Annotated in this window: 57 protein-coding genes, 2 pseudogenes and 1 CRISPR repeat array (2 of these 60 running past the window's edge); of the genes and pseudogenes, 9 read left to right on the plus strand and 50 right to left on the minus strand. The window is 52.9% G+C overall.

The window, feature by feature from the left end; genetic code table 11:
• Positions 1 to 839, minus strand: partial view of a YitT family protein gene (locus tag NSQ51_RS11260; RefSeq protein WP_080985661.1) — the 5' portion only. The gene continues 43 nt to the left of window position 1, outside the view; 839 of the gene's 882 nt are visible here — the first part of the coding sequence; it begins with the start codon at positions 837 to 839; its stop codon lies beyond the left edge, outside the window.
• Between the two features lie 98 nt (positions 840 to 937).
• On the opposite strand from NSQ51_RS11260, the gene NSQ51_RS11265 reads away from it, so the two are divergent.
• Positions 938 to 1,198 (plus strand): DUF2624 domain-containing protein, encoded by a 261-nt coding sequence (locus NSQ51_RS11265; protein ID WP_033010236.1) that lies wholly within the window; start codon positions 938 to 940, stop codon positions 1,196 to 1,198.
• 21 nt (positions 1,199 to 1,219) lie between these two features.
• On the opposite strand, the gene NSQ51_RS11270 is transcribed toward NSQ51_RS11265, so the two are convergent.
• Positions 1,220 to 2,119: a deoxyribonuclease IV gene (locus NSQ51_RS11270; RefSeq protein ID WP_049624492.1), complete on the minus strand. Its 900-nt coding sequence runs from the start codon at positions 2,117 to 2,119 to the stop codon at positions 1,220 to 1,222.
• Positions 2,120 to 2,162: 43 nt separating this feature from the next.
• Positions 2,163 to 3,467 carry a DEAD/DEAH box helicase gene (locus NSQ51_RS11275; protein ID WP_049624493.1) on the minus strand — a complete coding sequence of 435 codons (1,305 nt, stop codon included), beginning with the start codon at positions 3,465 to 3,467 and terminating at the stop codon, positions 2,163 to 2,165.
• A 175-nt stretch (positions 3,468 to 3,642) separates the two neighbouring features.
• Between NSQ51_RS11275 and NSQ51_RS11280 the strand changes: the two genes are divergently transcribed.
• Positions 3,643 to 4,191 carry a YqfQ family protein gene (locus NSQ51_RS11280; protein WP_233434077.1) on the plus strand — a complete coding sequence of 183 codons (549 nt, stop codon included), beginning with the start codon at positions 3,643 to 3,645 and terminating at the stop codon, positions 4,189 to 4,191.
• A gap of 123 nt (positions 4,192 to 4,314) precedes the next feature.
• Entirely contained in the window at positions 4,315 to 5,265 is a 951-nt protein-coding gene (locus tag NSQ51_RS11285) for a 4-hydroxy-3-methylbut-2-enyl diphosphate reductase (protein ID WP_044743145.1), read from the plus strand.
• A gap of 79 nt (positions 5,266 to 5,344) precedes the next feature.
• Here NSQ51_RS11285 and NSQ51_RS11290 read toward each other — a convergent pair whose 3' ends face one another.
• The 21 genes from NSQ51_RS11290 to rpsU form a co-directional block, all read right to left on the minus strand.
• The gene (locus NSQ51_RS11290; RefSeq protein ID WP_033007938.1) at positions 5,345 to 6,466 is read right to left on the minus strand and encodes a Nif3-like dinuclear metal center hexameric protein; all 1,122 of its coding nucleotides are present in this window, start codon (positions 6,464 to 6,466) and stop codon (positions 5,345 to 5,347) included.
• On the minus strand, positions 6,463 to 7,167 hold the full coding sequence (locus NSQ51_RS11295; RefSeq protein ID WP_121650079.1) for a tRNA (adenine(22)-N(1))-methyltransferase TrmK: 705 nt from the start codon (positions 7,165 to 7,167) through the stop codon (positions 6,463 to 6,465). Before NSQ51_RS11295 ends, NSQ51_RS11290 begins: the two co-directional genes overlap by 4 nt.
• A 144-nt stretch (positions 7,168 to 7,311) precedes the next feature.
• Entirely contained in the window at positions 7,312 to 7,674 is a 363-nt protein-coding gene (cccA, locus tag NSQ51_RS11300; RefSeq protein ID WP_121650078.1) for a cytochrome c550, read from the minus strand.
• A 108-nt stretch (positions 7,675 to 7,782) separates the two neighbouring features.
• Positions 7,783 to 8,301, minus strand: a complete 519-nt coding sequence (locus NSQ51_RS11305; protein WP_049624495.1) for a hypothetical protein — start codon at positions 8,299 to 8,301, stop codon at positions 7,783 to 7,785.
• A gap of 75 nt (positions 8,302 to 8,376) precedes the next feature.
• Complete coding sequence (gene rpoD / locus NSQ51_RS11310; protein WP_033014671.1) at positions 8,377 to 9,507, minus strand: RNA polymerase sigma factor RpoD; 1,131 nt, start codon at positions 9,505 to 9,507, stop codon at positions 8,377 to 8,379.
• A gap of 34 nt (positions 9,508 to 9,541) precedes the next feature.
• Positions 9,542 to 11,338 carry a DNA primase gene (gene dnaG / locus NSQ51_RS11315; protein WP_049624496.1) on the minus strand — a complete coding sequence of 599 codons (1,797 nt, stop codon included), beginning with the start codon at positions 11,336 to 11,338 and terminating at the stop codon, positions 9,542 to 9,544.
• Positions 11,339 to 11,870: 532 nt separating this feature from the next.
• On the minus strand, positions 11,871 to 12,671 hold the full coding sequence (locus NSQ51_RS11320) for a pyruvate, water dikinase regulatory protein (RefSeq protein WP_033009661.1): 801 nt from the start codon (positions 12,669 to 12,671) through the stop codon (positions 11,871 to 11,873).
• An 18-nt stretch (positions 12,672 to 12,689) separates the two neighbouring features.
• Positions 12,690 to 13,316, minus strand: a complete 627-nt coding sequence (locus NSQ51_RS11325) for a helix-turn-helix transcriptional regulator (protein ID WP_255350126.1) — start codon at positions 13,314 to 13,316, stop codon at positions 12,690 to 12,692.
• Between the two features lie 117 nt (positions 13,317 to 13,433).
• Positions 13,434 to 14,621 (minus strand): IS701 family transposase, encoded by a 1,188-nt coding sequence (locus tag NSQ51_RS11330; RefSeq protein WP_033010947.1) that lies wholly within the window; start codon positions 14,619 to 14,621, stop codon positions 13,434 to 13,436.
• Positions 14,622 to 14,776: 155 nt separating this feature from the next.
• On the minus strand, positions 14,777 to 15,553 hold the full coding sequence (gene recO / locus NSQ51_RS11335) for a DNA repair protein RecO (RefSeq protein WP_121649973.1): 777 nt from the start codon (positions 15,551 to 15,553) through the stop codon (positions 14,777 to 14,779).
• Positions 15,554 to 15,584: 31 nt separating this feature from the next.
• The gene (locus tag NSQ51_RS11340) at positions 15,585 to 15,728 is read right to left on the minus strand and encodes a YqzL family protein (RefSeq protein WP_080985660.1); all 144 of its coding nucleotides are present in this window, start codon (positions 15,726 to 15,728) and stop codon (positions 15,585 to 15,587) included.
• A gap of 102 nt (positions 15,729 to 15,830) precedes the next feature.
• Positions 15,831 to 16,739: a GTPase Era gene (era, locus tag NSQ51_RS11345; RefSeq protein WP_033009655.1), complete on the minus strand. Its 909-nt coding sequence runs from the start codon at positions 16,737 to 16,739 to the stop codon at positions 15,831 to 15,833.
• Positions 16,732 to 17,130: a cytidine deaminase gene (locus NSQ51_RS11350; RefSeq protein ID WP_033014679.1), complete on the minus strand. Its 399-nt coding sequence runs from the start codon at positions 17,128 to 17,130 to the stop codon at positions 16,732 to 16,734. Before NSQ51_RS11350 ends, era begins: the two co-directional genes overlap by 8 nt.
• A gap of 125 nt (positions 17,131 to 17,255) precedes the next feature.
• Positions 17,256 to 17,609 (minus strand): diacylglycerol kinase family protein, encoded by a 354-nt coding sequence (locus NSQ51_RS11355; protein WP_033014681.1) that lies wholly within the window; start codon positions 17,607 to 17,609, stop codon positions 17,256 to 17,258.
• A 2-nt stretch (positions 17,610 to 17,611) separates the two neighbouring features.
• Positions 17,612 to 18,082 carry an rRNA maturation RNase YbeY gene (gene ybeY, locus NSQ51_RS11360; protein ID WP_033014683.1) on the minus strand — a complete coding sequence of 157 codons (471 nt, stop codon included), beginning with the start codon at positions 18,080 to 18,082 and terminating at the stop codon, positions 17,612 to 17,614.
• On the minus strand, positions 18,079 to 20,181 hold the full coding sequence (locus tag NSQ51_RS11365; RefSeq protein WP_121649972.1) for an HD family phosphohydrolase: 2,103 nt from the start codon (positions 20,179 to 20,181) through the stop codon (positions 18,079 to 18,081). Before NSQ51_RS11365 ends, ybeY begins: the two co-directional genes overlap by 4 nt.
• A 54-nt stretch (positions 20,182 to 20,235) precedes the next feature.
• On the minus strand, positions 20,236 to 21,198 hold the full coding sequence (locus tag NSQ51_RS11370; protein ID WP_033014687.1) for a PhoH family protein: 963 nt from the start codon (positions 21,196 to 21,198) through the stop codon (positions 20,236 to 20,238).
• Between the two features lie 2 nt (positions 21,199 to 21,200).
• A complete protein-coding gene (gene yqfD, locus NSQ51_RS11375) occupies positions 21,201 to 22,388 on the minus strand; it encodes a sporulation protein YqfD (protein WP_049626365.1) in 1,188 nt (395 codons plus the stop codon).
• Entirely contained in the window at positions 22,385 to 22,678 is a 294-nt protein-coding gene (gene yqfC, locus NSQ51_RS11380; protein ID WP_033009643.1) for a sporulation protein YqfC, read from the minus strand. The genes yqfD and yqfC overlap by 4 nt, the downstream gene beginning before the upstream one ends.
• Positions 22,679 to 22,783: 105 nt before the next feature.
• Positions 22,784 to 23,230 carry a GatB/YqeY domain-containing protein gene (locus NSQ51_RS11385; RefSeq protein WP_033009641.1) on the minus strand — a complete coding sequence of 149 codons (447 nt, stop codon included), beginning with the start codon at positions 23,228 to 23,230 and terminating at the stop codon, positions 22,784 to 22,786.
• A gap of 29 nt (positions 23,231 to 23,259) precedes the next feature.
• Positions 23,260 to 23,433 (minus strand): 30S ribosomal protein S21, encoded by a 174-nt coding sequence (gene rpsU / locus NSQ51_RS11390; RefSeq protein ID WP_008879912.1) that lies wholly within the window; start codon positions 23,431 to 23,433, stop codon positions 23,260 to 23,262.
• Positions 23,434 to 23,597: 164 nt separating this feature from the next.
• Between rpsU and NSQ51_RS11395 the strand changes: the two genes are divergently transcribed.
• Entirely contained in the window at positions 23,598 to 24,533 is a 936-nt protein-coding gene (locus tag NSQ51_RS11395) for a Na/Pi symporter (protein ID WP_049624502.1), read from the plus strand.
• Here the strand turns inward: NSQ51_RS11395 and deoC are convergent.
• The 13 genes from deoC to gpr all read right to left on the minus strand — a co-directional run bounded on the left by deoC (position 24,530) and on the right by gpr (position 39,502).
• Positions 24,530 to 25,201, minus strand: a complete 672-nt coding sequence (gene deoC, locus NSQ51_RS11400) for a deoxyribose-phosphate aldolase (RefSeq protein ID WP_033014695.1) — start codon at positions 25,199 to 25,201, stop codon at positions 24,530 to 24,532. The genes NSQ51_RS11395 and deoC overlap by 4 nt on opposite strands.
• A gap of 166 nt (positions 25,202 to 25,367) precedes the next feature.
• Positions 25,368 to 26,717 carry a tRNA (N(6)-L-threonylcarbamoyladenosine(37)-C(2))-methylthiotransferase MtaB gene (gene mtaB, locus NSQ51_RS11405; protein WP_033014697.1) on the minus strand — a complete coding sequence of 450 codons (1,350 nt, stop codon included), beginning with the start codon at positions 26,715 to 26,717 and terminating at the stop codon, positions 25,368 to 25,370.
• A 67-nt stretch (positions 26,718 to 26,784) separates the two neighbouring features.
• Positions 26,785 to 27,561, minus strand: coding sequence for a 16S rRNA (uracil(1498)-N(3))-methyltransferase (locus NSQ51_RS11410; RefSeq protein ID WP_049624503.1), 777 nt, complete (start codon positions 27,559 to 27,561; stop codon positions 26,785 to 26,787).
• 18 nt (positions 27,562 to 27,579) lie between these two features.
• Entirely contained in the window at positions 27,580 to 28,518 is a 939-nt protein-coding gene (prmA, locus tag NSQ51_RS11415) for a 50S ribosomal protein L11 methyltransferase (protein WP_033009663.1), read from the minus strand.
• 5 nt (positions 28,519 to 28,523) lie between these two features.
• Complete coding sequence (gene dnaJ / locus NSQ51_RS11420) at positions 28,524 to 29,672, minus strand: molecular chaperone DnaJ (RefSeq protein WP_033014701.1); 1,149 nt, start codon at positions 29,670 to 29,672, stop codon at positions 28,524 to 28,526.
• 129 nt (positions 29,673 to 29,801) lie between these two features.
• The gene (gene dnaK / locus NSQ51_RS11425; RefSeq protein ID WP_033009632.1) at positions 29,802 to 31,622 is read right to left on the minus strand and encodes a molecular chaperone DnaK; all 1,821 of its coding nucleotides are present in this window, start codon (positions 31,620 to 31,622) and stop codon (positions 29,802 to 29,804) included.
• Between the two features lie 22 nt (positions 31,623 to 31,644).
• Positions 31,645 to 32,316, minus strand: coding sequence for a nucleotide exchange factor GrpE (gene grpE / locus NSQ51_RS11430; protein WP_033014705.1), 672 nt, complete (start codon positions 32,314 to 32,316; stop codon positions 31,645 to 31,647).
• 97 nt (positions 32,317 to 32,413) lie between these two features.
• The gene (gene hrcA, locus NSQ51_RS11435; RefSeq protein WP_033014707.1) at positions 32,414 to 33,448 is read right to left on the minus strand and encodes a heat-inducible transcriptional repressor HrcA; all 1,035 of its coding nucleotides are present in this window, start codon (positions 33,446 to 33,448) and stop codon (positions 32,414 to 32,416) included.
• Between the two features lie 83 nt (positions 33,449 to 33,531).
• Positions 33,532 to 34,671, minus strand: coding sequence for a radical SAM family heme chaperone HemW (gene hemW, locus NSQ51_RS11440; RefSeq protein ID WP_049624504.1), 1,140 nt, complete (start codon positions 34,669 to 34,671; stop codon positions 33,532 to 33,534).
• A 107-nt stretch (positions 34,672 to 34,778) separates the two neighbouring features.
• Entirely contained in the window at positions 34,779 to 36,608 is a 1,830-nt protein-coding gene (gene lepA / locus NSQ51_RS11445) for a translation elongation factor 4 (RefSeq protein WP_033009627.1), read from the minus strand.
• A gap of 144 nt (positions 36,609 to 36,752) precedes the next feature.
• A complete protein-coding gene (locus NSQ51_RS11450) occupies positions 36,753 to 37,091 on the minus strand; it encodes a DUF3679 domain-containing protein (protein WP_033009625.1) in 339 nt (112 codons plus the stop codon).
• Between the two features lie 15 nt (positions 37,092 to 37,106).
• Positions 37,107 to 38,306 carry a stage II sporulation protein P gene (locus NSQ51_RS11455; protein WP_049624505.1) on the minus strand — a complete coding sequence of 400 codons (1,200 nt, stop codon included), beginning with the start codon at positions 38,304 to 38,306 and terminating at the stop codon, positions 37,107 to 37,109.
• Between the two features lie 74 nt (positions 38,307 to 38,380).
• Complete coding sequence (gene gpr, locus NSQ51_RS11460; protein ID WP_033014710.1) at positions 38,381 to 39,502, minus strand: GPR endopeptidase; 1,122 nt, start codon at positions 39,500 to 39,502, stop codon at positions 38,381 to 38,383.
• Between the two features lie 172 nt (positions 39,503 to 39,674).
• Here gpr and rpsT point away from each other — a divergent pair, with 172 nt between their 5' ends.
• A complete protein-coding gene (gene rpsT, locus NSQ51_RS11465) occupies positions 39,675 to 39,944 on the plus strand; it encodes a 30S ribosomal protein S20 (RefSeq protein WP_033014711.1) in 270 nt (89 codons plus the stop codon).
• Positions 39,945 to 40,059: 115 nt separating this feature from the next.
• Here the strand turns inward: rpsT and holA are convergent, their stop codons facing one another.
• Positions 40,060 to 41,097, minus strand: coding sequence for a DNA polymerase III subunit delta (gene holA / locus NSQ51_RS11470; RefSeq protein WP_121649971.1), 1,038 nt, complete (start codon positions 41,095 to 41,097; stop codon positions 40,060 to 40,062).
• Between the two features lie 284 nt (positions 41,098 to 41,381).
• On the opposite strand from holA, the gene NSQ51_RS11475 reads away from it, so the two are divergent.
• Positions 41,382 to 41,516: a YqzM family protein gene (locus NSQ51_RS11475; RefSeq protein ID WP_011231993.1), complete on the plus strand. Its 135-nt coding sequence runs from the start codon at positions 41,382 to 41,384 to the stop codon at positions 41,514 to 41,516.
• A gap of 70 nt (positions 41,517 to 41,586) precedes the next feature.
• Here NSQ51_RS11475 and NSQ51_RS11480 read toward each other — a convergent pair whose 3' ends face one another.
• From NSQ51_RS11480 to NSQ51_RS11490, 3 genes are all read right to left on the minus strand, one after another.
• Positions 41,587 to 43,836 carry a DNA internalization-related competence protein ComEC/Rec2 gene (locus NSQ51_RS11480; RefSeq protein WP_121649970.1) on the minus strand — a complete coding sequence of 750 codons (2,250 nt, stop codon included), beginning with the start codon at positions 43,834 to 43,836 and terminating at the stop codon, positions 41,587 to 41,589.
• Complete coding sequence (locus tag NSQ51_RS11485) at positions 43,833 to 44,300, minus strand: ComE operon protein 2 (protein WP_033009609.1); 468 nt, start codon at positions 44,298 to 44,300, stop codon at positions 43,833 to 43,835. Before NSQ51_RS11485 ends, NSQ51_RS11480 begins: the two co-directional genes overlap by 4 nt.
• Positions 44,301 to 44,429: 129 nt before the next feature.
• Complete coding sequence (locus tag NSQ51_RS11490) at positions 44,430 to 45,053, minus strand: helix-hairpin-helix domain-containing protein (protein ID WP_033014716.1); 624 nt, start codon at positions 45,051 to 45,053, stop codon at positions 44,430 to 44,432.
• Positions 45,054 to 45,155: 102 nt separating this feature from the next.
• On the opposite strand from NSQ51_RS11490, the gene comER reads away from it, so the two are divergent.
• The gene (gene comER / locus NSQ51_RS11495; protein ID WP_049625188.1) at positions 45,156 to 45,974 is read left to right on the plus strand and encodes a late competence protein ComER; all 819 of its coding nucleotides are present in this window, start codon (positions 45,156 to 45,158) and stop codon (positions 45,972 to 45,974) included.
• A gap of 50 nt (positions 45,975 to 46,024) precedes the next feature.
• Positions 46,025 to 47,356: direct repeats of the CRISPR family, unit length 37 nt; unit sequence GTTTCAATCCTCACCCGGCTTAATAGCCGGGTGCAAC.
• Between the two features lie 9 nt (positions 47,357 to 47,365).
• Here comER and NSQ51_RS11500 read toward each other — a convergent pair.
• From NSQ51_RS11500 to NSQ51_RS11535, 8 genes are all read right to left on the minus strand, one after another.
• Entirely contained in the window at positions 47,366 to 47,494 is a 129-nt protein-coding gene (locus NSQ51_RS11500; protein ID WP_255408620.1) for a hypothetical protein, read from the minus strand.
• 91 nt (positions 47,495 to 47,585) lie between these two features.
• The gene (gene cas2, locus NSQ51_RS11505) at positions 47,586 to 47,876 is read right to left on the minus strand and encodes a CRISPR-associated endonuclease Cas2 (RefSeq protein WP_025949257.1); all 291 of its coding nucleotides are present in this window, start codon (positions 47,874 to 47,876) and stop codon (positions 47,586 to 47,588) included.
• A 6-nt stretch (positions 47,877 to 47,882) separates the two neighbouring features.
• A complete protein-coding gene (gene cas1c, locus NSQ51_RS11510; protein ID WP_049625189.1) occupies positions 47,883 to 48,914 on the minus strand; it encodes a type I-C CRISPR-associated endonuclease Cas1c in 1,032 nt (343 codons plus the stop codon).
• Positions 48,907 to 49,521 (minus strand): CRISPR-associated protein Cas4, encoded by a 615-nt coding sequence (cas4, locus tag NSQ51_RS11515; RefSeq protein ID WP_047818725.1) that lies wholly within the window; start codon positions 49,519 to 49,521, stop codon positions 48,907 to 48,909. The genes cas1c and cas4 overlap by 8 nt, the downstream gene beginning before the upstream one ends.
• Positions 49,522 to 49,545: 24 nt before the next feature.
• On the minus strand, positions 49,546 to 50,658 hold the full coding sequence (gene cas7c / locus NSQ51_RS11520; RefSeq protein ID WP_049625190.1) for a type I-C CRISPR-associated protein Cas7/Csd2: 1,113 nt from the start codon (positions 50,656 to 50,658) through the stop codon (positions 49,546 to 49,548).
• Positions 50,658 to 52,433, minus strand: coding sequence for a type I-C CRISPR-associated protein Cas8c/Csd1 (gene cas8c, locus NSQ51_RS11525; protein ID WP_063330857.1), 1,776 nt, complete (start codon positions 52,431 to 52,433; stop codon positions 50,658 to 50,660). The genes cas7c and cas8c overlap by 1 nt, the downstream gene beginning before the upstream one ends.
• Positions 52,414 to 53,124: a type I-C CRISPR-associated protein Cas5c gene (cas5c, locus tag NSQ51_RS11530; protein WP_049625192.1), complete on the minus strand. Its 711-nt coding sequence runs from the start codon at positions 53,122 to 53,124 to the stop codon at positions 52,414 to 52,416. Before cas5c ends, cas8c begins: the two co-directional genes overlap by 20 nt.
• 26 nt (positions 53,125 to 53,150) lie before the next feature.
• Positions 53,151 to 55,343, minus strand: coding sequence for a CRISPR-associated helicase/endonuclease Cas3 (locus tag NSQ51_RS11535; RefSeq protein WP_047818728.1), 2,193 nt, complete (start codon positions 55,341 to 55,343; stop codon positions 53,151 to 53,153).
• A 162-nt stretch (positions 55,344 to 55,505) separates the two neighbouring features.
• On the opposite strand from NSQ51_RS11535, the pseudogene NSQ51_RS11540 reads away from it, so the two are divergent.
• Positions 55,506 to 55,679: pseudogene (locus tag NSQ51_RS11540) on the plus strand (helix-turn-helix domain-containing protein); the annotation flags it as partial.
• Between the two features lie 115 nt (positions 55,680 to 55,794).
• A pseudogene (locus NSQ51_RS11545) lies at positions 55,795 to 56,287 on the plus strand (winged helix-turn-helix domain-containing protein); the annotation flags it as partial.
• A 226-nt stretch (positions 56,288 to 56,513) separates the two neighbouring features.
• Here the strand turns inward: NSQ51_RS11545 and NSQ51_RS11550 are convergent.
• Positions 56,514 to 56,783: the end of a class I SAM-dependent methyltransferase gene (locus NSQ51_RS11550; RefSeq protein WP_033014721.1), read on the minus strand. It continues 474 nt past the right edge of the window; 270 of the gene's 744 nt are visible here — the last part of the coding sequence; the start codon falls outside the window, past its right edge; it ends in the stop codon at positions 56,514 to 56,516.

Below are 56,783 nucleotides of genomic sequence, written 5' to 3' on the forward strand. Positions count from 1 at the left end.
GTCGGCATAATGGTGATGAACGCATCCGGGTCGATTTCATTGACGATCGATTTTAGTTTTGTCACTTCCAAGCGCGTGACGACCGCATAAATAATTTCTTTTTCTTCATCGGTGTAGCCGCCTTTGCCGATCAATTTCGTCGTTCCGCGGCCGAGGCGGTGCAAAATGGCGTCCGAAATCTCCGCATAATAATCAGTGACAATAAAAGCGGCCCGCGTCTCATCAAGCCCTTCGATGACTGCGTCGATCGTCTTGGAAGCAATATAGTACGTCATGACCGAATACATCGCCGCCTCGACCCCGAGCACAAACGCCGCCCAGCCGAAAATAAAGACGTTGACAAACATGACGAACTCCCCGACGGAAAACGGGATTTTTTTCGTCAACAAAATTCCTAAAATTTCCGTCCCATCGAGCGACCCACCATGGCGAATGACCAACCCGACGCCAAGCCCAAGCGCCAAACCGCCAAACACCGTTGCCAAAATGGGCTCGGCCGTCAGCGGGGAAAAATGATGAAATGCCCGTTCAGCGGCTCCGAGAATGACAACGCCTAAAATCGTCGACAACATAAACGTTTTGCCGATGTGCTTGTAGCCGAAATACATAAACGGGGCGTTTAAGAGGATGACAAGCGTGGCAAAATTGAGCAGCCGCCATTCATCTGGGATCAAGTAATCGAGGATGAGCGAAACACCGATAATGCCGCCATCGATCATTTTATTCGGAACAAGCAGCCGCTCGATCGCGAAGGCAGCCAATGCCGCGCCGATGGCGATCATGACCGCCCGGTACAACACATGGTTCAACGGTTCCTTTTTATGCTGTTTTGCCGCCAAATTACCACCCTTTCTCCCTTTGCTTTCATTTCCATTATATCATACACCCCTTTTCTGTTCACGCCATATGATGGAAAAGAACGAAGGAGGCGGTGGCAATGAATTTTTATCAACAGCTTGTCAAGCAAAAGTTGAAAACGATCACCCCGGAGGAATTGGCGGCCTACAGCCGGGACTACGGCCTGCCGATTACCGTCAGCCAGGCGAAAAAAATTCTCCATCTGGCCCGGACGAATGATCTCAACGTTTTCGATCCGCAAGAACGGAAAAAATGGGTGCGCGAGCTGGCGAAAATCACCTCGCCGGAGATCGCCAAAAAAGCGAACGAACTGTTTTTGCAATTTGTGCAAAAAAAGTAAAAAAGGGCGGAACGCCCTTTTTTATTGCTCGTCAGCTGCAATTTTCTCAAGCAATCGATCATCAAAGGTCTTTGCCCGCAGCATCGCAATTTCATGCTTGTACGGTGGTTTTTTGTTGTTTTTCTCCTCACCGACATACGGCGTTTCTAAAATTTTTGGAATATCCTCCAGTTGTGGATGATGGACGATATAATTGAGCGCAGCAAATCCGATATGGCCGAACCCGATGTTTTCATGGCGGTCTTTTCGGCTGCCGCGCGGGTTTTTGCTGTCGTTAATGTGCAGTACTTTCAACCGCTCAAGACCGATGATGCGGTCAAATTCATCAAGCACGCCGTCAAAATCATTGACAATGTCATAGCCGGCGTCATGCGTATGGCACGTGTCAAAACAGACGGACAACTTGTCGTTATAGGCGACGCCATCAATGATGTACGCCAGCTCTTCGAACGTGCGCCCGCATTCCGATCCTTTGCCGGCCATCGTCTCAAGCGCGATTTGCACGGTCTGCTCGCGCGTCAACACTTCATTCAGCCCGCGGATGATTTGCCGGAGCCCCGCCTCCGCCCCGGCGCCGACATGAGCACCCGGGTGCAGCACAAGCTGGCTCGCCCCTATCGCTTCTGTCCGCTCGATTTCAGCGCGCAAAAAATCAACGCCAAGCGCAAACGTATCAAGGTTGACCGTGTTCCCGATGTTGATGATGTACGGGGCGTGAACGACGATCTCCTCAATGCCGTGCGCCGCCATATGTTTTCGCCCGGCTTCGATATTGAGTTCCTCGATCGCCTTGCGCCTTGTGTTTTGCGGCGCCCCCGTGTAAATCATAAACGTATTCGCGCCGTAGGAAACGGCTTCCTCACTGGCGGCGAGCAGCATGTTTTTGCCGCTCATCGACACGTGTGAACCGATTTTTAGCATCCTCTTCTCTCCCTTTTCGTTTCATTCCGGGCCAAGACTACAATTATTTGAAACGGCCAAGCCGCTTTTTCTTCTTTTCGAGCTCGGCTCGCAGCTTTTTCTTATAGCCCGGCTTCACTTTCTTCGCCTTTTTCAGCTTGGCGATCACCGGTGCGAGTTCGTCTTTCTTTTCGCCGGCCCGCTTGCTCCGCCGGTTCCATGGCGGGAGCTCTTTCCATTCGCCGCGCACAAGATCGCGGTGGACGAACGAAATGCCCATTTTCTCCAAGCGGGCGATCGCATCCTGGTCGGACGGCTCGTAAATCGTCGCCGCAATGCCGTTGTAGCCGGCGCGCGCCGTCCTTCCAGCGCGGTGGATGTAAAACTGCAAATCATCCGGCAGTTCGTAGTTGACAACATGGCTGACTCCTTCGATGTCGATGCCGCGCGCCGCCAAATCGGTGGCGACCACGTATTGAAACTCGAGATCGCGGATTTGGTTCATCACTTTTTTTCGTTCGCGCGGCGTCAAATCGCCGTGCAGCACACCGACTTTCAGCCCTTGTTCCGCAAGAAGGTCGGCGACTTCATCCGCCATCTTTCTCGTGTTGACGAACACGATGGCCAAATACGGGTTGTAGCTGACAAGCACATCATGAAGCAGCCTAGCCTTCTCGCGCCCACGCAGCGGAATGAGCACATGCTCGATGTTTTCGTTTGCCGCCTGTCTCGGCTTGACCTGGACGAATGTTGGATTTTCCATATATTTTTTCAAAAACGGCTTCAGCTTTTCCGGAATGGTCGCCGAAAACACAAGCATTTGCAACTCTTTCGGCATGCGGGCGGCGATTTGGTCCACATCGACGAGAAAGCCCATATCCAGCATCAAATCGGCCTCATCAACAACAAGAGTGCGCGCCGTATGCACATCAAGCGCCTGCTCGCGGATGAAATCGTTGATGCGCCCCGGCGTGCCGATGACAATGTGCGGCTGCACCGTCAATTTTTCGAGCGCTTTTTGCTTATCCGTCCCGCCGATGAAACAGCGGGCGATGATCATGCGGTCTTTCGGGCAAAATTTTGTAATCTTCAATGTCTCATGATAAATTTGCGTCGCCAGCTCGCGCGTCGGCGCCGTGATGACAGCCTGCACTTCCGCACGCTCCGGATCGATCTTTTCGATGATCGGCAACAAATAGGCATGCGTTTTCCCTGTCCCGGTTTGCGACTGGCCGACCATGCTTTCGCCGCGCAACGCCCCCGGAATGATGCGTTCTTGAATTTCCGTCGGTTTATAAAAACGAAGCGCCTTAATGGCTTCGATGACAAACGGTTGAAACGAAAAACGGGCAAACTGCGTCTCCGTCATTCCACCACAACTCCCTTCTGCCTGAGCCGCTCCATTTGCTTCACCATTATAGCGAATGTCGGAGGTCGGCCGCAACTAAAGACCACGGCAGCGGGAAAAACCTTTCCCGCCCCGCCCGCATATTGTATGAACGAGGACGATTGTTCATCCGCACAGTGGGAAGGAGGCAACTGTCATGAGTGCCATGAGATACAGCCGGCCCCCGATGATGCCTTCTCCATTCATCGGTGCCCCGTCCGCCCCGTTCGCCCGCATGCCGGCCCCGTTCCCTCGCCCCGGCGGCGCAGGCGGCCTGCTAGCCCGTTTATTTTCCCGCGGGCAGCCGCCAACGGTGGTCCCATCTCCATCGGGGATGCCGCTATTGCAAAACACAGCCGCCAACGCCGCCACAACAGCCAACACAGGCAGCGGGTTTATCGGCATGTTAAACAACGTGCAAAAAATGCTCGGCATCGCACAAAACGTTGTGCCAATGGTGCAGCAGTACGGGCCGCTCGTCCGCAATCTTCCGGGGATGATCCGCATTTTTCGTGAGCTGAAACCAGCTGATAAAAAAGAGGAGAACCCCACCCAACCGGAGCGCGCACCGGCTGAAGAGGAGAAACGAAAATCAGGAGGGCTGGCGGCCAAGAAACGCCCCGTTCCGCGGCCAAAGCGCGAAGAGCTAGCAGAAAAGCGCACGCCAGCCGCATCCAAACCATCAGCCCCCAAGCTGTATATATAGCCATTTTCCGCCCCAGCGCTGCTTGTTGCCGTTTGGGGCGATTATTCTTTGTCTTCCCTTCCGCTCTCCGATATAATGAAAGGTGAACAACCGCCGCACGGTCGGCGGCAGGGAGGGAAAACGATGGAAGTCATTAAAATCACCCCGCGCGGATATTGCTACGGGGTTGTCGATGCGATGGTGATCGCCCGCAATGCGGCTTTGGATCCGTCATTGCCACGGCCCATTTATATTCTTGGAATGATCGTCCATAACAAACACGTCACCGATGCGTTTGCCGAAGAAGGCATTATTACACTCGATGGAGAAAACCGGCTTGAGATTTTGGAAAAAATCGACCGCGGCACGGTCATTTTCACCGCCCACGGCGTATCGCCGGAAGTGAAAAAGCGGGCGCTCGAAAAAGGGCTGGTCACGATCGATGCAACGTGCCCGGATGTGACGAAAACACACCGCTTGATCGAACAAAAGCTCGCGGATGGCTATGACATCATTTACATCGGCAAAAAAGGGCACCCGGAGCCGGAAGGAGCGGTCGGCATCAATCCGGAGCGCATTCACCTTGTGGAAACGGTCGACGATGTCGAACGGCTCGCGTTGGAAAACAAGCGCCTTATGGTGACGAACCAAACGACAATGAGCCAGTGGGACGTCGCCGATATTATGGCGAAAGTGAAGGAAAAGTACCCGCACGTGGAAATGCATAAAGAAATTTGCCTCGCGACCCAGCTCCGGCAAGAAGCGGTCGCCGAACAGGCAAAGGACGCCGACGTGACGATCGTTGTCGGCGACCCGCGCAGCAACAACTCCAATCGCCTCGCCCAAGTGTCGGAAGAAATTGCCGGCACGAAAGCGTACCGCGTCGCGGATGTCACGGAAATCGACATCAATTGGATAAAAAATGCCAAAAAAGTCGCCGTCACCGCCGGCGCTTCGACCCCAACGCCGATCACCAAGGAAGTGATCGACTTCCTCGAGCAATTTGACCCGAACGACCCGGCGACATGGCAGCGGGAGCGGAAAGTGCCGCTGCACAAAATTTTGCCAAAAGTAAAAGCAAAGAAAGACGAGTAACAGCTCGCCCCGTTTATAAACAAAGGCTGTCCCGCAGTCGGCAAAACCGCCTGGTGGAACAGCCTTTTTCGCTTGCCGCTTAGATGAACTGAAACGGATCCGTATGAACGCTGGAGGCGATCACGTCCGTTTCCCACTGCCGCTTCCGGAGCTCTGCCATTAAATAGCGGGCTAATCCTTGCTTCATCACTTTTTCAACATTATGGCCCGGGTCGACAAGGCGCAAGCCGAGCGCCTGGGCGTCATGGGCCGTATGGTAGTACACATCGCCGGTCACGTACACGTCCGCTCCAGCCGAGGCGGCAGCAGCGACAAACTTGTTCCCGTCCCCGCCCAGTACGGCGACGGTTTGCACAAGGTCATCGAGCCGGCCGACGACGCGCACGGCCGGGACGGAAAATGCGGTTTTCACTTGTTCGGCGAAGGCGCGCAGCGTCACCGGCTGCGGCAGCCTCCCGATGCGGCCAAGCCCAAAGCGGCGCCCCTCGTTGTCAAGCGGATAAAGATCATAGGCTACTTCTTCATACGGATGGGCAGCCAGCATCGCTTGAATGACATTCCGTTCCAAGGAAGCAGGAACGATCGTCTCAATGCGCACTTCCTCCACTTCTTCGAGCTTCCCTTGTTCCCCGATAAACGGCTGTGCTCCTTCTTCCGGCAAAAACGTTCCGATGCCGTGGCTGTTGAACGTGCAATGGCTGTAGCGTCCGATATGGCCGGCGCCGGCATCGCCTAACGCCGCCCGCACCGCCTCGGCATGACTCGCCGGCACGTAGACAACGAGCTTTTTCAACGGTTCTGTATATGTTGGCACGAGCACCGCCGTCTCGCTTAAACCAAGCGCCTCGGCGAGCCAATCATTGACCCCGCCAAATGCGACGTCTAAATTCGTGTGGGCGGCATACACAGCGATGTCGTGCTTGATGCACGCCGCGATCGTCCGCCCGTGCCCGTCGTCCGTCAACAGCTGCTTAAGCGGGCGGTAGAGCGGCGGATGATGGGCGATAATCAAATCGACTCGTTGATTGATGGCTTCGGCGACGACGTCTTCCAGCACGTCGAGGGCGATCATCACTTTCCGGACCGGCTTGTTCAACGTCCCGATTTGCAGGCCGATCCGGTCCCCTTCCATGGCGAGCTGTTTCGGGGCAAGCCGTTCCACAAGCTGAATAACTTCATGACCGTACGGAACCCGGCTCATCGCAACGCCTCCTCTACCAATTGGACTTTTTTCTCCAGTTCGCGCATTTTCACCCTAGCCGCCTCGCTTTCCCCTTTCTCCGCCAAATCGGCGATAATCCGTTTCCAATGCAGAAGCTCGCGCTGCCATTTTTCGCGGAACACCTCGCTGTTTTCCCGGCGCAAAAACGGCCCAAGGAGCAATTCCGCCTCCAGATGGCGGTACGGCCGCCGGGCGTCGCCGCGCTCGGCGGCAAGCACTTCGTAAATTTGCCCATCTTCCTTCAGTATGCGTTCGGCAATCAACTCCCACCCATGATCGAAGAGCCAGCGGCGGATCAGTTCAGCGCCAATGTTCGGCTGCAAAATGAGCCGTTGGACACCGACGAGCTTTTCTTTCCCCTCATCCAAAATGCGGGTGATAAGGGAGCCGCCCATGCCGGCGATCGTGATGCAATCCACTTCCCCCGGAGCGATGACAGCCAATCCGTCTCCTTTGCGCACCGAAATGCGGTCGGAAAGCCCCGTCTTTTCCACTTGTTGCTGCGCGGAGCGAAGCGGGCCGTCAGCGACCTCGCCGGCAATGGCTTTTGACACATACCCGTGCAGGCAGGCATAGCAAGGCAAATACGCATGATCCGACCCAATGTCAGCGAGCACGGCTCCTTTCGGAATGAAGGAAGCGACCGTTGCCAACCGCTTTGATAGGCGAAACTCGTTCATGGCTCCTTTGGTGCAGCCCGCCTTCCTTCCACCGCTGGGCGAAGGCGGCCGCTCCTTCCTCCTTTCCTGTTCTCAAGGTCGCGCGCCTCTATTGTACTAAACAAAACATCCCCTTGCCAAAAGCAAAGGGATGTTCACCATCCATTATTTTAAACCGGCGAGCCATTTCGTCATCGCGTCGATGTTGTCAGCCGGCACAAGCCCTGGCGGCATGTTGCCGCGTCCGTTTTGCAGGACATCTTTAATTTGGTCCGCCGATAACCGTTCGCCGACTCCTTTTAATGCCGGGCCGACGCCGCCTTCATAGTTTTGGCCGTGACAGCCAGAACACGTTTGTTGGTAAAACTGTTCCGGATTGAATTCGGCCGTTTGTTCCGTTTTTTTCCCGCCTTTTTTCTCTTTGGCCATTTCCTTCGCATCGCCTAGCCCTTTAAACGACAAGACGAACGTCAGCACAATCCCGAATGCCATGATGATGAAAAACGGGATGAGCGGATTGCGGTTCATCTCTTTTACCTCCCTTATGTATAATGAAGAACGTTGCAAACAATTTTATTTTACTGTAAATAATGGACAAGGAAAAGCTCTAAGTTGCCGAAAAGGCAACAACACACCTCAACACCACCAGATGGCGGCGGCTACAAGCAGCGGTCCGCTGACAGCGGCGAGCGAAAAGTAGCGAAGGCGAAGCAGACGGCCGACTGCAAACCAGAGAACACAGTTTCCGATCACGGCAGCGGCTAGCGCACCCGCTTGCCCCTGGAAAAAGCGGTCAACCTCCAACATGGATGCCACGAGCAAAATCCAAGCGCTTCCGATGAGCGGAAAGTGAAGAAGTTCTCGTTCGTTCCGCCACCGCCAGCAAAAAAACAGGCAAACAGCGAAAAAAAGGGCACAAAGGAGTGTTTGCAAAACAAATGACAATTCAGTAAAATAAATGGCAAGGGCGGCAGCTGGCAACAATAAACAAAGGCTGGCCTCCAGCCGGCTGCGCAACGGGCGGCGCGGGCTCAGGGAAGCATCGCCCTCGGTATAAAGCGCGAGCAAATAATTGCAATAATGCTCTGGCAGGAGGCGCGAACGTTTCCAATACTCGATTTCTCGGATAATCGTTTCCCGCCGTCTCCGGTTCATTTGCATTCCACCTTTCGCCAAAAGAAGAAGAAAAAAATAGTTTACTTCCGAAGAAGTAAACTATGGAACGAACAGTCATTCCAAAAAGTCTTTCAGCCGTTTGCTGCGGCTCGGATGGCGTAGCTTGCGCAACGCTTTGGCTTCGATTTGGCGAATGCGTTCGCGCGTCACACCAAACACCTTGCCTACTTCTTCCAGCGTCCGCGTCCGGCCGTCGTCAAGCCCGAAACGGAGGCGGAGCACGTTCTCTTCGCGGTCGGTCAGCGTATCAAGCACATCTTCAAGCTGCTCTTTCAACAGCTCATAAGCGGCGTGTTCCGATGGCGACGTCGCATCTTGGTCTTCGATGAAGTCGCCAAGATGCGAGTCGTCTTCTTCGCCGATCGGCGTCTCGAGCGACACCGGCTCTTGGGCGATCTTCAAAATTTCCCGCACTTTTTCCGGCGTCAAATCCATTTCCTCGGCGATTTCTTCCGGCGTTGGTTCGCGCCCGAGGTCTTGGAGCAACTGCCGTTGAACGCGGATCAGTTTGTTGATCGTCTCGACCATATGCACCGGGATGCGGATCGTCCGCGCTTGATCGGCGATCGCCCTCGTAATGGCTTGTCGGATCCACCACGTCGCGTACGTGCTGAACTTGTAGCCCTTGCGGTAATCAAACTTTTCAACCGCCTTGATCAGCCCCATGTTCCCTTCCTGGATCAAATCGAGGAAAAGCATGCCGCGGCCGACATACCGTTTGGCAATGCTGACGACGAGGCGGAGGTTGGCTTCCGTCAGCCGGCGCTTCGCCTCTTCATCGCCTTGTTCGATCCGCTTCGCCAGCTCAATTTCTTCTTCCGCTGATAAAAGGGGGACACGGCCGATTTCTTTTAAGTACATGCGCACCGGGTCATTGATTTTCACGCCGGGAGGAACGGATAAGTCATTTAAGTCGAATTCCGCCTCCTTGGCCAGCTCATCGATGTCCGGATCGGCTTCCAAATCGGATTCGCTGATGACTTCAATGCCTTGGTCAGCCAAGTATTCATAATATTCGTCCATTTGGTCGGAGTCCAAATCAAAGCCGGAAAGCCGCTCGGCAATTTCTTCGTATGTGAGGATGCCGCGCTTCTTGCCGAGCTCAGCGAGCTGCTCTTTCACCTGCTCCAGCGTTTCGCCGGCAGCCGCCTCGGCCTGCTTTGATTGGGCTGGTTTTTCGGCCATTTCATTACCTCCTTTAAAAACTCATACCACCATATTATGAGGAAGATAACATTTTTTTCATTTCAATCATTTCTTTGGCGATGCGGGCGGCTGTCAAAAAGTCCTTTCTTCGCTCCGCTTCCGTTTTTTCTTGTTCTTTTACCTTTAGCATTAACCATTTTGGGCGATTCAACACATGCCTGATATAATCCTCGAGCTCCTGTTCGGAAACGTCATCTGCGATCAATAAAAGCGACAGCTCGCTCGCGAGCGGCTGCAACTCGCCGGGGATTCTTGAGATGAGCGCACCCGGGTCGGCTTCATGCCCTTCTTCGTAAAAGGCGTAAATATAAGCGGCTAACGCCCGATGCTCCTCGATGTTAAACCGGCCGCCAATCCGCTCTTGAACGACCAGCGCCACATCGCGGCTTCTCATCATATGAGCAAGCAGCAACCGTTCCGCATTTTGAAAAGCCGGCAGCAACTTTTTCGCCAGCATCGGCCGCGCCGTTTCCCCATCGGGCGCCTCCCGCGGCTTTGTCCTCTCGCGCTGGCTGCGGGACAGCTGCTCATGAAGAGCGGAAAGCGACAACGAAAACTCTTCAGCGAGCTGGCGCAAATAATAATCTTGTTCCACCGGGCTCGACAGCTTGCCGATCTCCCGGAGCGCTTCATCAATATAGCGGAGCCGCTCCCCTTCGTGCTGCAAATTTTTTCCGCGCCGCAAATACGCCATTTTAAACGCCACGAGCGGTCGGGCGGCAGCCACTTCTCCGGCAAACCGTTCACCGCCATAAACACGTATATATTCATCCGGGTCAAGACCGTTCGGAAGGGATGCCACCTTGACGCGGCATCCCAATGCGCTCAGCTGCTCAGCAGCGCGCCAAGCGGCTTCGATCCCGGCGCTGTCGCCGTCATAACAAATCGTTATAGTGTCCGCATGGCGGCGCAAAATGCGCGCCTGCTCCTCGGTCAGCGACGTCCCCATCGTCGCAATGGCATAATCGATGCCGGCCTGCGCTGCGGAAATGACATCGGCAAACCCTTCGACAAGCAGCGCCTCCTGCCGCTTGCGGATCGGCACCCGCGCCGCATGAAAGTGGTATAGAATCGCCCCTTTGCGGAAAACGGGCGTTTCTGGGCTGTTGACATATTTCGGATGCCCTTCGCCGAGCAGGCGGCCGGAAAACCCCACCGTTTCGCCGCGGTGGTCGTGGATCGGAAACATAATGCGGTTCCGGAACCGGTCGACGTATCGCCCGTCCTCTTTTTTCGTCAACAACCCCGCCTTTTCCATCACCGGAAGAGAAAAGGAATGGCTCTCCAGCAACTTGGCCGCCGCATCAGGTGCATCCGGGGCATAGCCGATTTCAAACCGGTCGATCGTTTCTTTTGTCCATCCGCGCGCCTGCAAGTAATCAAGCGCGGCTTGTCCTTCTTTTGTATGGACAAGCAAATGATGGTAAAATCGTTTCAGCAAGGCATGCGCTTCCGTCATCGCCTTCGCCTCGTCCGTCTGACCATCATCGCGCCCGCGAACATCCAGCTCATAGACGGACAAATCGACGCCTGCCTTGGCTGCAAGCCGTTTGGCCGCTTCCACAAACGGAATGCCCTCGATGTCCATTAAAAACGTGAAGGCATTCCCTCCTGCTCCGCAACCGAAGCAGTGGAAAATTTGCTTTTCCGGAGAAACGGAAAACGACGGCGTCTTTTCCCCATGAAAGGGGCATAAGCCAAAATAGTTGCGGCCCTGCCGTTTCAGCTGGACGTATTCGCCGATGACATCCACAATATCGACGCCGCGGCGAATGGCTTCAATCGTTTCTTCGGGAATGCGATGTCCCATACGAACAACCCCGTATCATAATTTAATTTATTCTCGGCTGTCAGCCGATTTCCCTTTTACTTTCGACAAATTTTTTCAATTCCTCCGTTTTGCCTTCCCCCTTGCCCGCAACAGCCGGCCCTCCCAATCCGCCCGCCGCCTCCGTAAAGCAAACGGCGTCAAGCTGGCGAAAGGGCGCTTCGATATATTATATTTCAAGGCCAAAGGGAACATTTCATTTTTTTGACTTTGTTGCAGCGGACAACCTGGCCCCTAAAGCAAGGGAAGGCTTCACACTCCCTATTATTCTACATCATCCCCAAAAATCCTTCTTTTTTTTCGGGCGCCCGGCGGTTTTTGTCGAAAACTTTTCCCTTGTTTTCCTTGACAAACAGCTATAAATAGTTTACTCGACTTATGCCCACTCTAAACCTATGCAGGGTCATTTTTCCCGCAATTTTTTATTATAATATAACTCAGGGACGTATGCCATAAAAAAGCGCACGATTACCGGCAGGAAATCGTGCGGACAAAACAGGCGGATCCAACGTTCTTAACACTTCAACTTTTTCATAATGATGCTTGCCGTTTCTTCCACAGCTTTGTTCGTTACATCGATGACATCGCAGCCGATTTTTTTTACGACTTCGTCAAAATAAGCCAGCTCTTCTTTAATGCGATCCATGTTCGCATAGATGGCTTGGTCGTTCAAGCCGAGCGATTTCAAACGCTCGCGGCGGATCGACAGCAGCTTGTCCGGGCTGATTTTCAAACCGAAGCATTTGCCTGGCCCGACTTGAAACAGCTGCTCGGGCGGCTCGACTTCCGGAACGATCGGTACGTTTGCCACCTTCAGCCGCTTATGCGCCAAGTATTGCGACAGCGGCGTTTTCGATGTGCGCGATACGCCGATCAACACAATATCAGCGCGCAAAATGCCGCGTGGGTCGCGGCCGTCGTCGTATTTGACGGCGAATTCGATCGCTTCGATTTTTTTGAAGTAATCTTCGTCGAGCACGCGCACCTGGCCCGGCTCATACCTTGGCGTCAGCTGGAACAAGCCGCTCATTTTTTCGATGAGTGGGCCGATGATATCGTAAGCGACCACCCCTTCGCGCGCCGCCTCGGCAAGCAAAAATTCGCGCATTTCCGGAACAACGAGCGTAAAGGCAATAATGGCTTGGTTCATTTTGGCCAACGCGACCACTTCGGCTAACGTCGTTTTATCCTCTACGTATGGAACGCGCTTGATTTGAACCGGCGAGGCGTAAAACTGGCTGGCCGCCGCCTTGACGACAAGCTCAGCCGTCTCCCCGCCCGAGTCGGATACGACATAAACGAGGCGTTGATTCATTTTGTTCCTCCTTTTCGCTCACACATCGTCTTTGGCTAATGAGACGAACGCTTTCGTCATATTCGTTTTCGTAATGCGGCCGATCACTTCATACCCCTTCTCCGTTTTGCGCACGACCGGCATAGCGTCGATTTGCTTCTCGATCAGCCGTTCGGCCACCTCAATCAGCGGATCATCTTTATAACAAACAGCGATGTTCGGCATCCTTGTCATGATAATATTAACGGGAATCGCTGTCAGTTCCTGTTTGCCGATGCTCGCGCGCAGCAAGTCTTTGCGCGACAAAACGCCCGCAAGAAGCGACTCCTCATCGACGACAAACAGCGTGCCGACGTCTTCCAAAAACATCGTGACAATCGCATCATAGACGCTCACGTTTTCGTTGACGACGACCGGGATGGACTGGTAGTCTTCAACTTTTAATTTTTTAATCTTATCGGCGAACAGCTGCGTGCCCGTTTTTCCGGTATAAAAATAACCGACGCGCGGCCGCGCTTCCAAATAGCCGGCCATCGTCAAAATCGCGAGATCGGGCCGCAGCGTCGCCCGCGTCAAGTTCAGCTTTTCGGCGATGCTCTCGCCGGTGATCGGCCCGTAGTCTTTGACAATTTGCAAAATTTGTTCCTGGCGTTTATTCAGTTCGATCGTCGCTCACCACCTTGCCAAAAGGTCCCACACGCTATCATCCTTGTTTATATTACTGTAGATGAGCATTTTTCATTACAATAATTTCCATGGTTAGAGAGACAAACAGGGTACCCCTTACGCGATACGGAGCTGTTTTTTGATCACATCAATGGGAATATCTTGCTTCGCAGCGTCATAAATGAACTCGACGACGCTGTGGTCTTTCCGCGACCGAAGAAGCTCCAGCCCGGTGGAGAGGTTTTGTCGGGATTCGGCGATGCTGTACACGCAGGCCAACAGCACCACCGCCCAATACCGTTTCACCGCCCGAATGTGGCGAACGCGGTATCCATCCAGCTTCAGTTGATCTTTCGCCTGCCGGAAAAAGCACTCGATCGTCCAGCGCTGGGCGTAGTAACGCAAGATGTCTTCGTCCCCGAGTTCCCGGTCGGTGCTCAAGATGCAATGAAGATGTTCCGGCGCCATCGGCTGATCCGCCTTCCAAGCCAGCAGCACCACCGCGTCATCGAGGCCATGGATGGCCCCCTCATAGCGATACACGCGATAACGCTCCTGCCCCACCGTGACGAGGCGGGTGTCTTTGGACTCGATATAGCGGGCGAACTGCTTGGCTTGGATGGCGATGCCTTTCGGGTAGAGAATCCGGTTCGTCTTGAGCATCGCGATGACATGGAATCCCTGTTTCAAGCAGGCTTCAATGAGCTTTTTGGACGGATACCACGAATCCATGAGCACATACACCGGCTGAGCCCGCTTCACCTTGAGCGAGGAAAGCATCTCGATCGCCAGGTCGATCTTGCTTTTTCCCGCTTTCTTGTCATACAGGCGGAACGCAAATGGGAACGCCTGCGTGAAGGTGTGCACCATCAGCCAAACGAGCGAATGCCCCCAGACCGATTGATGATCTTTATGCGAGTAGTGCCAGTCGCACCCTTGAATGGCGTGCACAGCCCGTGACGAAGGCTTTGTTTTTTGGCAAATCGTATCATCAATCGAAACAAAAAGGGGTTGATTCTTCCGTTTGGCCAGTCGTTCGACCTGGGAAAGGATCCACTCTTGAAGCTTCCCAAGCAGCCTTTCCTCGTTCCAAGGGCTTTTCGTGAAAAAGTGACGGAGCGTCGTTCGATGATTCGGATGAAAGCTCCAGTAATGAATATCAGTCAATGTTCCCGAGAATCCCTTGGTGGTCAAGGCATCGACAATATGAATGAGATGCTTGATGACCGGTTTGGAAAGCTGCAGCGTCAACCCCAGCGTGAAGAAAAACTTGTGGATTCCTTGGTGATGTGCTAATCTATTCATGAGACATGAACCTCCTTGTGTGAATGGGTTTTGAGCACATCTATTTTACCCAAGGAGTCCGGTTCATGTCTCCTTTTTTGTTTAGTTGTCAATTTATGTCAGTGAATTTGCTCATCTACAGTATATTATACTACATCACGCGTTTACAAGGAAAATTAAGCATCCTGGCCGCTATCGGGGGCGAGTGTGTCTTTGAGCACGCTCATTTGCTGCAAAAAGCGTTTCGCCTTGAGCGACAGGCCGGCATATTCATCGTAGTACGCCGACAGCACCGCCTTCAATTCCGCCTTTGTCGTTTCTTTGACCGAAATCGCGCCCAGCCGGGCAAGATCAATATGGAAAAACAGGCGCAACAGCCGGGCCGACGCCGGCGACAACGGCATCCGGTGCGGGTCGGCCTCCTCGCAGCGATGACAAAGGAAGCCCGCCTCCTTGACCGAAAACGAGACGCTCCCTTCTGTCGCCCCGCAACGCGCGCAACGGTCAAGCACCGGCGGAATGCCGAGCACTGGGAGCATTTTCATCTCATAAATCAACGCCATGATCTCTAAATCGCGCCCTTCGCTCATATACTGTAACGTCTGCCGCAACAGCTCAAACAAGTACGGATTGCACTTTTGCTCTTCTGTGCTTTTGTCGGTGAGCTCCACAATATACGCGGCATAGGCAGCGGCAAACAAATCTTCACGCAGCGCCCGCATCGAATCAATGAGCTCCCCTTGATGGAGAACGCCGACGCCGCGGCTGCGGCGGATCAAATAATGGCCATAGGCGAGCGGCTGCGTAACAGCAGAAAGGCGGCTGCTTGGCTTTTTCGCACCTCGCGCCATCACAGCCACCTTTCCCCATTCCCTTGTAAACAATGTGACAATTTTATTCGTCTCGCCATAATCGATGGTCCGCATCACGATCGCTTCACACTTTTCAAACATTGAACCACCACCAATTGGGCCAGTGACGATGCTAAGAGATCGGCTGGTCGATTTCTTTCTGGTCGGTGTTCTGCTCCTCACCGCCGATCCGCCGCTCCCGTTCCAACTCTTTAAACAACAAGTACGTATCGATATTGCCTGTTTGGCTAAACAACTTCCAAGTAAACTCAAGCATGGAATGACACCTCTTTCTGCCTGCAGGCATTGCATATTGGTGGTTTTACCTATAGGTTGGCTCGGGCAAAACCCGTTTATGTCGCGTAAAATTTTCTAGCCGTCAATACTCGTCCTCGCGAAACCCGAAGTCGCGCAACTGCGAAAGGCGGTTGCGCCAGTCCTTTTGCACCTTCACCCACAGCTCCAAAAACACTTTGGATCCAAGCAGCGCCTCAATGTCAGCGCGCGCCCGCTGTCCGATTTCCTTTAACATCCGGCCTTGCTTGCCGATGATGATTCCTTTTTGCGAATCGCGCTCAACAACGATGACAGCCCCGACGTAAACCGTGCCCGTCTCTTCGCGCCGCTCAATGCGTTCGACGACGACGGCGATCGAATGTGGAACTTCCTCACGCGTCAAGTGAAGCGCTTTCTCGCGAATGAGCTCGGCGATGATAAACTGCTCCGGATGGTCGGTGACTTGATCCGGTGGATAATATTGCGGTCCTTCCGGCAACCGCTCTTTAATTTGCTCCAGCAGACGCTCGACATTGTTTCCTTCAAGCGCTGAAATCGGCACAATTTCCGCAAAAGGGTGCAAATCCTTGTACTGGTCAATGAGCGGCAGCAGCTCATCCGGGTGAACGCGATCGATTTTGTTGATCACCAAAAACACCGGTGTATCGACTTCTTTCAAGCGCTCCATAATGAACGCCTCGCCGCGCCCAAACCCTTCCTCGGCATTGACCATAAACAAAATCAAATCGACTTCGCGCAGCGCATTGAGCGCCACTTTCATCATAAAATCGCCGAGTTTATGCTTCGGTTTATGCACCCCGGGAGTGTCGATAAAAATGATTTGCGCGTCCTCATCCGTGTACACGCCTTGGATTTTATTGCGCGTCGTCTGCGGTTTGTCGCTCATAATGGCGATTTTTTGCCCGACGACACGGTTTAAAAACGTCGATTTTCCTACGTTCGGTCTTCCGATAATGGCAACAAACCCTGATTTGTATCCTTCCTTATTCATGCATATCCTCCGCTGAAAAAGCATCTGGCAGCAGTTCTTGAACGGTGACGATTTTGACATCGCCGTTGATATTGGCCAAAATGACTTTCATATCGCTAGGGCAAAGCTCAGCGATCACTTGACGGCATGCGCCGCACGGCGGAACCGGGCGGGGAGTGTCGGCAATGACCGCGAGGGCGGCAAACTCCGTTTCCCCTTCGGAATACGCCTTAAACAGCGCGATCCGCTCCGCGCAATTGCACACGCTGTAAGCGGCGTTTTCAATGTTGCAGCCGCGGTACACACTGCCGTCTTTCGTCAGCAACGCGGCGCCGACTTTGAATTTCGAATAAGGCACGTATGCGAATTCGCGCGCTTTTTTCGCTTCGGCAATGAGCTGTTCGATCTCCATGAATGGCTCTTCCTTTCCTGAAAGCAAACGCTGCTTTCTTTTATTATTTTACAAAAAATCGCCGCCAATTTCATCATTTGAAACAAAAATGTAACAGAAAAATTAGAATTTTATCTCTCGTTCGTTCAGCGAAGATGCGGCCAAAACAGCAGCGCCCCGATGATGACAGCAACCCCGGCAGCCACGAGCACAGCCGCAGCAGCGATATCTTTCGCCGCTTTCGCCAGCGGGTGAAACTCTCCTGTCACCAAGTCGACCGTGCGCTCGATGGCTGTATTCACCAGCTCGAGTGTAACGACCGCACCAACTGTCAGCACTAACACAATCCACTCCCAGCGCGACAGCCCGACAGCGAAACCGAGCGCAAAGGCAACAACGGCGGCCGCCAAGTGAAAACGCAAATGCGCCTCCTCCTTCACCGCCGCCTTCATTCCCGCCCAAGCCCAGGCGAAACGATCCCGTTCCCTCGCACCTCGCATGGCTATCGCGTCAATCCGAACCGCGTCAATATTTCCTCTTGCTTGGCAAACATGACGCGCTCTTCCTCTTCCGTTTCGTGGTCATAGCCAAGCAAATGCAAAAAACCGTGCACGGCCAAAAACCCGAGCTCGCGCATGAACGAATGCCCGTATTCCGCCGCTTGCTCTTTCGCCTTCGGAATGGAGATGACGATGTCGCCAAGCACCAGCGGCATATCGGCGCCGATGATGTCGACTTCGCCCTCTCCTTCCTCTTCCAACGCGAACGAAAGCACATCAGTCGGAGCGTCTTTGCCGCGATAGTCGCGGTTCATCAGGCGAATGCGCTCGTTGTCCACGAATGAGACGCCCACTTCCGTCCCGTCCGGCACGTTCTCGCTCGCTGCCGCTTCGCGAAGGAGTTGCTCGAGCATCTCAAGCTGCTCTGCGGTCACTTCGCCCGTTTCGTCGATAAAGTCGATGTGAATGGTCATGCATGCTTCACCTTTTCCTTTCGTACTTCCGGGTATTCAATGCGCGAATGGAAGACGCCGTTGAGCGTCTCACAAAGCGAACGGGCGACGATCTCCAACTCTTTCATCGTGATGTCGCACTCGTTCAACTGGTTGTCCTGCAGGCGGTCGGCGATGATCCCCCGGACGATCTTTTCGATTTTTTCCTGCGAGGGGTTGGCCAACGAACGGACAGCCGCCTCGACGCTGTCGGCAATGTTGATGACCGCCGCCTCTTTCGTCTGCGGCTTCGGCCCGGGATAGCGGAACTCGGCTTCGGAGACCACTCCCGTTTGCTCGAGCGCTTTATGATAAAAATACTTGAGCAGCGTCGTGCCATGATGCTGTTCGGCGATGTCGACAATCTCCTTTGGCAGCCGGTGCTTGCGAAGCAAGGCGACGCCGTCGGTGACATGGGCGATAATAATATTTTTGCTCAATTGCGGCGACAAATGATCGTGCGGATTGCCGCCCATTTGGTTTTCAATGAAATAGCGGGGCCGCTTTGTCTTGCCGATGTCGTGGTAATAGCAGGCGACGCGCGCTAGCAAGCCGTCGGCGCCGATCGCCTCGCACGCCGCTTCCGCCAAATTGGCGACCATGATGCTGTGATGATACGTCCCCGGCGCCTCCGTCAACAATTTACGCAACAGCGGGTGATTTGGATTCGACAGCTCAATGAGGCGAAGCGGCGACAAAATGCCGAATGCCGTCTCAAACACCGGCAGCAGCCCGATCGTCAAAATGGCGGAGAAAATGCCGGAGGCCGCCGCCATGAGAAGAAAAAGGCCGATCTCAGCCAGCGAGTAGCGGCCATTTTTCATTAGCAACAACGATAGGAGCAAACCCGCATTGACGACGGCAACAAGCACACCGGCACGCCAAATTTTCGCCTTCGCCAGCTCCTTCGGCAGGCAAAACGTCCCAGCCAGGCCGCCAGCGAGCAAATAAACAGCCAAGGACACCGATACGGCGCCAGTCGCCCCGATTTCTTCATTAAACAAGATGCTGCCGCACACCGCCCCAATGATGGCGGTCATCACCGCCAGCCGCTCGCCAAGCAGCACGCGGACAAGCATTGGACCGAACGCTGCCGGAACGAGATAGCCAGCCGAAACGGCCCCGCCGGACGGCAGCAGGCGAATGAGCACCATCACCGCCATCATCAACGTGAACACCGCTCCATAAAGCAGCAAGTTTTCATTCGTCTTCTCGGCGCGGAAATAGTAAGCGAGCGGCGCAAGCAAGAGCAGCACGAACAAACAAAGCCCCGCGGCCGGCCAATGCGGGCGTCCGCCGCCAAGCAGGCCGACGAGCTCAAGCCGGTGGTAAATGTCACTCGTAATAAATTGCCCTTCCTCCACGATCACTTGCCCTTGCAAAATTTTCACTGGCTTCACTTCATCCATCGCCTGCCGCCGCTTTTCTTCCGTCGCCGTCCGGTCGTAGACGACGTTCGGAATGACAGCCTGCCGGCACAACTTGGCGACGGTTTCGCGCAACGCCGGCGGCAGCGCCGCATACTTGAGCTCTGTCGCTGCTTTCGCGCGCGCCTCGTCAAGCTCCGCCTGGGAAATGCGCTCGCTCATGGCCGCATGCACGGCCGTCAACGCTGCTTCTTTGGCTGTCTCGAGTTCACCGGGAGAAGCGCTGAGCAGCCGCCGCCATTCTTCAGAGGACAGGTAGGCAAACCACTCCGGCGGCAGCCGTTCCTCGAGCTTCGCTGTCAAATCACCGGGCGAACGGCCCGAACCCGCCTCGTTTTGCACGCTCTCAATGGCGGCAAACAGCGAGGAAAGAAGATCGACACGGTTTTCGGCATATTCTTTTTTCAACGTATAAACGTCTGCCACTTTGGCGGCTGCTTCTTCTTTCAGCCTGGCTGTCGCTTCTTTGTCCTCAACCGTCACCGGCGAGCGGATCGTTTCTTTAGCGACGTCAAACAGGCGCAGCTCATATTGGCGCGGTTTCACTTGCCAGTACAACACAGCAAACAACAGCGCAGCCAAAAACAAAAACAGCCAAAAGCGGACGAAGCGGACGTCTTTTGTCCGCTCGAGAAAAAAACGAAGCCTTCCCACCGGTTTTCCCCTCGCTTTGTAAGAAAAGCTGTGCCATCCATCCCGGTCTGTGCTCTATAAGCCGGCCTCATCGTAGGCATTAATAATTTTCGCCACAAGCGGATGGCGGACAACATCAGACTGCTCCAAAAACACAAAAGCAATGCCGCTGATGGAAGCCAAAATGCGCTTCGCGACCGACAGCCCCGACTCGACTCCTTTTGGCAGGTCGACTTGGGAAATATCGCCGGTGATCACCATTTTTGACCCAAAACCAAGCCGGGTTAAAAACATTTTCATTTGCGCCGGCGTCGTATTTTGCGCTTCGTCCAGAATGACGAACGCATCCTCAAGCGTCCGGCCACGCATATAGGCGAGCGGAGCGATCTCAATCGTGCCGCGTTCAATGAGGCGCTGCACATACTCCGCTCCGAGCACGTCGTTTAGCGCATCGTACAGTGGGCGCAAATACGGGTCGACTTTCTCCTTCAAGTCGCCGGGCAAAAAGCCGAGGCTTTCCCCCGCCTCGACAGCCGGTCGGGTCAAAATGATGCGTTTGACGCTGCCGTTTTTCAGCGCCTTCACCGCCATGACAACCGCCAAGTACGTTTTCCCGGTTCCGGCCGGCCCGATGCCAAACGTCAAGTCGTGTTGTTCAATCGCCGCCACGTAATAACGCTGGCCGAGCGTTTTGACGCGGATCGACTTCCCTTTGGCATTTTTCGTAATCTCTTCTTCGTACAGCTGGATGAGGCCGTCAAGCGCCCCTTTTTTCGCCAGCTGTACGGCATAGATGATGTCGCGCTCGCTGACGGCCACCCCTTTGCGGATGACAATCAATAAATGGCGAAGCAGCTCATCGACGAGCTGGACTTGCTGCGGCGTTCCGGAGACGTTGACCGTCTCCCCGCGCGTCACAATCGACACGCCAAGCTCTTCCTCAATCCGCTTTAAATGGGCGTCATGAACGCCAAAGAGCGCCGCCGCTTCCTGTTGATTGCGCACGTGTTGGCTGATCGTGATAAACTGCTCTGACATTCTCAATCTCCTTGAACGATGGGTTGTGGTACAGCAATATTTTCGATGACTTCGTAATGCAATTCTACCCTTACTTTACCATTCTCTTTCGTCTGATGCAAAACTTTTTCGCCGCGAATGACCGCCTCTTCCGGCAGCTTGGCCCGCAGCTCGCGGCGGGCGATCTTTTTCGCTTCTGCAAACGCCTCTTCCCACGTATAGCTCCGTTTCACTTCCTCGGCTTCACGAATCGTAACACGCTCGTAATACACCGGCAAGTCCCATTTCCAAAACCGAAACGGCCGCTTTTTCGTTTCGATGACCGTATGGGCGAACGCCGGCTTCTCCCACCCCCAGATTGGAAGGGAAAAGCGGCCCATTGCGATATAATGCCGTTCGGCGAACGCGCCGGTCAACACATGAAACGTCGTCTCAAGCGGCAGGACAACGGTGGACTTGTACCATGTCTCGCCAAGCACCTTTCCGGTCGCCGGTACAAATTTCGTTCTCCCCTCGGCGCCGATCACGCCGGAAACGAGAAGCTGACCTTTTTGTACATAATCATTGACGGAAACGAGCGGTTGTCCTTCTTCAACGAACAAATCGGCGATCACCGCCTCTTTTTTGGCGACTAAATGGCGCGGGGGGATCGGTTCTTTCGGTTCCGGAATTTCTTTTTCCACGACGCGGAAATGCAGCAACGTCCCTTCCCACTCGACGCCGACCCATGTAATGTCATGGATGCGTTCGGTCAGTTTCCTTTGCAACGTTTCCGGGTCATCGAGCAGAAATTGAAACACGCCGCGCTCGACGCCCATCCGTTTTAGTTCGCGGACGATTTGATGTTCTGTCTCGGGGGAGGCGCCTTCAATGTCAATGCTCCACACAACGTTGGACAGCAGAAATACAATGGCCGCAAAAAGGAGCAGCCCGAGCCCAAACCCGCTGTTTCGCCGCGCCCGTCGCCAAAAAAACGGCAACCCTCTTCTCCCGACAAACGAAAGCTTGCACTCGCTTTGCCGGGCGATATGGCGAAACCGCTTGACATCGCTGAGCTTAATGAAAAATGTCGCCGTCTCCCGACTATGATTTTTCACATTCCATACGGCGATGCCCTGGCGCACGCAGGCGTTGATCAGCCGTTCGATCCCTTTTCCTTCCGCCTTGACACGCACGCTGCCGGCTAACGTGTCAACCCATCCATTTTTCATCGTTTGTCCTCCTCTATATAAACGACTTGGCTGATTTTCCCCTCCAATAAAATTTCTTCCGGCAAAATCGTTTTGATGACAAACTGTTCGCCGCGGACAAGCAGCTGCCCGTTCCGCAGCAAAAGGCGGAGCTCTTTATCGCTGAACGCGAGCAGCCCTCGGTGGTTTTCAATGTAAATATGTATGTGCCCCACCATCGTGATGCGGGGCAGATCCATGACGATATCGGCGGGAAGCTCGAGCTTTTCCGCCATCCACCGCTTCATCTGCTGGCGCCATTTCTTCACCATACAAAAAGACCCCCCTTTCATCTCATATGTATGAGACAAAAGGGGGTTCTAGCACCGCTTTTCAAAAACAACGGGCCCGCCTGCCGGCAAGGCCCATTGCTTGTTTTATGAAAGCTGTTGTTGCACCAATTTATTGACGAGCGAACCGTCCGCTTTGCCTTTCACTTTCGGCATGATGGCGCTCATCACTTTTCCCATATCCGCCTTCGACGAAGCCCCGACTTCCTTGATCGTCTGCTCGATCAGTTCGCGAAGTTCGTCCTCTGTCAGCGGTTTCGGCATATACGACTGAACGATGTCAATTTCGGTTTTTACTTTTTCGACAAGATCTGAACGGCCAGCGTTTTCAAATTCGCGGAGGGAGTCTTTACGCTGCTTCAGTTCACGAGAAAGAACGGTCAGCTCTTCGTCTTCCGAAAGCGGGCTTTTGCCGAGCTTGATCGCCTCGTTTTGCAGCGCCGCCTTCAGCATACGGAGAACAGACAGCTTTTCTTTCTCCTTGTTTTTCATCGCCTGCTTCATATCGTCATTCAAACGATCGAGAAGACTCACCGATTATACACCCTCTTTAATGCATGCTCTTAGTGCTTGCGCTTTCTAGCCGCTTCAGATTTTTTCTTCCGTCTGACGCTTGGTTTTTCATAAAATTCGCGCTTTCTCACTTCTTGCAAAGTACCCGTTTTCGAAACGGCGCGTTTAAAGCGACGAAGAGCGTCGTCGATCGACTCGTTTTTGCGAACGATCGTTTTGGACATCCTGCTTCCCTCCCTCCGAACAACAACCATTGCATATTGTACTTGTCAATTATAATACATGCCGGCAGAAAAGGTCAATAAAAAAGAGCGATCCCGGCGCCGAAAAAAGCAGTCATCGTCCGCGGACGAGGCCCATACATATAGGATGAAAGGGGAGATCGCCCGTGGGGCCGCTTTTGATGCTGTTTGCCATTTACACCGCCATTTTTCTGATCGGTATGTTCATGATGAAGGCCGGGTTTTACGCATTATCCGGCCATCGGTTGAAACGATGGCTCATGCGCTTTACCGCTGCGCCATGGCAAGGATTTCTCACCGGGATGGCGGCAACCGCCCTCGTGCAAAGCAGCTCGGCGGTCATGGTGATGACGATCGGCCTCGTCGCCACCGGCTATTTATCGTTTCGCCAGTCCATCGGCATCATTTTAGGCAGTAACATCGGCTCAACCGTCACAACCGAGCTGATGACACTCGATATCGGCGACGGCGCCATTCCGCTTCTCATCGGCGGCGCACTTCTCGTCTTCATAGGACGCCGCCGCTTCGTTTACAGCATCGGGATGATCGCCGTCGGCCTTGCCGCCTTGCTGTTTGCCATGAACGGCTTCTCCAGCCTCGCCAAGCCGCTCGCCGATTACCCGCTTGTTGACGCCTGGCTCAAGCAAACGAACAGCTCGACCGCCATCGGACTCTTCGTCGGCATTGTCTTGACCGCCCTCGTCCATTCGAGCGCGGCGACGATCGGCATCGCCATGGGGTTTTTAAACGAACAGTTGTTGACGCTTCCAGCCGCCATCGCGATATTGCTTGGCGCCAACATCGGCACGTGCATTACCGGGCTGCTGGCCTCCATCGGTTCAAGCAAAGAAGCCCAGCTGACCGCTTATACCCATTTATGGCTGAACGTCGCCGGCGTTGCCGTCTTTGCCTTCTGGACGGAGCCGTTCGCCCGTTTTGCCGCCATGCTCAGCCCGGCGCCGGATGTGCAGCTCGCCCATGTGAGCGTCTTGTTTAACACCATTTGTTCAGCCGCCGCGTTGCCGTTTGTCGGCATCATCGAAACGGCCATCTTGCGTTTGCATGGCCAAAAGCGGGCTTAATAATCGGCGCGCCCAGTTTGGCCGCTGACGATGGCAACCCCGGAGCTCGTCCCGATGCGCGTCGCCCCAGCCTCGATCATCGCCTCAGCTGTTTTCCGGTCGCGAACGCCTCCTGAAGCTTTGACGCCCACATTGTCGCCGACCGTTTTTCGCATCAGCGCGACGTCTTCAACCGTCGCGCCGCCGCCTGAGAACCCAGTCGATGTTTTCACATAGTCAGCGCCCGCTTTCACCGCCAATTGGCAAGCGCGCACTTTTTCATCATCCGTCAAAAGCGCCGTTTCAATAATTACTTTCACGAGTGCTTTTCCGGCTGCCGCTTCGACGACGGCGCGAATATCGCGCTCCACCCAGTCGTCGGCTCCGCTTTTTAAGGCGCCGAGGTTGATGACCATATCGACTTCGCGTGCGCCGTTTTCGATGGCGTTTTTCGTTTCAAACGCTTTCGTTTCCGGCGTTGTCGCCCCAAGCGGAAAGCCGATGACCGTGCAGACGCGGACATCCGTGCCGGAAAGTTCCCGCGCCGCCGTTTTCACCCACGACGGGTTGACGCATACTGAGGCAAACCCGTACTGTTTCGCCTCCGCGCATAATTGAACGATTTGCTCTTCCGTTGCCTCCGGCTTGAGCAGCGTATGGTCGATCATGTTCGCAATGTTCACTGTCATGGACACTTGCCCCTTTCTGCCGCTGCAAAAAGATAAAAGGTCTGACGTCTACCATCATACCATGTCTGCGAGGCAAAAACTAGCCGTCATCTGTATAGTTCCCGAGAAAAAGAAGAAAAAACCCCAGCCGAGGCTGGGGTGTCTGTGCTTGTCTCTCCATATCAGGTTATGAGCTTAACTTTACGGGATGAGCTGCCCCATCCGGCACAATGCGGACAAACTCACCTTCGTTGTACGGGTAGCCGGCTTTCGTGATTTTTACTTTCACGAGTTCGCCGACCATCTCTTCTGTCCCCGGGAAACGGACTTTCAAATAGTTGTCCGTATAGCCGATATACATGCCCGGATGATCTTTGTCTTGCTCTTCTGGAATGACTTCGAGCACGTGCCCTTCAAATCGCGACGCGTATTCTTTCGCCAGCTGATCAGATAGGGCAATGAGTCGGCGGACGCGGTCATGTTTCGTCTCTTCGTCCACTTGGTCCGGCATGCGCGCCGCCGGTGTGCCAGTCCGCTTCGAATACGGAAAGACGTGCAGCTCGGAAAACTGCTGCTCGCGGATAAAGTGGTACGTTTCCATAAATTCCTCTTCCGTTTCACCCGGAAAACCGACGATGACATCGGACGTTACGGCGAGTTCCGGGAACACTTCCCGCAGGCGGGCAAGCCGCTCGGCGAAAAATTCCACCGTATATTTGCGGCGCATCCGCTTGAGCACCGTGTTCGACCCGGATTGAAGCGGAATGTGCAAATGGCGAACGATTTTGTCCGAACGCTGCAACACATCGATCACTTCATCGGTAATTTGGCTCGCCTCAATCGACGAAATGCGAATCCGTTTCAGCCCCGGCACTTGCTCATCCAAATCGCGCAGCAGCGCCGCGAAGTTATAGTCTTTTAGATCGGTGCCGTAGCCGCCCGTATGAATGCCGGTCAACACGATTTCCTTATAGCCGGCGGCGACAAGCTGGCGCGCCTGGCGGATGATTTCTTTTGGATTGCGCGAACGCATCAAGCCGCGCGCCCACGGGATGATGCAAAACGTGCAAAAGTTGTTGCACCCTTCTTGAATTTTCAACGATGCCCGCGTCCGGTCGGTGAACGACGGCACATCCATTTCCTCAAACACGCGCGTTTTCATAATGTTATGGACCGCGTTGATCGGCTGGCGCTCGCGCTGAAACTGCTCAACGTAGTCCAAAATTTTATGCCGGTCTTGCGTGCCGATGACAATATCGACGCCCGGAATCGCCATCACTTCCGCCGGCGATGTTTGCGCATAGCAGCCGGTCACGCAGACGACGGCATCCGGATTGCGGCGCACCGCACGACGGATGACTTGGCGGCTTTTTTTGTCGCCGGTGTTCGTCACTGTGCACGTGTTGATCACATACACATCGGCGCGGCTCTCAAACTCCGTCCGTTCGTAGCCGGCCTTTTTAAACAGCTGCCAAATCGCCTCTGTTTCGTAATGATTGACTTTGCAGCCTAATGTATGGAAAGCCACTGTTGGCATGTTGTTCACCTCACTGCAGGCCATGCCGCTGAGCTAGCAGCATGACTGAATTTGTTCAAACCGTTGATTACTGTTGCGCCGCCTCCCAATCTGGCGCGCGCAGCTCCCATTCATAGGAAGCCGCGGTAAGCAGATAAAGCGGCGCCGTTTCCGTGCGCAAAATGCGCGGGCCAAGGCTGCACGGCAAAAAGCCGCCTTGTCGGAGCCGCTTTGCCTCCTCAGGGCTAAATCCACCCTCAGGTCCGAACACGGCTAGCAGCGTGCCGCCGGGCTTGAGGCCGGCAAGCAGCGCCGGCAGCGAACCGTGCCGTCCCCCGCGCCCTTCTTCTTCATAGGCGAATAGACGTTGATCCACCGTTTCGCCAAAAGCAAGCAGCGCGTCCAGCGAAAGCGGCGCCCGCACCTCGGGCAATGACGTGCGTTCCGCCTGTTCGGCCGCCTCTTTCGCAATTTTTTTCCACCGTTCCACTTTTTTCTCCGCTTTCTTCATGTCCCATTTGACGACCGAACGGGCGGCGAAAAACGGCAGAAAGCCGGCGGCGCCAAGCTCCGTCCCTTTTTGGATGACAAACTCCCACTTTTCGCCTTTCGGCAGCCCCTGGGCGATATAAATGCGCACCGGCAATTCGCGTCCCTCTTCCTTCCATTGTACAATACGGGCGCGCACATGATCACTGGCAATTTGTTCAATGCTGCATACAGCCGTGCGCCCGTCCGGAAAGACGCAAGCGATCGCATCCCCCGGCTTCATGCGCATGACGCGGGCGATATGGTGCGCGTCAGCGCCGCTGATCGTGACGACTTCGCCTCGGCGCTCCCGTTCGGAAACGAAATATCGCTGCAACGAACATCCCTTCTTTGTTTACGACTTGATGGCGACTAACGCGACCCAATCTTCCATCACGTTCACTTCCTCAATGACAAACCCAGCCGCCAGCAGCCCGTCTTTGACGTCCTGCTTTTTCGCCTGGATGATGCCGGAGGTGATGAAGCGGCCGCCCGGCTTCAGCAGCCGGAAAGCGTCGGAGGCAAAACGCAAAATGATTTCCGCCAAAATGTTGGCGACAATCACATCAGCCGGCTCATCGACATGGTCAAGCAAATTGTTTTGCGCCACCGTAACGACCGACTGCACTTTATTGAGCTTGACGTTCAGCCGTGCGCTGTCGACTGCGACCGGATCCAAATCGAACGCCCGCACCGACCGGGCGCCGAGCATCGCCGCAGCGATGCTTAAAATGCCGGAGCCGGTGCCGACGTCAATGACCGCATCGCCGGGGCGCACATATTTTTCGAGCGCCTGCAGGCACATGACCGTCGTCGGGTGGGTGCCGGTGCCAAACGCCATGCCCGGATCCATTTCAATGATCAACTCATCATCGGAAACCGGCTCATACGTTTCCCACGTCGGCACGATCGTAAACTTCTCCGACACTTTCACCGGATGATAATGCTTTTTCCACGCCGTCGCCCACTCTTCCTCATTCACTTCGCTCAATGTAATCTTATTTTTTCCAAGGTCAATATCATATAGCCATAAATTGTTAATCGCTTGTTTAATTTGTTCGACTGTTTCGCCAAGAAAGCTGTTGACCGGCAAATACGCCTTAATGATGACGCCTTCTTCCGGATAATCGTCCGGATTGAGTTCGACGATTTCCCCGTACCAGTCATCGCGGTCTTTCACAAGATCGTACGGATCTTCAATGACCACGCCGCCGGCGCCGGCCTCATGCAAAATGTTCGAAATCGCCTCGACCGCCTCGTGCGTCGTATGAATGCTGATTTCCGACCATTTCATCGCGCTCACGCTTCTCCTTTAAACGCCTTTTTGACTTTCTCAAAAAAACGGCCGTGCGGCCCGTCGTGCATCGTCTCCCCACCAAGCCGGTCAAACTCGCGCAGCAGTTGCTTTTGTTTTTCCGTCAGCTTTGTCGGCGTCACGACGCGGACGATGACGTGCTGATCCCCCTGTCCATAGCCGCGCACGTTTGGCACTCCTTTCCCTCTCAGGCGGAAGCGCGTGCCCGTTTGCGTGCCGGCCGGAATTTTCAACTTCACATCGCCATAGAGCGTCGGCACCTCAATCTCATCGCCGAGCGCCGCTTGAGCAAAGGAAAGCGGCACTTCACAATAAATGTCGAGCCCGTCGCGCTCGAAAAATTCATGCGGCTCCACTCGGAAAATGATGTACAAGTCCCCCGGCGGCCCGCCGTTGACCCCTGGCTCCCCTTGGCCGGCGACACGCAGCTGCTGGCCGTCGTCGACGCCGGCCGGGATTTTGACATGAATCTTTTTCCGTTGCTTGACGCGGCCCGTCCCGCCGCATGTCGGACATTTTTCCGGAATGTACCGGCCCGTCCCGCCACATGTCGGACATGTCCGACGGTTGATGATGCGGCCAAACGGCGTCGCCTGCTCGCTCGTGATTTGCCCGCTGCCGCCGCAACGTGAGCACGGCTGGGGGCTTGTGCCCGGTTTGGCGCCGCTGCCATGGCACGTTTCGCACGTCTCTTCGCGCGGCACTTCAATTTCCGTTTCTTTTCCAAATGCCGCTTCCTCAAATGTGAGCGTCATCATGTATTCCACATCGGCCCCTTTGCGCGGCCCGCTCGCCCGCTGGCGCGGCCCGCCGCCGAAAAACGTCTCAAAAATATCTTCAAACCCGCCAAAGCCGCTAAAGCCGCCGAAATCAAACCCTCCGCCTCGGAATCCGCCGCCGCCAAACGCTTCGTTCGGGTCGGCATGGCCGAACCGGTCGTAGCGGGCCCGCTTTTCGTCGTCGCTCAATACTTCGTACGCCTCTTTAATTTCTTTAAACTTTTCCGCGGCGTCCGGCGCTTTGTTAATGTCTGGATGATACTGCTTCGAAAGCTTTCGGTACGCTTTTTTGATCTCGTCTTTCGTCGCGTTTTTGCTGACGCCGAGAACTTCGTAGTAATCGCGCTTCGCCATCGTTGATCATCCACTCCCGATTCATTCACATAAATTTTATTTTATCATTTCCCTTTGGTTAATGGCAATATGTGAATGCTAGAAAAAAAGTCAAAGCCAAGGCAGGCCTGACTTTGACTTTCGGCAGCATTATTTGTCATCCTTCACTTCCTCAAATTCCGCATCAACAACGTTGTCCCGTTTGGCCGCGTCGGCTTGCGCTCCAGCGTCTTGCGCCTGTTTCGCCGCTTGCTCATACAGCTTGATCGACAGCTGCTGCACCGCTTCCTGCAGCGCGTCTTTTTTCTTGCGGATGTCATCGATGTCGTTTTTCTCAAGCGCCGCCTTCAACGCATCTTTTGCCTCTTGCGCTTTCTTGATCTCATCGGCGCTCACTTTTCCTTCGACTTCTTTTAACGTTTTTTCTGTCGTGAAAATAAGCTGGTCCGCTTCATTGCGCAGTTCGGCAGCCTCTTTCCGCTTCCGGTCGGCTTCGGCGTTTTCTTCTGCCTCTTTGATCATGCGCTGGATTTCTTCTTCCGACAGGCCGGACGACGATTTGATCGTGATCGACTGTTCTTTGTTCGTCCCCAAGTCTTTCGCGCGCACATGGACGATGCCGTTGGCGTCAATGTCAAACGTCACTTCAATTTGCGGCACGCCGCGCGGCGCCGGCGGAATCCCAGTCAGCTGGAAGCGGCCGAGCGTTTTGTTGTCCGCCGCCATCGGACGCTCCCCTTGCAGCACATGAATGTCTACTGTCGTTTGGTTGTCGGCGGCTGTTGTGAACACTTGCGACTTGCTTGTCGGAATGGTCGTGTTCCGCTCGATCAATTTCGTAAATACGCCGCCCATCGTCTCAATGCCGAGCGACAGCGGTGTGACGTCAAGCAAGACGACATCTTTCACTTCGCCGGCAATGACCCCGCCTTGGATCGCGGCGCCGATCGCCACGACTTCGTCCGGATTGACGCCTTTATGCGGCTCTTTGCCAAGCTCGCGCTTAATCGCTTCCTGGACAGCTGGAATGCGGGTCGAACCGCCAACCAAAATGACTTTGTCAATATCGGCAGGTGTCAAGCCGGCATCTTGCAACGCCTGGCGAACCGGCCCCATCGTCCGTTCAACGAGGTGGGCGGACAGTTCTTCAAACTTCGCCCGCGTGAGCGTCGTTTCCAAGTGAAGCGGACCGTTTTCATTGGCGCTGATAAACGGCAGCGAAATTTGCGTCTGCGTCACGCCCGACAGTTCTTTTTTCGCCTTTTCAGCCGCATCTTTCAAGCGCTGGAGCGCCATTTTGTCTTTGGACAAATCGATGCCGTGCTCTTGTTTGAACTGATTGACCAAATAATCGATGATCACTTGGTCGAAATCGTCGCCGCCCAAATGGTTGTCGCCGGCGGTCGCTTTCACTTCAAAGACGCCGTCGCCAAGCTCCAAAATCGAAACGTCAAACGTTCCGCCGCCCAAGTCATAGACGAGAATCGTTTGATCCTCTTCTTTGTCGAGGCCGTAAGCAAGCGCTGCTGCCGTCGGCTCGTTGATGATGCGCTCGACTTCAAGCCCGGCGATGCGGCCGGCGTCTTTCGTCGCTTGGCGCTGCGCGTCGTTGAAATAGGCCGGCACCGTAATGACCGCCCGCGTCACCGGTTCGCCCAAGTAGTCTTCGGCGTACGATTTCAAATATTGCAAAATGATGGCTGAAATTTCTTGCGGCGTATATTGCTTTCCTTCAATCTCCACTTTGTAGTCCGTGCCCATATGGCGCTTGATCGAGATGATCGTGTTCGGGTTCGTGATCGCCTGCCGTTTGGCGACTTCGCCCACTAAGCGCTCCCCGTTTTTGAACGCCACAACCGATGGGGTCGTGCGGTTTCCTTCCGGGTTCGGGATGACTTTCGCCTCGCCGCCTTCGAGCACGGCGACGCAAGAGTTCGTTGTTCCTAAGTCAATGCCGATAATTTTACTCATCGCTCATCACCCTCCATTTCCGTTATTGGCTGACTTTGACCATCGCAGGACGGAGAATGCGGTCTTTCAGCTTGTAGCCTTTTTGCAGCTCTTCGACGACTGTATTCGGCTCATAGCCATCTTCGTCCGTCTGCATGACCGCCTGATGCAGATGGGGGTCAAACGGTTTTCCGACCGCCTCAATCGCCTCGACGCCTTCTTTTTTCAAGGCGTCCAAAAGCGAGCGATACACCATCTCCATTCCTTGCAAAATCGATTTTGCCTGCTCGTTTTCCGTCTCTATTTTCAACGCGCGCTCAAAGTTGTCGAGCACCGGAAGCAAATCGCTCGCCAAACTTTGGGCGCGGTATTTTTCAGCCGCTTCCAGCTCTTGGCGCGTCCGGCGGCGGAAGTTTTCAAAATCGGCATACAGACGGAGATAGCGGTGTTCCATCTCAGCCAGCTTCGCTTCCAGCTCCGCTACTTGCGCTTTGGCGGCAGCCAGCTCCTCTGTCTCGGCGCGCTCCTCCCCGGCAGGTTCGGCCCCCGCTGAAGCCTCCGCCGGCTTCCCATCGCCTTGCCCGGCGGCATCGTTTTGCCTAGCGTCGTCCCTTTCGCCTTCCGGTGGCACGCCTGCCTCTTCCGCCGATGCCGGCTGTTCCATCTCCGGCTCGTTGTATGTAGCTTGACCAGCACGTTTGTCCCCTTGTTCCATTGCCTTCACCTCCCCTTCGGGCTCGTCATTCTATGTATCAATGGCCACAAGGAACAGATGGATTGGCGAATCCATCCGTTAACCAATATGGCCATTGTTACTGATTTTGATACCATTTCGTCAGCGCGGCCGACAAATCGGAAGCGACGCGGTTCAACACCGTGATGACGCGCGAATACTCCATGCGCGTCGGCCCGAGAATCGCGATCGTTCCGAGCGGCTCCTCGCCGACCGAGTATGTCGCCGTAATGAGGCTGCAGTTTTCCATGCCGTGCAATTCGTTTTCCCGGCCGATCGACACCTGCACCCCTTTTTGGCTTTGCTTGCGAAGCAGACGGTAAATGTCTTTTTCCTGCTCAATGATGTTCAGAAGCGGGCGCACTTTTTCAATGTCGCTGAATTCCGGCTGATTGAGCATGTTGGCTGTGCCGGCGAAAAACATTTTCTCCTCTTCAGGAAGATCGAGCGTGTCGATCAGCATATTGAGCAGGCTGTCATAATTGCGGATGTGCCGGCGCAGCACATCGGCCACTTCCGTCTTGATTTTTTCTTTTAAATCGATGAGCGGAACGCCGCTGAGCCGCCCGTTCAAAATGTTGACCATCTTTTCAAGGTCGCCGGCGTTGACCGATGGCGGAATCGTCACGACCCGGTTTTCGACATGGCCGTTATCGGTCACAACGATGGCCACAGCCGTCTGCTCGTTGAGCGGAACGATTTGCATTCGCTTCAGTTTGCTTTCTTTAAACGCCGGACCGAGGGCGATCGACGTGTAGTTCGTCAAGTCGGATAAAATTTGCGCCGACTTTTGCATCAGCTTCTCGAGCTCATAGATGCGTTCGGTAAACACGGAGCGGATTTTCTGAATATCGGCTCTTGTCAGCCGCTGCGGCGGCAGCAGATGGTCGACGTAGTACCGATACCCTTTTTCCGACGGCACGCGGCCAGAGGAAATGTGCGTTTTTTCAATGTAGCCGAGCTCTTCCAAATCCGCCATTTCATTGCGAATCGTCGCTGAACTGAACGCAATTTGGTGCTTTTTCGATAACGTCCGCGAACCGACCGGCTGCCCGGAACGAATGAAATCGTCGATAATCACCTGCAAAATCAGCAGTTGGCGGTCCGTTAACACGTTTCTCACCTCTATTAGCACTCGATCAATTCGAGTGCTAAATCTATTACTAGGGTAACAAATCGCCCGGCAAATGTCAATCTTTACATTTCGCCGAGAAAGGCGGCGAACACTTCGTTGCCGAGCAGCTTGCCGCGCTTTGTCAAGCGGACGTGGGTCTCCGTTTCTTCCAAGCGCCCGTTTTCCACTTCGGCGCGGATCGCCTTGCCGAAGATATCGTGCATATCGCGGCCAAACTTTTGCCGGAAGCGAACTTTCGACACTCCTTCCGTTTTGCGCAACCCTAAAAACATTTCCTCTTCCATTTGCTCTTGAAGCGTCAACCGGTGCACATCGCGGTGCGGCCATTCGCCGTTGTCCACCTTGGCGATGTAATGGCGGACCGGACCGATATTGGCGCGCCGCACCCCGCCGATATAGCTGTGCGCCCCGGCGCCGATGCCGTAATACTCTTCGTTGTTCCAATAAGTGAGGTTGTGACGGCTTTCAAACCCCGGAAACGCGTAATTGCTGATTTCATACTGCTGGTAGCCGCACGCTTCGGTTCGCTCCATCGCCGCTTCGTACATGGCCGCTTCCGCCTCTTCTCCCGGGAGATGGAGTCGGCCCTTGCGCCACTCGTTGTAAAAGATCGTTTTCGGCTCAAGGATAAGCGAATAGGCGGAGAGGTGCGGAACGTGAAGCGAAAACGCGGCGTCCAAATCGGCGAGAAACTGCTCAAGCGTCTGCCCGGGAAGCCCGTACATCAGATCGAGGCTGATGTTGGCAAACCCGGCCTCCCTCGCCCGCTCTACCGCCTGCACGATATCCCCGCGCCGGTGCGTGCGGCCGATCGCTTGCAGAAGCCGGTCATCAAACGTCTGCACCCCAAGGCTCAACCGATTGACCCCGGCTTCGCGGAGAACGGCGAGTTTTTCTTTCGTCAGCCCATCCGGGTTCGCCTCAACCGTAAATTCAGCCGTTTGCGGATCAAACTGAAAATGGCGGTGAATGCTCTCAAGCAAGCGCCCAAGCTGCGCCGGCTCCAGCACCGTCGGCGTGCCGCCGCCGATAAACAGCGTCTCAAGACGGTTGCCGAACTCTGCCGCCGTCCGCGCCATTTCCTTGTCCATCGCCCGCAAATAGTCGTCAATCGGCTGACCGGCAGCAAACACTTTGTTAAAATCGCAATAATGGCAAATATGGGCGCAAAACGGAATGTGAAAATATGCTGATGTTGCCATCGTCATCCTCCCTTCGGCTGCAGCCGGACTGCCGTCCCTCATCTTCCCGTCAGCGTCGCATGGCGATAAACAAACAAGGCCATCCCCGAAGGAGACAGCCTTGCCCGTCATTTTTTCTGGTCGTCGATTTTCAAGACAGCCATAAACGCTTCTTGCGGCACTTCGACCGAGCCGATTTGTTTCATCCGTTTTTTTCCTTCCTTTTGCTTCTCGAGCAGCTTTCGCTTCCGTGACACGTCGCCGCCGTAACATTTGGCGAGCACGTTTTTGCGCAGCGCCTTGATCGTCGAGCGGGCGATGATTTTGTTGCCGATGGCGGCTTGCACCGGCACCTCAAACTGCTGGCGCGGAATTAAGTCTTTCAGTTTTTCCACGATCACTTTGCCGCGTTCGTACGCCGCCTCGCGATGGACGATAAACGACAAAGCGTCAATTTTTTCGCCATTCAACAAAATGTCCATTTTGACAAGATTGGACGGCCGATAGCCGATCAACTCATAGTCGAATGACGCGTACCCTTTCGTGTTCGACTTTAAGGCGTCAAAAAAGTCGTACACGATTTCCGACAGCGGAATGTCATAAATCAGCATGACCCGCTTTTCGTCCAAATATTGCATATCAACGAACGTGCCGCGCTTTCCTTGGCACAGCTCCATGACCGGCCCGACGTAGTCGTTCGGTACCATGATCGTCGCCTTCACATACGGCTCTTCGATGCGGTCGATTTTCTGTGGATCCGGCATGTTCGTCGGATTGTCGACCGAAACTTCGGTGCCATCGGTCAAATGAACTTTGTAGACGACGCTCGGAGCCGTCGTAATTAAGTCGATATGAAACTCGCGCTCAATCCGCTCTTGAATGATTTCCATATGCAGCAAGCCGAGAAACCCACAGCGGAAGCCGAACCCAAGCGCCTGCGACGTTTCCGGCTCAAAGTGGAGCGCCGCATCGTTCAATTGCAGCTTCTCGAGCGCCTCGCGCAAGTCATTGTAGCGCGCCGTATCGATCGGATACATGCCGCAAAACACCATCGGGTTGAGCTTCCGGTAGCCGGGGAGCGGCTCGGCGGCCGGCCGTTCGGCGTCGGTGATCGTATCGCCGACACGCGTATCTTTGACATTTTTAATGGACGCTGTCAAATAGCCGACATCGCCGACCGTGAGCTCGTCGACGATTTTTTGTTTCGGCGTAAAGACGCCGACTTCGGTCACTTCAAATTCTTTGCCGGTCGACATCATTTTAATGCGCTGGCCCGGCTTCACCGTCCCGTCGACAATGCGGACATACGCGACAACGCCGCGGTACGGGTCGTAAAGCGAGTCGAAAATGAGCGCTTTCAGCGGCGCGTCTGGATCGCCCGACGGAGCGGGAATTTTCTCCACGATTTGTTCCAAGATTTCTTCAATGCCGATGCCGACTTTCGCTGAAGCGAGCACGGCTTCAGACGCATCGAGGCCGATGACGTCCTCGATTTCTTGGCGGACGCGCTCCGGTTCGGCGCTTGGCAAATCAATTTTGTTAATAACAGGCAAAATTTCCAAGTTGTTATCGATCGCTAAATACACATTTGCAAGCGTCTGCGCTTCGATGCCTTGCGCCGCATCGACGACCAAAATCGCTCCCTCGCAGGCCGCCAAGCTGCGCGACACTTCGTACGTAAAATCGACATGGCCCGGCGTATCGATCAAATGGAAAATATACTCCTCGCCATTTTTCGCTTTGTATGTCAACTGGACCGCATTCAATTTGATCGTAATGCCGCGCTCGCGCTCAAGATCCATCATGTCCAACGTCTGCTCGCGCAACTCGCGCTCCGACAGCGCGCCTGTTTTTTCCAAAATGCGGTCCGCAAGCGTCGATTTTCCGTGGTCAATATGAGCGATAATGGAAAAGTTGCGAATCCGTTCCTGCCGTTTCAACCGTTCTTCCCGGTTCATCGTCTCTCACTCCTGCTTTTTCGCAAAACTACACTAGCTTTGATTATAGCAACAGAGGAGAGAAGATTCAATGACAAACAAAAAAGCCGCCCATACGAGGCGGTAAATCGTCTGCCGGCGCCGCGCCGAAAGCGGCGGACCGATTTAGTCGACGGCCCGCCCAGCGAATGACAGCAACGTTTCCACAAGCGCGGTTGCGCCATCGGCCAGCCGCCGGCCGAGTTCAGAAAAGAGGTTGAACGTTTTCAGTTCCCGAACCACTTCTTGTTTTTTCTGCAAATCACCCGCCGCCACTGTCTGCCCGAACACGGCTGCCTCAATCTCCCCGTTTCCGTTTTTCTCGAGATCAATGACGGCGGGAAGCGACGGATCCGCATAGCCGCGCATCTTCTCAATGCCGCGGTGCGCCTGCTGCATGCCGAGCAGCACGCCAAAAAACAAGAGGAAAAGCGCTGCGCTAAACCGGATGAACCATCTTGCCATATGCGATGCCCCTTTTTACTTTTTCTCCGCCGGAGCCGGCGCCTCGACTTTTTCCGCCTGCCAATAATACTCGCTGAACACATCGGCAAAGGCCGTAGCCGAACGGAACAGCTCGGCGAACGTATTGTCGACGCCGCCAAACTCCACTAAAATGGCGTTCCTGGATAAATCTTGGTTAAATTTCCCATTTGTTCCTGCTCCTTGCTTCTTAATGACCCCGCGGCTCAACCCCGGGTATTTCTTCTGCAGCAAATGGTGCAGCTCGGTCGCCAGCTGCAAGTTTTTTTCGTATTCCGCGTTCTCACCGCCGACGATAAACGCCACGCGCGCGTAATCAACACCGTTGATCGTCGTGGTCGTATACTTCCGGCGACGCGCATCGCGGTGAATGTCAATAAAATATTGCAAGTCACGGTTTTGCTTCATCGCTGCCACGACCGTCTGCCGCGACATGTTATACGCCTGTGTGTATGTCATTCCTTTTTTCAACAGCTCCGCTTCGATGTCGGTTTTGTTCACTTGCGCGCCGATGCCCCTCTTCTCCAATTCTTCCATCAATTTCTCCCCGACTTTGGTCACATTCACGCTCCGATGAAACGCCAAATTTGGATCGGTTACGCCTTTTAAAGCCGGCAAATACGACTCGCGCGTATGTGTATGGTAAATATAGACGACTTTTCGGCCTTGCGTCGTTTGCTTCGGGGGAGGGAGCGCTTTTTCGTCTTGGGTTTGCTCGGCTTGCTCAAGCTCCTCGACCGACGCCTGCCGCTCGGCAAACATCACTTCCAGCGGCGGCGCCGACTCATACGGGATGTTCGTGTAGTCGGTCCCTTCTCCGGCGATTAAAATTTTGCTGTCATACAAGGCAAAGCCCGGCAGCTCGCTGCCGAGCAAGCTGCGCGGATCGTCGGGGTTGATGCTTGTCGCCAAGCGGAACAACAGCGATGAATAGTTCGTCTGTTGCCGTTCTTTTGGAAGCATTTGGAGAAAATACCGGTTTTCGAGCCCAAACAGGCGAATGAACATCTCTTCCGGAAAATGGGCGGCCATATTGTTCAGCGATGATGACGACGGACGGTATTCGGGCCGCAGCGACGTAAGCGCTCCGACGAGCATAAACATCATCATGCATCCAAGGATGATGAGCATAAACATTTTTTTTAAGCTGGCTCCTGGAACGGCGATCACGACGTTGGGGGAGCGCCATCGTTTCATATTCCCACCCTTTCCCGGCTTGTCTCCTCACTTTAACGTATGGCCAAGCCGGGAAAGATAGAACCGTTTTTTGTCTAGTGGGTGTAAGAGCCGACGTTACCTTGGTCAACCTGCCGGTGCAGCGCCGCGTTCAAGCCGCCGGCCAGTAAGTTCGCCATATCGCCGATGAACGAATCGACCTCTTTTGGCGTCACCATTAAGTTATGACCGAGCGGGGCGAGCACTTCGTAAATCAGACGCCGCTTTTCTTCATCACCAAGCGTGCCGATCATGCCGAGAAACGTCGACCGTTCGGTTGGCGACGGCATATCTTGCTCCGTCAGCTTCTTTTTGCGCCCGAACGCCCAGCCGGCCGGAGCCAGCGCGCTTGACGGCCGCTGGCTTTCGCGCATTTCGCGGCCGAAATGCTTTAAAATGAAATCGATCGTATCGCTTGTGATCGAAACGGCATCGACGACCGTCGGGACGCCGATCGAGATGACCGGGATGCCGAGCGTCTCGTAGCTCAGTTCTTTCCGCTTATTGCCAACGCCCGAGCCGGGGTGGATGCCGGTGTCGGAAATTTGGATCGTCGCGTTGACCCGTTCGATTGAACGGGCGGCCAGCGCATCGATGACGATGACAAAATCCGGCTTCGTTTTCCGGACGACGCCATCAATAATATCGCTCGTCTCAATGCCGGTCGTTCCCATCACCCCTGGAGCGAGGGCGCTCACCGGGCGAAATCCTTCCTCAACACTTTCCGGCTGCAATTGAAACAGATGACGGGTGACAAGCACGTTTTCCACCGTCAACGGCCCAAGCGCATCCGGCGTGACGTTTTGGTTGCCAAGCCCGACAATTAGGCAGCTCGCTTGCTCGGGAATGCGGAGCCGTTGTAAAAAGGCGCTCAGTTGTTCCGAAAAAATACGCTGCACTTTTTGCTGCAATTCCGTATTTTGTTCACGGATGCCTTGCGCCTCAATCGTCACATAATGGCCCGGCTTTTTGCCGATCGATGCCGCTCCTTGTTCTGTGACGTGCGCGTGCGACAGCTTGACGCCATCGATCTCTTGGTCGCGGATGATGACCCCCTCAATCGGGGAGGCGCCTTCCTTTTTTTGTTGCAAACGCTCCTCGACCGCAATTTCATGCGCCTCGATCGCCAAGTCGGTGCGCACCGAATACATGCGCAAATCGAGCGGCTGCTGTTTCATGTCGTTCCTCCTTGTGCCGTTTTCTTTTATTGTCGCCGCAATGAAACGCCGTCATTCATATTTCGTAAAGGATTTTTGCTTGAACACTCTTGCATAATCAAAACACGTTTGATAGAATAACACTTGTTCTTGTTCAGAGGAAAAATCGGAACGATAACGGAGGTGAACGGACGTGGCGAACATTAGATCGGCGATCAAACGCGCGAAAACGAGCGAAAAACGTCGGGCCCACAACGCCTCGATGAAATCGGCCATGCGCACGGCTATCAAAAAATTTGAAGCGCTCGTTGAATTGAAAGACGTGGAAAAAGCGAAAGAAGCGTTCATTGTCGCGTCGAAAAAATTAGACAAAGCCGCGAGCAAAGGCCTTATCCATAAAAATGCCGCCAGCCGGCAAAAATCGCGCTTAGCGAAAAAATTGAACAGCATTCAAGCTTCCTAATGAAAAACGACCTGGCGCCAGGTCGTTTTTTTGTCCCCACTTTTTTCTTTGTGTTTCTTTGTGGCGCCGCCATGCAGGCGAAGCAGACGGCAAAAAAGCCAACGACGCATGCTTTTTATCGCTGGCTTTTCCGCCCCGGGCGAGCGCCCCAACGCATCAACAACAGCTCAACGGCCAACCGGCGGTCCATGGCTCCGCTTTTTACGTCATAATCAGCGGCGGCCAGCTCGGTGATCGCTTCCGTCAGCTCCGCATCGGAAAAGCGGGCGGCTTGGGCAAGGGCGAGCTTGACGCGGAACGGATGCACGTTGAGGGCCGAAGCGATTTGCGTCTGCCCATAACCTGTTTGGGCGAGCCATTTCACTTGCGCCAACAGGCGGAAATGGCTTGCAAGCAACGCCAAAATTTTGATCGGCTCCTCACTATGTTCAAGCAAATCGTAAAACGTCTGCAATGCTCCCGGGATATCGCGCCTCGCCACTTGTTCGACAAGCGCAAAGACGTTTTCTTCCGGCGTGCGAGCGACAAGCTGCTCGACGGCCGCCTCATCCACCACTCCACCCGGTCCGGCAAACAAAGCGAGCTTGTCGATTTCGTTCGCCAGCGCGGACAACCGCGTTCCGGCCCGCTGCAAAAGCAGCTCAATGGCTTCCTCGGCCACCGATGCTCCTTGGCTTTCCAACCGGCGGCGCACCCAAGCGCGCAGCTCCGCTTCGGCGAGCGGGGCGGCGGCCACAACTTCGCACTGCTCCTTGGCGAGCTTGGTAATTCTTTTCCGCTCATCGAGCTTGTCATACGGCGCCAAAAAGACGACGATCGAGAACGGCGCCGGCGCCCTGAAATAGTTCTCCAGCTTAGCCAAATCGTGCTCGATCTCTTTGTCCTTTTCCGCCGTAAAAAAATATGGATTCTTCACCAAAATGACGCGCCGCTCGCCGAAAAACGGCACCGTCTCGGCCTCCTCAAGCGCCGCCTCGACCGGCGTTTCCTCGCAGTCGTACACAGCCAAGTTCCACTCGCGCTCCTCGGGGCCAAGCGCTGCGTTCACCAACCGCTCATACGTTTCCGTTAATAAAAACGGCTCATTGCCGTATAATAAATAAAGAAGAGAAAAACGCCGTTTTTCCATGTTTCCCCATACGCGTTCCAGCATGTTCCCGTCTCCATTCCCTAGCAAACGTCTCTGCTAGAAAAGATACACCGTTTTTCGTCATTTTACAAGGGAACCGGCTTCCGAAAAAACCGGTTCCCCTTTATATAAACGCCAGCCTATAAGTCCTAGGACCTTATTGGCCAGCGGGTTATTTTTATGTTTTCCCGGCTGTTTGAAAGTATTTGTGTCAACTGTTGTCAAGGAAGGAAAAGAAGCGAGCAGCGGTAGATTTTTCACACGTTTTCGTCTATACTAAAAATGATTGAACGAGGAGGGGGAAAACGATGAACGTATTTGAAAAAGAAGTGCAAAGCCAACGAAATGACGCCGTCGATTCCGCCGTCGGATTCATCGTGTCGTTCGGCTTTTTCGCTACCATGTTCATCATCGCAACGTTGATCGAATTTTTCGGTCGATAAGGATTGCTTACATAAGCAATCCTTATTTTTTGTTTTGGCTGAAACGTTCCGCTTTTTTGTGCACTACATCTTATGGTTTCATCACCTGAAAGGTTCCACCGTTTTCGCCATACACATAGCGAATAGCTCCGTTTTCATCCGTCCGCCAAACGATCGCCCGCTGTTGCCTAAGCCGCATAAGCACCTCGGAGGACGGATGCCCGTAGCGATTGTAGCGCCCGACGGAAATGATGGCCGCTCGCGGCTTGATTGTCCGCAAAAACGGCTCTGTTGTCGACGTTTTGCTGCCGTGGTGGGCGACTTTCAATACATCGGCACGCAACGTCGGATAAGCATCGATGAGCGCCTGTTCCGCCTCTTCTTCGATGTCCCCAGCAAACAGCCATATCAAGCCGCCGAGACGGGCGAGCAACACAAGCGAACCGTTGTTGTCCTCGTTGTTGCCTTTTTCTGGGTGGAGCACAATGAACTGCACGCCTCCCTCTGTCCATCTTTCTCCCCGCACAGCGGTGCGGACCGGCCCGGAAAACGGGCGCGCCATCTTTTGGACGCGCGGCAGCGCCCCCGGGCTTGTGACCATTTCCTTCACCTTGACCGCTTCGAACACCTCAGGAGCGGACCCGATATGGTCGGCATCATCGTGCGTCAATATGAGCTTATCGATCGTTCGCACCCCTTGCGCTTTTAAAAACGGGACGACGACATCGCGACCGACGGAAAACGGGTGAGCCCGCCTGCGCCACGATTCCTTTCCCCATTCTGCCGCCCCGCCCGTGTCAATGAGATAAACTGCTTTTCGATAAGGAAGCTCAATATAAATACAGTCCCCCTGCCCAACATCCAATACCGTCACTTCCCCGTGCGGATCCACGTATGGGGCGGCCAGCTGAAGCGCCGTCGCCGCCGCCACCGCTGTCAATCCGCGGATCAGGCGGCCGCGTTCCCAATCCAAAAACGCCGCCGTGATGGCCGTCAGATAGCCAGCTAAGCACCACGGCCCCGGACGGCCGAGCACAAGCATAAACGGGTGATCGGCCGCGAAAAAATAGACAACCGCGTCTGTCAGCTCAATGAGACGGCTAAACAGCCAAATGAACGGAGAAAAGGGAAAAACTGCAGATAGAAACGCGAGTGGCAAAATGACAAATGAATACCAAGGGACGAAGAAGACATTCAGCCCTATGCTCCAAACAGAAATTTCATAAAAATGGTAAAGCAAAATCGGCAGTGCGGCAAGCTGAGCGGCGAGCGCGGTCTGAAGCAAGTTTTGGAGCATCGAACGAGCAGAGGCGAGCACCGACACATGGGCAAGAAGAGCAAATGTGACAAGAAACGACAGCTGAAAACCGACATCCCAAACCATATAGGGATCAAAGACGAGCAAGGCAAGCGTTGTCCAACTCAACGCATCCAGCGGATGGATCCTTCCTTTTTTCCGCTGAACGGCCAACACCATCATCCCAGTCGCACAAGCGCGCAGCACCGACGGCGAAGCGCCAGCAAGAACGGCGTACACAGGCAAAAACGCCAACAGCCCTGCCAGCACGGCTTCCCTCGTCACGAAGCGAATCGCACCGGCAAAACCAGCGCCAATCAGCAGCGTGACATGCCCTCCTGAAATGGCTAGCAGATGGATGAGACCGAGCTGCTGATACCCTTCAAGGACCGACTCATCAAGGGTGCGCTGCTCCCCATAAATCAGTGCAGCGGCGATGCCAGCCGCTTCCGGCGGAAACCGGGCTTCAATGCGGCGGACGCCAGCCTCGCGAATGGCTTCAAGACGTTCGATGATAGTGGGACGGACGCGCATGCAAGCAGAGAGATCGATCGCCTCAGGGAGAAAGAGCCAATGAATGCGGTGGCGGCGCAAATAAAGGCGGTAATCAAACGCATACGGATTACCAGCTGGCATCGGGCGCTCAAGCGTTCCGGTGACGCGGCATACCGTTCCAGGCACCAGGTGCGCTTGCAGCGTCTCTTTTTCCGCAGCCGTCCGAATGATGTAACGGAGCTGCACCCGCTCCTTGCCAGCTTGCACCGCCGCCTGCAATCGATCACCGTCAATTGCCGGCGCGGCGGAAAAACGAACGGAAAGCGAATGTCGGCCGCCGGAAAGGGAAGTGTTGTTATGATAGTCAACGATGAGAAAATAGGCAAAAAAGGAAAGAGCGGCAACGAGAGAAGGAAGGAAACAGTGCGGCCGGCGGATGAAAAGAAGAAGGAGATACACAACGAGGAGAAGACAGGCGGTTGGGGACGGCGAGGCCGCCGCGACGGCCAAAAGCGCCGCCGCAGCGGGATAGACGGCTTGTCCTTTCATGATTCCCCGCCGCCGGAAAGCAAGGCGAACACATCCATTTTCAGCGGCACTTGCACGAGACGGACGCCGGCTTGAGCAAACAGCTCCAAGGCGTACGGGTGGTTTTTGTAGTCTTGGGCGTAATAGACCGCGCGGATGCCGCTTTGAATGATCGCCTTGCAGCAATGCAAGCACGGAAAATGAGTGACATACATCTCCGCCCCCTCGGTCGGGACGCCGAACTTGGCGCATTGCAAAATCGCGTTCATTTCGGCGTGAATCGTCCGCACACAATGACCGTCAATGACGTAGCACCCCTCATCAATGCAATGGGCGCCGCCGGCGATCGACCCGTTGTACCCGCCGGCGATGATGCGCTTATCGCGCACGATCGTTGCTCCGACGGCGAGCCTCGTGCACGTGCTGCGCAGCGCAAGCAAATGGCTTTGCGCCATAAAGTATTGATCCCATGTGATGCGTTCCATTTTCCATCCCTCCGCTCGTGTCCATGCTTTTAGTCTACCCACTGCCTCTTGCCCCCGTCAACGCCGAAAAACGTCCACAGCAGCCTTGATCCGCCATAAATTAAGAAGCATTGCCCTCCCCCGCCTCGCTTACGGAACAAGCAAATACGGCTTCAATTTCTCCAGCGTTTTTTCACCAATTCCAGTCACATTCAACAAATCCTCCACCCGCCGAAACGGCCCGTGTTCTTCACGATAGGCGATGATCGCGTTTGCCTTCGCCGGTCCGATGCCGGGAAGCTGCATCAACTCCTCTTCCGTCGCCGTATTGATGGCCACTTGCATCCCGTTTCGATCCCCATCGCTTGGAGACTTGCTGACGGCATTTGACGCCGGTGCATCCTCGCCTTTTTTCGGCACGTAAATCATCATTTCATCATGCACTTTTGCTGCCAAATTGACTTTCGTTTCATCCGCCTCATCCGTCAATCCGCCAGCTAGGGCGATGGCATCGCGAACGCGAGCGTCCGCCGCCACCTCATACACTCCGGGGTTCGCGACCGCCCCTTTCACATCCACCACAGCGGTTTTTGACGCCTCGTTCTTTTTTTCTTCCGTCCGGGCGGCATCCGTTTCAGCCGCCGCCGGCAAAACGACTTGCCCCTTTTCATCCGTCGGATGATGAAACACCCATAACCCCGCCGCCGCGGCAAACAACAAGAACATCCCGACTTTTCCATACCGTTTGCCAAGCTCCTGCACATGCTCCCACATACGATCCCATCCTTTCCATCTCAAGTCATAAACCGAGCCTTTTTCTCATACATATCAAAAAAGAGATTTCCGGTGAACCAAAACCGGGAGGGGGGACAACACATGAACATCGGTGTCATCGGTACGGGGAATATGGGCACCATCTTAATCGAAGCGTTCCTCGACTCCGGTGCTGTGAAAGCGGATCAGCTCGTCATCACGAACCGTACGCTTGCGAAAGCGTTCGCGATACAACGCGCGCATCCCGGCATGGCAGTGGTTGCCGATGCGGCTGAAGTCGTCAAACAATCCAGTCTCGTTTTTTTATGCGTCAAACCGCTCGACATCCACCCATTGTTGCAGCAGCTGGCCCCGCACTGGACAAAGGAGCATTGCCTTGTGTCGATCACAAGCCCGATCAGCGTAAAACAGCTTGAAACAGCCGTCCCTTGCCAAGTCGTGCGCGCCATTCCGAGCATCACAAACCGCGCGCTCTCCGGCAGCATACTCATCACAATCGGATCACGCTGTTCGGCCGACTGCTGGCAAACGATCGATGATCTTCTCCGGCGCATCGCCTCGCCGGTGTATATCGATGAGGCCATCACCCGCGTCGCTTCCGACATCTCCAGCTGCGGTCCGGCGTTTTTCAGCTATTTGCTGCAACGCTTCATCGACGCCGCAGCGGCCAAAACCGCCATCACGAAAGAACAGGCGACGATGCTGGTGACCGACATGATCATCGGCTTCGCGGAATTGATGAAGCAAAACTTGTACACGCTCCCGACGCTGCAGGAAAAAGTGTGCGTCAAAGGCGGAATCACCGGGGAAGGAATCGCCGTCCTCGAACAGCGGCTCGACGGCGTCTTCGAAGAAGTGCTGGCGAAAACACATGAGAAGTTTCAAGAAGATGTGGAAAAGGTGAAGCAACAATTTTCGTGAACATGAATTCGACAGCAAGCGGCAAATTCCTGCTTGGCCTGACCAAATTTGTTTCAATCCTCACCCGGCTTAATAGCCGGGTGCAACGGACACGTCGTCGATAATAGCGCAAATTTCCTTGTGTTTCAATCCTCACCCGGCTTAATAGCCGGGTGCAACGGCCAACGGTTCGGACAGCTCGGCAAGCGAGCGGGTTTCAATCCTCACCCGGCTTAATAGCCGGGTGCAACAAACCATGACCCCACATCCTTTCCAGATCAGCATGCGGTTTCAATCCTCACCCGGCTTAATAGCCGGGTGCAACGACGAAGCGCTCAATTTGAACAGACCAATACCAGAGTTTCAATCCTCACCCGGCTTAATAGCCGGGTGCAACCGTTGCATCCATTGGCATTGTATTGTCGATTATAGGTTTCAATCCTCACCCGGCTTAATAGCCGGGTGCAACGCTGTACGACCTGGCCGGGAAGCCACTTGGTGTTCTGTTTCAATCCTCACCCGGCTTAATAGCCGGGTGCAACTTGGCTTCTGTGGCGTTTTTCTTGCGAGGGTAATAGTTTCAATCCTCACCCGGCTTAATAGCCGGGTGCAACTTGATCCTGAATGGTGTTCATGCTGTCACCTGCCTTGTTTCAATCCTCACCCGGCTTAATAGCCGGGTGCAACGGAATTAGGGTGAGTTCTGCACGCAGGTGTATGAGTTTCAATCCTCACCCGGCTTAATAGCCGGGTGCAACAAATGTAGTTTTGATGGCGTTTAAGGTTGTTTCAAAGTTTCAATCCTCACCCGGCTTAATAGCCGGGTGCAACACATCCGCAGACGCGCAATATTACAGCCGGATCGAGTTTCAATCCTCACCCGGCTTAATAGCCGGGTGCAACGGAGTCGGGGAGTATTGGAGGAGAGATCCTTATGGTTTCAATCCTCACCCGGCTTAATAGCCGGGTGCAACTTTTCATATATGCCGCTTCAAGCTCGTGCTGTGTGTTTCAATCCTCACCCGGCTTAATAGCCGGGTGCAACACTACAGTGATCGATGTTGTCAAAACATTAGTTCAGTTTCAATCCTCACCCGGCTTAATAGCCGGGTGCAACTTAAGCCCGCTCCTTTTTATTTTCGGCCATTCTCGTTTCAATCCTCACCCGGCTTAATAGCCGGGTGCAACCGCATTATCGAAATTCAAAGCAAAACAGCGAAAGGGTTTCAATCCTCACCCGGCTTAATAGCCGGGTGCAACGAGCTGCACAAGTTTTCTTTTTTCCTCTGGAAGCGTTTCAATCCTCACCCGGCTTAATAGCCGGGTGCAACACGAGCGCGGGCAAGGCAATAGTCGCAACAGTCGAGTTTCAATCCTCACCCGGCTTAATAGCCGGGTGCAACCGCCCGCGTTTAGATATCTTGTGTTGAGCGCATTTCAAGATATAAAAACGCGAACTTACGCATTCTGTTTGGGGCAAAGTCATAATGATCACAGATCCATTTTCCCTCTTCGGCTTTATAACCAGCTTTTCCGCCCATCGCGATCCCCCTTCTTTTTCAGCATCGCTTTATGTTCGCGCATCATTCTCTTCTTGCCGCACATATCATCGGCATTTTGTCATCTTTGTCATTACAAAATGATGGGATCATTATAATCAACGTAATAATCTTTTCCATAGACACGAACCGCCTTTGACCGGCTGCCGTACAATGTATATATCCGCAAACTATCTTTTTCCAAGTCAATGACGCGCAACAATTGATGCTCCATTTCTTCTAGCTGCGCTTGACTAACGCTGCATTCGAACACTGATTTTTGCACCCGCTGACCAAAATTTTGGCAAATGGTCGCCACTTTTCGCAACCGTTTTTGACCGCTTGGTTCTAATGTTTCTACATCATATGTCACTAAAATATCCAATCATGATCACCTCATGATAAATGGAGTGTACTCCTCAATATCTCCCCGTAAATGTCGAGCTAATAATCGAGCATGTACGTGAGGCAACAACCCTAGTGGAACTTTTTGATTGATAATCGGGTGCTGGATTTCTTCTTGTTTCCGTTTTTGATAAGCAGCCAAAAAGGTTTTTCTCCCCTTTTCATTCAAAAATACAGCTCCGCCTGGGCGCATGTCAAAATGGCTTTTATCCAGTTGCCTCCGGTTGATTAATGTCAGAACAAATCGATCAGCCAAGTAAGGCCGAAATTCTTCAACAAGATCCAAACCTAATGATGGCTTCCCAGGCCGCAACGCATGCAAATAACCGATTTGCGGATCAAGCCCCACTCCCTCCAATGCCGAGATACAGTCTTGTGTTAAAATGCTGTAAGCAAATGATAAACAAGCATTGACCGGATCGCGGGGAGGCCTCCGAGACCGTACGGTAAAGGCAAAAAATCCGTCCTCATCTGACCGTATGAGCGATGCGAACGCTTCAAAGTAGACGGATGAGGCGTATCCCTCGACTCCCCGCAGTTCATCCAATGTCGATTGCTTTCCAATATTGCGTAAACTTTGGTCTAGTTGCTTTACAGATTGCTCCAACCTTGCTCGCTGCTCTGGATAATCACGCATCGCCCGTTGCAGCACGCTTTTGCTGTTGCGAATTTTACCGGATACAAAACGCGAAGCAATATGGAGCATCTTTTTCTCATTTTCCAATAGTTGATGTTGTGCTCTTCGAAGCAATACATTTCCATTTGTTCTTCCAGTGGCTCGGGCCAAAAAACGGCCATATGCATCATACCAAATGACAGAAATGCCTTGGTTGACACATTTGCCAAGCAAATACGGGCTGATCGAAACATGTCCAAACATGACAATGGCGCCAATATGGTGGATAGGGACTTGCAATGTCTTTGCCCCTTCCACCTCAACGACAATGGTTTCATGATCAAGCCGTATATACGACTGTTGCGTTTGAACGTATAACGTATTCAACAATACTTTAATCATGATCGTTCTCCTCGCTTATCCATGCGGCTACGTTCGCAGGAACCTGTGGCATGCAAACGTCCTGCAACGAGCAATCACGGCATCGTGCATCATTGACGGGCGGCGGCAATCGGTCTTTTCCCAACATTTCTCTTACATTTTGTATCGTTTCTTCCACAAGTCGCCGCAAAGGCTTGGTCACGTCCACTTCCAACCGTCTTCTTGACTGATAATAGTATAAGGCCCCCTTTGCCACCGGTCGATCGAACATTTCTTCTAGGCAGAGAGCTTGAGCCGCCAACTGCACCATATCCGCCTCTTTCGTTTTTCGTTTTCCGGCTTTGTATTCCACTGGATATGGCGTTCCATCAGGAAGAAATTCTACACAATCTGCTTTTCCTATAATCCCCAAACGTTCCGACCAGATTGGCAAAGCACGCTCTACTCTTCTGTCTCCCAACTGTTCTCCTTCGGGTCTGTCTACCCGTTCATGCACCCGATTCCCTCTCAGTGTAAAAACATTCTCCTCAAAAGTCTGTTCGAGATGAATCAATGCACATTGACGCGGGCAGTACACATAATGTTGCAAAGCCGATAACATAATCCACTCATCTTCACTCCACTGCATAAAACCAACCCTTTCGCCAACGTTTTATACGAGGCGCGTCACGGTGACTCCAGAAAACCCTTCAAGAAAAACGTCTTTTTGCCCCTCATCTGCCGGTCCGAGCAAAACATAGTCATGGAATGACCTTGGCGCTTCCTGTTGGCGGCGCTCGACTTTCACCAAGTCAAACAGTTTATGAGCTGGGGCTGATCCTTTCGCATTTTCATGGCTAAAAATATACAGTGCTCTGACATTCATTTCTCCTCTAGCCGCAGAATGGTCAAATGCAAATAAATGAACGAGCGCATCCCAAAAATCAGCTAAATCTTCCGCCGTAACCCCTGTTTTTTCTCCTAAAAATGGATTGTAGAATCCATGCAATCGATACAACCCGTATGGAATTAACGGTTTTCTTCCCATTTCCGTTTGTTTTCTGCGGCGATCCGATTCTTTGGTGATCGCGGAGCGTGTGATGGTCAAATCCCATGGAAATACCGGATCAATTGAGCGAGAAAATGTCAGCTGCATCGGCCCGCGCACTTGACCAGCATTCAACCCTGTTGACATCACAGCCCCGAACATGCGGACATCATAGTACTTTTGGCATAAAGCCTTTTGCGCATTTTGGCGTGTTTGGTCATCAATTTTCATATTATTTGCCGCCTGTGCCAAACGTTTCGCCATATTTCGCAATGACTTTTCCAGCTGTTTTTTAAGACCGGCTTCTTCTAATCCTTCCGTTAATTTTTCCCGAATATCCTTATCCTTGACGTCCTCGCCAGTATAGATCACCCGATTGTCTTCGAGCACCAATCCTTGTTCCTCAAGCTGTGAAAGCCAATTCATCAATTCCCCATTTTCTTTTTCTTCTTCATTCAGCTCAATCGTCGCCAGTTTCACTCCGACGTCTTGATATGCTTGAAAAATGATGGTGTTTAAAGCTGTTTGGCTTTGAATAAAAATCGGTTTGCCTAATACCATCGCGACGTAATCGCGAATTTTCCGCTTGATAGCGACGTCGGTCACAATGCCGTGCATCGTTTCCGGATCGACACGCGGCATGTTGCCCGCATCTGGATCCCCATTTGGATTCCCATCTTTGACATCAAAAAGCAACACAAATTCGTGACGTTTTGTCGGATCAATATAGCGCTCCATCACTGGCTTTCCCCCGTTTCTTTTGTCTGATTGGCTTGATGGCGACTGCGGAATTCAGCACGTTGATGATAAAAACCGAGCGCGAACTCTGCTTGTTCTCTCAAATTGAAAATCGTTGGAAAACCGCCAGCTTCATCCAACTGTTTCATCACTTCTTCGAGCAAACGGCCAAGCTCAACAGATACTTTCGGCAGATGAGCGGTTGTCGAAAGCCTCAGCAATGAACCGAATGTCGATGCTGGAGCTGTAGAAGCCGCGCCATAAAATCGATCAACGATTGTGCTTCCAATTCGGTATCCTGAAGCGCGCCGTTGAATTTCTTCCAATACGGCCAATAATCGTCCACAAATATAAGCCGGCTGCAAGCAATGGTTGTTTAACGATTGCATTGTATTTGCTTCCTCCTTTCCATATGTGAGAACGAGTTTTATCAAACTGGCTGATGAATGATATCTCCACGTTTCCTTCGGATCACTCAATACTTTCAAAGAGCGGAAACGTTGAAGCGCTAACGGCAGCAATTCAGCGGGCGGCAAAGCCCCTTGATAAATCATGCGCAAACATTGCCGCACCAACCCTGGAGACATGTCGACAGCGCGAATCAAGACTCCCAACGGCAATAAATAGCCTTTTTCCCCAGTCGGTTGAACGATGCGCACAGCGGCCACATACCTCTCCAAATGCATCAGCAATTGAGAAATCGACGTGTGAATCCATTCACGAATGACTAATCTCGCTTTATTGGCCGAAAGAACAGCCATATGAAAAAACGTCTTGTCTAAATGCAATGCCTGCTCGCGCCCCGTTTTCGGAAGAGCCAGCAGTTCCTCGAGCTGCTTTAGCTCAGGGGGAGGTGTTAAGTTGTTTGTCCCGTCTTCAAAGGATCCTGATTCAAGTATAGAAGCGAGCACACTCTCGTCGATTTGAATTTCTCCTCGTTCCCCTTCATTCATGGAATCATTGATCCAATATACAGCCATTTGAGCTTGCAAATCGTCTCTCTTTTTTTTGTCTCTATATAACTCTGCATGATGTTTATCTTCCCGTAACAAGTAATTAAAAACGTCTACAGTCAACGTTGCGCACTGAAAACATATAGGCGCATTATTCGTCTGGTCTTTCCCCATCGATTTAAAGGCTTTTTCCTTAAAGCTTGTCAGTATGCACCGTTGGCCAAATAATGAAATCACACTTGGAAAAATGCGCACATAAGGAGCGTAGTTTCTGCAAATCGCACAATTGTTTTTATCGTTAGACGCCAGCTCTTGTTCTAAATGTTGAACCCAAAACTGCTGGATTTTCGGATGCTCGCAAATCAGCGATTCTTCATTTACTTGAAATGTAACAATATCTCTTGGCCTGATCGATGAAAAAAACTGCTCTTTCAAAGAGCTTTGAAGAAAGTCAAGAACTCTTTTTAACTCTGCCATATTTGTATGATCATAGGCCTCTTCTATGAGTCTCACATATTCCTGATGCGCAAGCTGTGCTTCACGAATCTTTTTTGGTTCGTTATTTTCTGGAACTCCCAACACATATCGCGCATCGTCCACTAATAAATATGGTTTCACATTATTCTCGGACAATTGTCCCGATCTCTGTCTAATAGGAGCTTCAATCATGCGATACTCCCCTTTTTCAAATGGGCCTTTTAAATAAGGGGTCGCTCCGCTTAAATCGATAATCCAATTAATCAGTTTTTTTTCATAGCAAAGAGGAGGCATTTTCTTTTTCCTCTGCAACTGATCCGCCAACTCAATCAACTCGTAAAGCATCTTGGCCCTCCAATACATATAACTGTTGATATCTTTCTTTCGGAATATGCATCCAGCCGTTTTCTACTTTTGCCTCAAAAAAGATGGGCTTTGCGAATCCAGCCACCGTTCGCGTTCCTGTTTCATCATGACGGAGAAACTCCATTTCTTTTCTGGATTTGTCTTCGATAAAAGCGAGATCGAACAACATTGTACCGATATCCATATCAATAGGCTGCACGACATCCTTTTCGTTTATAGGTGAAAAATTGGCAGCAAATTCCCTTGTTCCTAAATATGGCGTATGATAATACTGCCCCCTTTCAATCCTGCGGTTAAACTGGTCACGATATTTGGCGACTGGATCCACTGCTCGTCCTGTTAAAACGATATCCGCAACAACCCAATAAGCAACGTTTTTTAAAATCAAGCTTGTTCGTTGAGCACGATCGTTTTCAATCAAAATTGGTTTTTTACCTTGTTTGTTTTTAAGTTCGTTACGCAAAATCGCCTGCTGACCCCCTAAACTCAAAATCCCGATTTGGCGAATTTCATAACGAAATTCCGGTTTCCAAAAAATCGCTTCCAATATCCCCCGCGCTGCGCTCGGCGTCATCACCGGATAACTGATGCGCTCGACTTTAAATTCCGGTCTTGTAAAACAGGCATATTCTCCCCACACTTTCACCTGCACTTTCGCTTGACGTTGCATTTCATGTCTCCTTTCCATCGCCATTTCTATCCAATCAAACTGAGTGGATCGTAAACTTCTTCTTTAATTCCGATCCGTTCATCATAGTCACCAAGCCATTCATAGACATTGTCCGCCACTTCCCGCAGCCATCCGTCCTTTTCTTTCTTTTCCGCCTCAAAACGATACAACTGAACCATATATGGCTGCAAACGGCGAAACGAATAGCGGGACGGAGAAGATTCCCACATTCGCAAGTATTCCGACGCCTCCTCATATGGAACGATGACGGAAACCGTATCCTGATCAATAAGGCGATACTTTTCGGCAACTAATGGATAATCAAGCATTTCCCGATCTTTTTGGATGTTTTTCGAATCCACATCCACCGAGGCGAATAAACGACGGAAATATTCCCGAAATATATTGGGATCGTGCAAATCATCAGGATGGCGTTGCGCCAATAAGAACCGTGCTGTTTCCGTCGCTGTTCGATACGATCCTCTTGGGCTTGGCATGTCTTCTGTTTCAAAAATAATCACGTTTCCTTTATCCATTTTTCCTTCGCGATTGCAGCGTCCTGCCGCTTGGACAATCCGGTCGAGGGGCCCCATTTGCCGCATGACAATCGGAAAATCTAAATCAACCCCTGCTTCCACCACTTGTGTACTGATGAGGCGGACAGGTTGATTTTTCTTTAGACGTTCACGAACTTCCTCTAAAATTCGGCGACGATGCGCGCTGCAAAGAAGGGTGGAAAGATGGAATACCCCATCATCTTCTTGAAGGAGCTCGACGCACTCTTTCGCCTCTTTTCTCGTGTTAAAGACAACCAATAATTGCTTTTGTTCTCGAATGAAACGGACAAGTTGTGGCAATGAAACGGGTGATTTCCATATTTCATAGTCCACCCGCTGCATTTGTTGAAAATGACGATTCACGGTCGGCAACGGCAACATTTCTTTGACCTCTATTTCGGAAAATACATCCAAAAATCGGCTTTCCTCAAAAAACGGCTGAGTGGCGCTCGATAAGACAACGGTTGTCTGACAATGACGCACCAACATGGCCAATGCATCTAATGTCGGCTTTAGCAGTTCTGTCGGGAGCGTTTGAACCTCATCGAGAATTACGACGCTGCGCGACAAGTTATGCAGTTTGCGCACCTTGCTTGGACGATTGCTGAACAGGCTGTCAAACAGCTGCACGGTTGTCGTGACAATGAGGGGAGCATCCCAATTTTCCGCAGCGAGGCGTTGTTGGATGAGCCTTTCATCCGCTTCTTCCTTCTCATCATCCACCTCAATTTGGCTGTGGTGCTCCAACACCGCATCGTTCCCGAAAATGCCGCGGTATACATCCGCCGTCTGCTCAATAATGCTTGTATACGGAATGGCGACAATAACGCGGTCAAGTCCATGTTCCACCGCATGTTTCAATGCAAAAGCTAAACTGCTTCTCGTCTTCCCCCCTCCGGTCGGCACGGTCAACCGATATACTCCCTGCGGTCTGGAGGCGGAGCGGACGCATTCCTCATACACTTCCCTTCTCATCCGATTCACCGCTGTATCATCCGTGCGGCTTGTTAATTGTTCCTGATCGGCGGTAAATTGATTCCATAAATCCGTTATCGAAGCCACAGGCGTTCGGAGCGGAGAAAGCTCCGGCTGGAAGTGGCGCTCTGTATCTAAATAATCAGCGTCAACAAGCGCAGAAAAGATCAGGCGAATCCACATCTCCCTATCGGTTTCAGAAAGCGAAGAAATATTTTCCACACTTTGCATGCATGGAAATACGAATTTCTTTAGGAACGATTCGGCTTGCTTCAAGACTTCCCGAAAGTGCAAATGTTGTTCTTTTAAGCTCTGTCCAAGGGTAGATGATAAATAGTGAGACGAATGCAAACCCACATGATGGCCGGCGATCGGCAACGAAAACCATTGCCAGGCATGTCGATTTCCTGTTTTTTTCCAATACACTTGGTACATCAACGCCGCTCCCCAAATCGCATGAGGGACGCTTTGGCCCATTTCTCCATCTGCTTGCTTTTTCAAATACTGTTGAAAAAGAGGATGGAATTTTCCTAAGTCATGCAAAAGGCCGCATAAATAAGCCACTCTTCCCCCTTGAAAAGGAGCGGCGAATGATTGAGCCATTTCCGCTACGCTTACCAAATGTTCGTCCAACCGATGCCATTCCTGTCCATTTGCCCGTGGCGTATGAGCATACACATCATTCATGTTTCATTCGACTCCATCAGACATTTTCTCTTAGGACATTTGCCTTATATTTATTTATTTCAACCAATATCTTCATAATCCTTCTATATAAATTGAAATAAAGGTTTTCTCCCGTTCCACGGCGAATAAATAAAAGAGAAAATAGGGGAACGGAGAGAAAATATGATGCCAAATCACAAAGACGAGATCGAAAAGTTGTCCACTGCCATGAAAGAAGCAAAAAGTAAACGAGCATATGAACGCTACCAAGCGATTTATCTTCATTTGCAGGGATATACCAAAGGAGAAATCGCAACGATTATTGGTCGATCCAAGAAAACTATTTATAACTATATAGGTTGTAATAAAGAATTTCCGACCTCCATGTCCCGTCTTTACTTTATCACCTAACAAGCTGGCACGGTGACAAGAAGAGCGAACAATGCCATGTAAAACAAAATTGCCACTTATATATATTCATGCCTACGCCCAGCGCGGTCTTGATGGACTGGAGATGAAATACTCACCTGGCGCCCCACGTCGATTGACCCCTGAGCAGGAAAAAGAGCTGGCTTTGATCATTGAACATCAGCTCCCCGTAGATGTGGGATTCGAAGCAAAATATAATTGGACGCTTGCGATAATCACTGAACTCATTCAACAAAAGTGGGGGCCAACATACACGCTTCGCGGAACAAGTGACATTCTGCATCGGTTAGGGCTAAGCTATACGAAACCGACCTATACACTAGCCAATGCCGATGAAGAGAAACAAAAAGAATTCGTCGAAATCACCTTCGCAATTGAACTTGATTGAAGGGCTATGGAAATGGCTGAAATCAGACGTGATTTACAACGTGTTCTATTCGAGTGTGCAAGAAATTAGAAAGAATGTCCAAGCCTTTATTCAGCGAATCAACCAGAAACCAGAACAAACGATCGATCGTTTGTGTGTTCAGTTGTAAATCTTTAATTCAACTTATATAACTCACACATCTTTTTCAATTTCCCAGCCGTCAATCGCGTCGATCGCAACATTTGGCCATACATTCACCCCCTTCTTTTCCACATGCGCATAAAAAAAAAGAGCCATCCGGCTCTTTCCTTCTTTTCATCCTATTTGGCGCAGTGTTCAACCATGTCTCCAATGCTTCGCTGGCAACAGCGCCTTCGTTTTTGTCGATCTCGCCCTCATCGCCTCCTCGCCACAAAAAACCACCGTTCCGCCGTCTCGGTCGGGGGTGCATCGGTGAAATCGGCGGTCACCTCGAGCACCTCAAAGCCAGCGGAATCGAGCCATCGTTCATAGACAGCGCGCTCAAACGTGCGCTGTTCGTGCCATTCGTCATAGCGCTCGTAAAGATCGCCGCGGCGGGCGAAAAACGTCAGTTCGTGCCCGACGCTGTGCGGCCAGTCAAGCGGATGGCACGTCCAAATGTAGCTAAGATCGTCGCCTTGATC

This window comes from Geobacillus sp. FSL K6-0789 (assembly GCF_038593135.1).
GTDB lineage: Bacteria > Bacillota > Bacilli > Bacillales > Anoxybacillaceae > Geobacillus > Geobacillus stearothermophilus.

Excerpts from the sequence above, each read along its gene's own strand:
- NSQ51_RS11290 (WP_033007938.1), bottom strand. The coding sequence starts at position 6,466 with ATGAGCCGGGTTCCGTACGGTCATGAAGTTATTCAGCTTGTGGAACGG.
- gpr (WP_033014710.1), bottom strand. The coding sequence starts at position 39,502 with ATGAAACAGCAGCCGCTCGATTTGCGCATGTATTCGGTGCGCACCGAC.
- dnaK (WP_033009632.1), bottom strand. The coding sequence starts at position 31,622 with ATGAGTAAAATTATCGGCATTGACTTAGGAACAACGAACTCTTGCGTC.
- dnaG (WP_049624496.1), bottom strand. The coding sequence starts at position 11,338 with ATGGGACATCGCATTCCCGAAGAAACGATTGAAGCCATTCGCCGCGGC.
- lepA (WP_033009627.1), bottom strand. The coding sequence starts at position 36,608 with ATGAACCGGGAAGAACGGTTGAAACGGCAGGAACGGATTCGCAACTTT.
- NSQ51_RS11455 (WP_049624505.1), bottom strand. The coding sequence starts at position 38,306 with ATGAAACGATGGCGCTCCCCCAACGTCGTGATCGCCGTTCCAGGAGCC.
- NSQ51_RS11270 (WP_049624492.1), bottom strand. The coding sequence starts at position 2,119 with ATGCTAAAAATCGGTTCACACGTGTCGATGAGCGGCAAAAACATGCTG.
- deoC (WP_033014695.1), bottom strand. The coding sequence starts at position 25,201 with ATGACAGTGAACATTGCGAACATGATCGACCATACGCTGCTCAAGCCG.
- NSQ51_RS11265 (WP_033010236.1), top strand. The coding sequence starts at position 938 with ATGAATTTTTATCAACAGCTTGTCAAGCAAAAGTTGAAAACGATCACC.
- NSQ51_RS11490 (WP_033014716.1), bottom strand. The coding sequence starts at position 45,053 with ATGTGGGAGCATGTGCAGGAGCTTGGCAAACGGTATGGAAAAGTCGGG.
- NSQ51_RS11330 (WP_033010947.1), bottom strand. The coding sequence starts at position 14,621 with ATGAATAGATTAGCACATCACCAAGGAATCCACAAGTTTTTCTTCACG.
- cccA (WP_121650078.1), bottom strand. The coding sequence starts at position 7,674 with ATGAACCGCAATCCGCTCATCCCGTTTTTCATCATCATGGCATTCGGG.
- mtaB (WP_033014697.1), bottom strand. The coding sequence starts at position 26,717 with ATGCCAACAGTGGCTTTCCATACATTAGGCTGCAAAGTCAATCATTAC.
- NSQ51_RS11295 (WP_121650079.1), bottom strand. The coding sequence starts at position 7,167 with ATGAACGAGTTTCGCCTATCAAAGCGGTTGGCAACGGTCGCTTCCTTC.
- NSQ51_RS11275 (WP_049624493.1), bottom strand. The coding sequence starts at position 3,467 with ATGACGGAGACGCAGTTTGCCCGTTTTTCGTTTCAACCGTTTGTCATC.
- ybeY (WP_033014683.1), bottom strand. The coding sequence starts at position 18,082 with ATGACCATTCACATCGACTTTATCGACGAAACGGGCGAAGTGACCGCA.
- NSQ51_RS11340 (WP_080985660.1), bottom strand. The coding sequence starts at position 15,728 with ATGCTTGAGTTTACTTGGAAGTTGTTTAGCCAAACAGGCAATATCGAT.
- NSQ51_RS11485 (WP_033009609.1), bottom strand. The coding sequence starts at position 44,300 with ATGGAACGCATCACATGGGATCAATACTTTATGGCGCAAAGCCATTTG.
- NSQ51_RS11305 (WP_049624495.1), bottom strand. The coding sequence starts at position 8,301 with ATGAACCGGAGACGGCGGGAAACGATTATCCGAGAAATCGAGTATTGG.
- comER (WP_049625188.1), top strand. The coding sequence starts at position 45,156 with ATGAACATCGGTGTCATCGGTACGGGGAATATGGGCACCATCTTAATC.
- cas7c (WP_049625190.1), bottom strand. The coding sequence starts at position 50,658 with ATGGAGCGCTATATTGATCCGACAAAACGTCACGAATTTGTGTTGCTT.
- cas1c (WP_049625189.1), bottom strand. The coding sequence starts at position 48,914 with ATGATTAAAGTATTGTTGAATACGTTATACGTTCAAACGCAACAGTCG.
- cas5c (WP_049625192.1), bottom strand. The coding sequence starts at position 53,124 with ATGCAACGTCAAGCGAAAGTGCAGGTGAAAGTGTGGGGAGAATATGCC.
- NSQ51_RS11320 (WP_033009661.1), bottom strand. The coding sequence starts at position 12,671 with ATGAATCAACGCCTCGTTTATGTCGTATCCGACTCGGGCGGGGAGACG.
- NSQ51_RS11370 (WP_033014687.1), bottom strand. The coding sequence starts at position 21,198 with ATGTCAGAGCAGTTTATCACGATCAGCCAACACGTGCGCAATCAACAG.
- NSQ51_RS11285 (WP_044743145.1), top strand. The coding sequence starts at position 4,315 with ATGGAAGTCATTAAAATCACCCCGCGCGGATATTGCTACGGGGTTGTC.
- cas8c (WP_063330857.1), bottom strand. The coding sequence starts at position 52,433 with ATGCTTTACGAGTTGATTGAGTTGGCGGATCAGTTGCAGAGGAAAAAG.
- cas4 (WP_047818725.1), bottom strand. The coding sequence starts at position 49,521 with ATGCAGTGGAGTGAAGATGAGTGGATTATGTTATCGGCTTTGCAACAT.
- dnaJ (WP_033014701.1), bottom strand. The coding sequence starts at position 29,672 with ATGGCGAAGCGCGATTACTACGAAGTTCTCGGCGTCAGCAAAAACGCG.
- NSQ51_RS11450 (WP_033009625.1), bottom strand. The coding sequence starts at position 37,091 with ATGGCAAGATGGTTCATCCGGTTTAGCGCAGCGCTTTTCCTCTTGTTT.
- NSQ51_RS11475 (WP_011231993.1), top strand. The coding sequence starts at position 41,382 with ATGAACGTATTTGAAAAAGAAGTGCAAAGCCAACGAAATGACGCCGTC.
- recO (WP_121649973.1), bottom strand. The coding sequence starts at position 15,553 with ATGTTTGAAAAGTGTGAAGCGATCGTGATGCGGACCATCGATTATGGC.
- yqfC (WP_033009643.1), bottom strand. The coding sequence starts at position 22,678 with ATGGTGAAGAAATGGCGCCAGCAGATGAAGCGGTGGATGGCGGAAAAG.
- NSQ51_RS11350 (WP_033014679.1), bottom strand. The coding sequence starts at position 17,130 with ATGGAGATCGAACAGCTCATTGCCGAAGCGAAAAAAGCGCGCGAATTC.
- yqfD (WP_049626365.1), bottom strand. The coding sequence starts at position 22,388 with ATGAAAAATGGATGGGTTGACACGTTAGCCGGCAGCGTGCGTGTCAAG.
- rpoD (WP_033014671.1), bottom strand. The coding sequence starts at position 9,507 with ATGGCCGAAAAACCAGCCCAATCAAAGCAGGCCGAGGCGGCTGCCGGC.
- NSQ51_RS11480 (WP_121649970.1), bottom strand. The coding sequence starts at position 43,836 with ATGAAAGGACAAGCCGTCTATCCCGCTGCGGCGGCGCTTTTGGCCGTC.
- grpE (WP_033014705.1), bottom strand. The coding sequence starts at position 32,316 with ATGGAACAAGGGGACAAACGTGCTGGTCAAGCTACATACAACGAGCCG.
- hemW (WP_049624504.1), bottom strand. The coding sequence starts at position 34,671 with ATGGCAACATCAGCATATTTTCACATTCCGTTTTGCGCCCATATTTGC.
- NSQ51_RS11535 (WP_047818728.1), bottom strand. The coding sequence starts at position 55,343 with ATGAATGATGTGTATGCTCATACGCCACGGGCAAATGGACAGGAATGG.
- rpsU (WP_008879912.1), bottom strand. The coding sequence starts at position 23,433 with ATGTCCAAAACGATCGTTCGCAAAAACGAGTCGATCGACGACGCTCTT.
- NSQ51_RS11280 (WP_233434077.1), top strand. The coding sequence starts at position 3,643 with ATGAGTGCCATGAGATACAGCCGGCCCCCGATGATGCCTTCTCCATTC.
- era (WP_033009655.1), bottom strand. The coding sequence starts at position 16,739 with ATGAATAAGGAAGGATACAAATCAGGGTTTGTTGCCATTATCGGAAGA.
- prmA (WP_033009663.1), bottom strand. The coding sequence starts at position 28,518 with ATGAAATGGTCGGAAATCAGCATTCATACGACGCACGAGGCGGTCGAG.
- holA (WP_121649971.1), bottom strand. The coding sequence starts at position 41,097 with ATGCTGGAACGCGTATGGGGAAACATGGAAAAACGGCGTTTTTCTCTT.
- NSQ51_RS11355 (WP_033014681.1), bottom strand. The coding sequence starts at position 17,609 with ATGCGAGGTGCGAGGGAACGGGATCGTTTCGCCTGGGCTTGGGCGGGA.
- NSQ51_RS11500 (WP_255408620.1), bottom strand. The coding sequence starts at position 47,494 with ATGGGCGGAAAAGCTGGTTATAAAGCCGAAGAGGGAAAATGGATCTGT.